Origin of the sequence: Rhizobium sp. BK619, from assembly GCF_014195245.1 — a bacterium.
Taxonomy (GTDB): domain Bacteria; phylum Pseudomonadota; class Alphaproteobacteria; order Rhizobiales; family Rhizobiaceae; genus Rhizobium; species Rhizobium acidisoli.
In genome coordinates this window covers 171,079-228,470 of the sequence record NZ_JACIBH010000009.1, presented here as the reverse complement: position 1 = coordinate 228,470, position 57,392 = coordinate 171,079, and the positions used below count along the sequence as shown (strand labels likewise).

The window sequence follows — 57,392 nt, the reverse complement described above, 5'->3', positions numbered from 1 at the left end:
CGACGCATTTCGCTGATGCCGCCGACGACGCAGATATCCGGCTGGATGAGATCGGCGCCCTTGACCTGCAGCAGCCGCAGGAACTCGTTTCTGCTGTAGAGTGACTCACCGGTGGCGAGGACGCAGTTGAGCCCCTGTTTCAGGTCGCCCCAGGCCTCGATGTTCTCAGGGCGCAGCGGCTCCTCGAAAAACAGCGGATCGTAGGGCGCTAGCGCGTTGCCGAGCTGGCGAGCGGCGATCGGCTCGAAAATCTTGGCATGGGCGTCGAAGGCGATCTCGTATTCGTCGTTGACCGTTTCGCGCAGCGAACGGAAATAATCCGCCGAGGCTTTGACGACATTGCCCCAGCGATTGGCGTGCATGTCGATCCGCCAGGGGCTGAGCTTGAAGGCAGTGAACCCCCATCCCTCCTTCAGGCGATCGAATTCGTCGCGGGCCGCCGGCGCGTCCGGTGCGGTATAGACGCCGGCATAGACCTTGATGCGGTCGCGCACTTCGCCGCCGAGCAGCTTGTAGACCGGGACGTTCGCCGCCTTCGCCGCCAGGTCCCACAGGCAATGATCGAGCGCGGAGATCGCGGCAAGGCCGAGCGCGCCCGGCGGGAACCGGCTTTGCTGGATCAGCAGGTTGACCAGATAGTCGACGCGTGTCGGATCCTGGCCGGCCACAAAGGCATAGAGATAATCGAGCAGCGGCGGCAGCGCCTTGTCGGGGCCGTGATTGTAGCATTCGCCCCAGCCCGTCAGCCCGTCATCGGTATCGAGCGCGACGATCACGCGCGGACGGTCCTTGTCGCGGGTCATGAAAACCCGCATGCGGTCGATCTTCATCATTCTGTCCTTCTAGCGATTGAAATAGCTGCGGCGCGCCACGCGCGTCTGCACGTAGACATGCTCTTTGTCAGTTCCGGGATTGTAGGCGCCGGCGGCTTGCGGCACCGAGACGTTGCCGCCGCTGGGGAAGCGGGCCACGAAGGCTTCGTCTATATCGCAGCCGAGCCCGGGACCATCGGGAACGGCGATCAGGCCGTCGACCTGTTGCGGATGCGGCACGATCGTCTGGCGGCGGCCGTCCCAATCGTCGTCGAGGCGCTCGAGAATGAGGGCATTCGGGATCGCCGCCAGCAGATGCAGGGCCGCATATTCCGCCACCGGCCCGAGCGAGCCGGAATGCGGCGCCATCTGGATATGATGGGCCTCGGCCATGGCGGCGATCTTCTTCATCTGGGTGATGCCGCCGGCCCGGCCGGTATCGGGCTGGATCACGTCGACCAGTTCCTTTTCGATGAGTTCGCGCTCGCCGAAAATGGTCGCCGAGCGTTCACCGGCCGCAAGCGGCACATGAGCGGCGTCGCGGATGCGACGGTAGCCGTCGATATTCTCCGGCGCGATCGGATCTTCCACCCACATCAGCTCATAGGGTTCGAGCGCCCGCACCAGCCGGCAGGCATCCGCAGGTGTCAGCCATGGCGGCCCATGCAGATCGATGGCGATATCCATGTCGTCGCCGACGGCATCGCGGAGTGCTGCGACCTTGCGGACCGGGTCGGCGACGCCGCCGCACTTGATCGCCTTGATGCCGCGCGCCTTGAGCGCAAGCGCCCGCTCGGGCGTATTGGCATGCGAATAGATCGGGATCCGGTCGCGCACCTTGCCGCCGAGCAGCATCCAGACCGGCACGCCAAGCGCCTTGCCCTTGATGTCCCAGAGCGCCATATCAATCCCGGTCATCGCGCCGCCGCCGACAGTCCCGAGCATGCCATGGCCCATCATGGCGACATGCATCTTCTGCCACAGCCGTTCGATATGGGCCGGATCTTCGCCGATGAGGAGGGCCGCAAGATCATGGATCGCCGTCTCGACGACACGCGGCCAGCCCGAGCATTCGCCGATGCCAGTGATGCCCTCGTCGGTATCGATCTTCAGAAACAGCCAGTTCCGAGTGCCTCCGAACTGCTTCGCGGCAGCACCGCCGGGAGCTTGGTCGGACGCCCAGTTCGAGGGGTCGGGCTGACCGACATGCATGAGAAATGTGCGGATTCCGGTAATTTTCATCTCTGAGAACTTCCATTTTTCAGATGGTCGGGCTTCAGATTTTCGGGCGCGACGTAGCGGAAACGCCTGGAGTGATCGCGGTCGCGCGGATCGGGGCGTGGGATCGCCGATATCAGCGCCTGCGTGTAGGCGTGCTCGGGTGTGCGGCAGACCTGCTCCGCTTCGCCGATTTCGACGAGCTGGCCTTTGTACATGACGCCGACCCGATCGCACATGTAGCGGATGACGCCGATGTCATGACTGATGAAGATATAGGCAAGGCCGAGCTCGTCCTGCAGCCGCATCAGGAGGTCGAGCACCTGCGAGCGCACAGAGACGTCGAGCGCCGAAGTCGCCTCGTCGGCAACGACGACACGCGGATTGAGCGTGATGGCGCGGGCAATGCCGATGCGCTGGCGCTGACCGCCGGAGAATGCGTGCGGGTAGCGTTCGCGCGCCCTCGGATCGAGGCCCACCTGTTCCATGAGGTGACAGACCCGCTCCTCCAGCGCCCGCCCTTTGGCGACACCGTTGACGAGCAACGGCTCGCCAATGATCTGGGAGACGGTCATGCGCGGATTGAGGGAGCCGAACGGGTCCTGAAACACCATGCGCAATTCGCGGCGTGCCGCAGCCAGCGTCTGACCCTTTGCCGTTGCCAGATCGATGATGTCGCCGCCGGCATTGCGATAGAGGATTTCGCCGGCGGTGGGATCGATCAGCCGCATGATCGAGCGGCCCATCGTCGTCTTGCCGGATCCGCTTTCGCCGACGATGCCGAGTGTCTCGCCCGGCAGCAGCGAAATGGAAACATCGTCCAGCGCTTTCACTTCGCCGAAATCCATCGAGACGTTGCGCAATTCGAGGATCGGCGCTTTTGTCCTGTCGAGCGGGGGGCGTGCGAGGCGGATTTCGGCCTTCTGCTCCAGCTTCAGCACCGAGCCGATCAGCATGCGGGTATAGTCGTCTTGCGGCGCATGAAAGATCTGCTCGACCGGCCCATATTCCTTGGCGACGCCGTTATGCATGACGAGCACATCGTCGGCGATCTGCGCCACTACGCCCATGTCGTGCGTGATGAACAGAACGGCCATGCCGTTGGCCTTCTGCAGCCGGGCGATCAGGTCGAGAATTTCGGCCTGCGTCGTCACGTCGAGAGCCGTGGTCGGCTCGTCGGCGATCAGAAGCTGCGGTTTGCAGGCGAGCGCCATGGCAATCATCGCGCGCTGGCGCATGCCGCCGGAATATTGGAAGGCATAGCGATCGAGCGCTTTTTCCGGCGCGGGAATTTCGACCTGCTTGAGCAGCGATATGGCCTCGGTGCGCGCCTCCGCCTTGCTCATCCTGGTATGGAGGCGAAGCGCCTCGACGATCTGGTTGCCGACCGTGTGGATCGGCGACAGCGACGACATCGGCTCCTGGAAGATCATGGCGATGTCGCGGCCGCGGATCGCCCGGATCTGGCGCCCGCGCGGATTGAGGCTGGTCAGATTGGTCGAGCCGCCGTTCTGGTCGTTCAGGATGATCGATCCGGCCGCAATCCGGCCGGGTGCATCAACGATCTGCAGGATTGAACGCGCCGTCACCGACTTGCCGGATCCGCTTTCGCCGACGACGCAGAGCGTCTTGCCCGGCTCGATCGAGAAAGACAGATCGCTGACGGCGCGAAAGACGCCGGTGCGCAACGGGAATTCGACGGTGAGGTTCTTCACCTGGAGCAGCGGCCTGCCGGCAATGGGAACGATATCGGTCATGCCGGCCTCATTTGTTGTAGGGATCGGCCGCATCGCGCAGGCCGTCGCCGAGAAGGTTGAGCGCCATCACGGCAACGACAACGGCGCAGCCCGGCATGAAGAGCCAGGGTGCGGTGGCGATCGAGCGAATGTTCTGGGCCTCGCGCAGCAGCACGCCCCAGGAGATGGTCGGCGGCTGCAGCCCGAGCCCCAGGAAGGAAAGCGAGGTTTCGGCAAGGATCATCGCCGGCACCGCAAGCGTGATCGACGCGATGATATGGCTGGCAAAGCTCGGCAGCATATGGCGGAAGATGATGCGTCCTTCGCGAACGCCGTCGAGCCTGGCGGCAGCGACGAATTCCTCGGTGCGCAGCGACAGGAAGCGGCCCCGAACGACACGGGCGAGCTGCGCCCAGCCGGTCAGCGACAGGATGATCGTGATCATCATATATTGCAGCGTCGCCGGCCAATCCTGCGGCAGCGCCGCGGCCATCGCCAGCCAGATCGGGATCGTCGGCAACGACAGCACGAAATCGATCAGCCGCTGCATGAAGAAATCGATGCGGCCACCGTAATATCCTGAGATGCCGCCGATCACGATGCCGAGCATCAACGACAGGAAGACGCCGACGAGACCGATCGATAGGGAAACCTGCGAACCTTGCACCGTTCGGCTGAAGACGTCGCGCCCTAGCCGGTCGGCGCCGAAGAGAAGCAGCGGCGTGGTCTTGTCGGGCGAGGCGATCAGATGGATGTTTGTGTTGAACAGGCCGAACACGGAATATTCATAGCCGCGCCCGAAGAACTGGACGTCGACACGCTTCGTCGTGTCTTCCTTGAAGATGGCGGCCAGCGTTTCCGGATCGCGGGTGAGCTTCATCGGATAATAATGCGGGCCGAAGGAAAACCCGTTCTCGGTATCGATCAGATGCAGTTTCTGCGGCGGGTGAAAGGTCGCCCGCGCATTCTGCAGGTTCGGATCGTTGATGGCGAAGAAGCCGGGAACCAGCGCAACGATATACATCATCACGGTGACGACGAGCGCCACCATGGCCAGCCGGTGCCGGCGGAAAGCCCACCAGATCAGCTGCCATTGCGATGCGACGGCGGCGCGATCCGGCTGAATATTTGTAACGGCAATGTCGGCCATATCGGCTCCTATTCCAACCGAATGCGGGGATCGACCAGCGCAAGCAGGATATCGCTGATCAGAGAGCCTATCAGCGTCAGAGCGCAGATCAGCAGAACGAAGGCACCCGCCAGATACATGTCCTGAGCCATCAGCGCCTGCAGCAGCAAAGGTGCGGCCGTCGGCAGGTTGAGCACGATGGCGACGACGACCGAGCCGGAGATGAGGTTGGGCAGCAGCCAGGCAATGGTCGAGATGAACGGATTGAGCGCGATCATCATGGGGTATTTCATTAGCAGCCGGAATTCCGACAGACCTTTTGCCCGTGCGGTGGTCACGTAAGGCTTCGGCAGTTCATCGAGCATGTTCGCGCGCATGACGCGGATGAGGCTTGCTGTCGACGAGACGGCAAGAATGATGACGGGAAGCCAGAGATGCGAGAAGAGGTCGGCCATCTTGGCGAAGCTCCAGGACGCGTTCTCGTATTCCGGCGAAAACAGCCCGCCGACATCCTGTCCGAATTCGACCGCCGCGATATACATCAGCACCAGCGCCAGCAAGAAGGACGGAACGGCCAGGCCGAAGAAGGTGAAGGCGGTGAAGAAATAATCCCCGATCGAATATTTGCGCACGGCGGAATAGACGCCGATCGGCAGCGCGATCGCCCAGGTGGCGATCAATGTCGACAGAGCCAGAACAAGCGTCAGCGCCATGCGCTCCCAGATCAGATCAGAGACCGGCTGCTGCCATTCGAAGGAGATGCCGAAATCGCCGCGCGAGAGGATGCCCCATATCCATTTGAAATATTGGATGAGCATCGGATCGTCGAGGCCGAAACGCTCGCGCAATTGCGCCGCGGTATTCTGATCGACGATCTCGTTGGAGGCTGCCAGCGTCGCGATATAGGTGGTGACATAGTCGCCGGGCGGCAGCTGGATCAGCACGAAAGCCAGGAAGCTGACGGCGAAAAGCGATGGAATCATCCATAGCAAGCGTTTGGCGATGAAGACCAGCATGGGCGCCTCTTGCATTGAACGCCACCTTCCGTGCCTTGCCGGCTGTCAAGGCCGGCAAGGCATCTCGGAGGGCGAACCGAAAGAAAGCGCCGTACCGTCAGGCACGGCGCCGGAGATCCAAATCAGCTCGTGAAGGTGAACTGCTGCGGCAGCGCAGGCCCCGGATTGGGCCAGGACCAGCTGTCCGGCTCTTTTTCGGGAACATTGCGCAGGTTGTTGCGAATGATGCCGAAGCCGCCGACGGCAAGGCAGAGCCCGACGGTCTCGAATTCCTCCGCGGCGATATCGAAGATCTGCTTCATGACCGCACCACGCTTGTCGAGATCGGCCGTCGAGCGCGCCTCGTCGAAGAGCTTCATGCGCTTCTTCTGGCTTTCCGGCGGTTCTTCGCCGCGTGCACCGTTGGAGGTGTACCACAGCGTCCACGGAATGGCGTAACGCGAGCCCTGCGGATGGAAGGCGAAGAAATCGCGCGGATCGAGCATCGGATCGAGACCGCCTGGGCCCGGCCACACCTGCGCATCATGGGCGTTGTCGTCGCCGCGGGTGTAATAAAGCGCCCGTTCGATGGTGTTGACCTTCATGTCGATACCGATCTGGGCCCAATGCGTCTTGACCAGTTCGAGCGCGTCGACGAGGTCGGGATAGAGCGTCGGAATAACGTCGATAGAGAAGAACACCTTCTGGCCGTCCGGCCGGAGGCGGAAACCGTCGCCACCTTTCTTGTAGCCGGCCTGATCGAGCATCGCGCCTGCCTTGTCCGCGTCATATTCGGTGAATTGACGCGCATATTTCTCGTTATACCAGGGATGGGTCGGACGCGGTCCGGCCTGGTAAGGCTCGCTCTGGCCGAAATAGACGATATCGATGAGCTCCGGACGATTGATGCCGATCGACAACGCCTGCCGGAACGACTTATCCGCAAACATCTTGCGCATGGCAGGATCTTTGTGGGTGATGTTGAAGTAGATCTGGCACTGCTGCGAGGCCGAAGGCACGAGCGTCAGCAGACGATAGTCGCCCTTCTGCATGTTCTGGGACAGCGTCGGCTTGTTGGCAAGCACGCTGATATGGCGCTCCTGGATGTCGATCTTGCCCGAGATGACGTTCAGCATCAGCGATTCGACGTCCTGCGAGATGCCGAAGTTGATCTCATCGATATAGGGAAGCTGATTGCCCTCGGTATCGACCTGCCAGAAATAAGGATTCCGGGTCATGACGACACGCGTGGCGCCACCGACATAGGGTTCCTTGACCACCCATGGATCGAGCGTCGGCTTGTCGACATTGCCCCATCGTGTCGGGATCTCGATGTCGCCGCAACGGCTGCGGAACAGCTCCGTCCAACTGGTGACACCGGCCTTCTTCGCATCGGCTTCGATGTTGGGATTATATTTCGGCAGGAACTGGCTGCAGTAGTGCTTCGGAAAGAGCGTCGGATGCTGCCCGAGCGGCGTGGCGAGGTTTTCCAGGTAAAGCGCGTTGGCAGCAGCAAAGGTGAACTTCACCGTATGATCGTCGATCTTCTCGACGGTAACCGGCTTGCCGGCGACAGCAAGCTGCGCCGGTGTTGCACTGTAGAGCTCGGTGTTTTTGACGCAGTCTTCGATCGCGAAAACGACGTCATCGGCGGTGAAGGGATGACCGTCCGACCAGCGCACACCCTCGATCAGATGGAAGGTGAATTGCGTCGCGTCATCGCTGACTTCCCAGCGCTCGGCAAGGTTCGGCTCCACAGCGGTAAATTCGAGGTTCCAGCGTACGAGGCTCTGGTTGCCGACCATGCGCAGAATGCCGTTATGGTCGGATGAACCGCGAAGGCCGCGGCGCAGAGAGCCGCCATAGGTGCCGACTTTTTCGAACGGCTTGACGACCATCGGCTTCTTCGGCAGGCGCTCGGCGAGCGGCGGCAGTTTTCCATCTTTCACAAGTTGTGCAAGGGCGGGCGCTTCGCCGCCTGCGGCGAAAGCGCGGCCCGCGATGGATAGCGCCGCTGCACCGGCCATGCCGCCAAGCACGGCGCGGCGGGTAACGCCGCGCGACAGAATTTCATTAGGCATCGAGTTCCTCCCTTTCTATGCCGGCGCAACTTTTGAGCCGGCTGATGCGGCGGGCTCCCGACCTGCCGCTGCGCCCTCCTCGGCGCCCGGACCGAACCATAGACACGTTCCCAAATGATTACAAGAGTTGACAGATAATTACATATTTTGTAGCGATGCAGCATGAAAGCTTGAATTACACGCCTTAAAATCCAGGCTGGAGCGCACAAAAGACGCCAATCTGTCAGAATCTGTGAAGCGCATTGAAATGTCGTTGGCGGACAACTGCCTGACGTTCAGAGAAAAGGACGATAATGACATTCGCGGCCGACGCCGTTCCGAACCGAGGCGCGACGCGCTTCAGCGACATCATCTACGAGAAGATCGTGGGGATGATCGCCGACGGCAATTTTCCGGTGAACGAACGGTTGCCGTCGGAGACGAAGCTCGCCGCCGATTTCGGCGCTTCGAGGCCCGTCGTGCGCGAGGCACTCGAGCGCTTGAGAGCTGATGGCCTGGTCGTTTCCCGCAAGGGCTCCGGCTCCTATGTCCGGCAAAGACCGGATTCGTCGATGCTGAAAATGGTGCCGGTCGGATCGCTCGCCGATGTCCAGCGGTTTTTCGAATTCCGCGCAGGCCTCGAAGCCGAGGCGGCGGAGCTTGCCGCGCGAAACTGGCAGCCGGCCGACAAGGAGAGGATAACGGCAGCGCTTCTTTCGATCGAGCAATGCCTGCGCAACGGAGAACTCGGCGCCGAGGAGGATCAGGTTCTTCATGATGCCATCGCCATGGCGACCGGCAACCAGTTCCATATCACCGTGCGCGAATGGTTCAGGCCGCATTTCGCCATCGGGCATTCCGTTACGCGAAGCCTGAGCCTGAAACGCACGCTGGAGCAAATCCGCAGCGTCCAGGACGAGCACGCGGTGATCGTGGAGGCGATCTTCGCACGCCGGGAAACCGAAGCGCACGATGCGATGAAGAAGCACATACTGAATGCTCGTGCCCGCATGTTCCAGGGCGTTTGAGCGAGAATGGGAGGAAGAACGATGAAACGGATCGCTTTGACGGGGGCTACTGGGCGTGTCGGAACGCTGCTGCGCCCGCTCCTCCGCGCACATTTCGGCCACGTCAGCCTGATCGATCTGCAGGAGCCTGCCGGGCTTGGCGAAAACGAGACCTTCGTCGGGGCAGACCTTACAAAGCTCGATGAGGCAACGGCTGCGCTGAAGGATATCGACGGCGTCGTTCATCTCGCCGGTATCGCAAGCGGCACCGACATGAACGCCATTCTGCACGCTAATGTGCTTGGAACCTACAATCTCTACGAAGCGGCGCGGATCAACAAGGTCGAGCGGGTCGTCTACGCCTCCAGCAACCATGCGACCGGCTTCTATCCGCGTGGCGAAATCATATCGCCGCTCGATCCGATGCGTCCCGACAGCCCCTATGGACTTTCCAAATGCTGGGGCGAACTGGTGGCGGGGCTTTATTACGACACGTCGGGCATTCGCTCCCTTTCGATCCGCATCGGCAATGCCGGGACCTATCCCAACAGCGAACGATCGATTGCGATCTGGATCAGCGCGCGGGATCTGGCGCAGTTGGTGCGGATCGGGCTGTCCCACCCGTCGATCGCCGCGACGGTCGTCTACGGCGTTTCCGATACCGACGAGAAATGGTGGGACAATGATCTGGCGACGAGGCTCGGCTACCGGCCAGAGGACCGGCCGCGCGATCACGCCCGCATCGAACAGGGATCCGAAGGACCGGTCGCATTGGCGTTCCAGGGTGGCGGGTTCTGCGAGATCAATCACGACGGCACCATCCGTATGCGCGATGCAGAAGGTTTGGCCAAGAGCCTGGAGGCGGCCGAATGACGGCGCCTCGGATCATCCGCCCACAAATCCGACACGTGATCCAGCAACCGCTGACGGTCGGTGAATCGCCGGTATGGGACGATGAGACCGGCACGCTCTGGCTCGTCGATATCCTGGCGCCGGCGGTTGTCCGGCTCTCGGCTTCGGGAAAGATCGACCGCTTCGACATGCCAGCGGCGGTCGGCAGCCTCGGGCTTTGCCGCGATCATAGGATTGTCGTCGGCCTCCAGACGGGCGTCCATCTCTTCGATCCGGCCTCCCGCGATATCGAATTTCTATGCGACCCGGTCGGGCGCGAGATGATCGGCCGACTCAATGATGGAAAGGTCGGTCCGGACGGGCATTTCTGGGTCGGCTCGATCAGCGAAGCCAAGCCGCAGATCGAAGAGGCCGCTCTTTACCGCGTCGGCGCCGATGGCAGCACGCGGACGGTTGCAACGAGACTGACGAGCTCCAATGGCCTCGCCTGGTCGCCGGACGGCCGGCGGATGTATCACTCCGACAGCCGGCAATGTTTCCTGCAAGCATTCGACTTCGATGCCGAGACGAGCAGTCTCGGTGAAGGACGTCGCCTTCGCAGCTTCACAGAAGATGAGGGGCGGCCGGACGGGGCGACGACTGATCGCGACGGGTTTTACTGGAGCGCCGGCGTCTCCGCCGGCCGCCTCAACCGCATATCGAGCGAAGGTGAAATCGTCGAGATCTACATTCTGCCGGTCCCGGCACCGACCATGCCGTGTTTCGGGGGACCTGATCTCAGCACCCTCTTCGTCACCAGCCTGTCGACGGACCGCACCGGACGTTTCGAGGCGGGCACGGTCATCGCCTTCGACGTGGATGCAGAAGGGCTGCCGCCCTTCCGCTTCGGCAACCAATTATCTTGAAAGCGAACGGGGAAGAAAAATGAGCATCGCGATCATGCGCAAGGCGCTCACGGGCGTTTCGGGTGTTCCCGTCACGGCCTATGACAGCAAAGGCGAAGTCCAAACGCGGATTACGGCCAAGGTCTATGCGCGGGTGGCGGCCGCGGGCATTCACAACATCGTCGCTGCCGGCAATACCGGGGAATTCTACGCGCTGACGCCGCAGGAAATCCGGATCGTCCACGAAGCCGCGGTGTCAGGCGTCGACGGCCGCGCGCCGGTGACGGCGGCGATCGGCCGGTCGCTGCGCGAGGCGATCGGCATGGCGAGGGATGCGTCGGCGATCGGCGCAACCGCCGTCATGTCGCATCAGCCCGTCGATCCTTTCGCAGCACCTTCGGCCCAGATTGGCTATTTCTGCAATCTTGCCGATGCGTCCACTCTGCCGCTCGTCGCCTATGTCAGGGCCGAGGGTTTTGGTGTCGACGATATCGTCCGCCTCGCCAACCACGGCAATATCGCCGGCATCAAGTTTGCCACGACCGATCTGATGCTCTTGTCGCGTGCGATTCCGGCGGCCGATCCCGATGGTGCCCTGTTCGTCTGCGGCCTGGCGGAGAGCTGGGCGCCGACATTCACCGCCGCCGGCGCGCGCGGCTTCACGTCGGGCCTCGTCAACGTTGCGCCGCAGCTTTCGCTTGCCGTCCACGCCGCGCTCGAAAAAGGCGACTTTGCCGCGGCACGGGCGATCGTCAACAAGCTCGAGCCGTTCGAGCGGATGCGAACCAAATTCCGCAACGGCGCCAATGTGACCGTCGTGAAAGAGGCGGTCACCTATTCCGGCCTCAATGTCGGCCCCGTGCGCGTGCCGGGGTTGCCGCTGCTCGACCAGCATGATCGCGAGGAACTTCATCGGCTGCTACGAGGCTGGGAGGCCGAGGGCAGCATTCAAACTGATCCGGACCGGCAGCAGCCTGCCAAGGCGGCCGGCTGAGTTCGACATTATTTCTGCAAACAACAGGATTGGGAGGTCTAGAGATGCTGAAACAGCTACTGACAACGATCGCAATTACCGGCGCCCTGATAACGACGCAGCCTGCCTGGGCTGCCTCGCCGCCCAATATGCTGGTCATAGGCACCAATCTCACCGGCATCCGCACGCTCGATCCGGCCCAGAACAATGCCCGCACCGTTTCCGAGCTGATCTCGAACCTCTACGACAATCTGGTGCAGCTGTCGCCGGACGATCTCAAGACGCTGAAGCCGATGCTTGCGACGCAATGGAGCGTCTCAGACGACGGCAAGATCATCACGCTCACCCTGCGCGACGACGCCGTCTTCCAGAGCGGCAACAAGGTGACCGCCGAGGATGCGGCCTGGTCGATCCAGCGCGTCATCAAGATGGGCCAGGTCGGCTCGACTGACGTGGCGCTCTGGGGCTTCAAGCCCGATAACGTCGAAAAACTCGTTCGGGCAAAGGACGAGCATACGCTCGAGATCGAACTGCCGCAGTCGGTGAATACCGATCTGGTGCTCTATTCGCTGGCCGGCTCGTCGATCGGCATCGTCGACAAGAAGACGGTGCTGTCGCATGAGGCGAATGGCGATTTCGGCGGCGCCTGGCTTTCGGCCAATTCCGCCGGCAGCGGTCCGTTCAGCCTGGCGCAATGGCGGCCGAACGACGTGGCGATCTTCAATGCGCAGCCGAAATACTGGGGCGGCAAGCCCGCCATGGCCCGCGTCGTCGCCCGCCACATCCCGGAATCCGGCAACCTCAGGCTGCAGCTCGAAGCCGGCGACGTCGATGTCGGCCAGTATGTGGCAAGCGGCGATCTCGATGCGCTGTCCACCAACAAGGATATGGTCATCGACAATGTCCCGGGTCTTGGCTTCTATTATATCGCCCTCAATCAGAAAGACCCGGATCTGCAGAAGCCGAAGGTTCGCGAGGCCTTCCAGCACGCCTTCGACTGGAAGGCGATCTCCGGCAACATCATGCGCTATACGGGCTTTCCCTGGCAGTCGATGATCCCGCGCGGCATGATCGGCGCGCCCGATGAGGCTGCCGCCCGCTATGATTACGATCCCGCTAAAGCCAAGCAGCTGCTGGCGGAGGCCGGATATCCGAACGGCTTGAAGAAAGTGCTCAATCCGTCGGGGGCAGCGACCTTGCCCTTCGCCGAAGCGCTGCAGGCGAGCGCGCGGGCTGCCGGCCTCGATCTCGATCTGGTGCCCGGCGAGTTCACGCCCGCCTTCCGCGAACGCAAGTTCGAAGTGCTGCTCGGCAATTCCGGCGCCCGCCTGCCGGATCCCTTCGCCGTCGCCACACAATATGCCTTCAACCCTGACAATAGCGACGAAGCGCGCCTCGGCAGCTATTATCTCTGGCGCACAGGTATGAAGGTGGACGATCTCAACACCCTCATCGATCAGTCGATGAAAGAGCGCGATACGGCCAAGCGCACGGATATGTTCAAGAAGATGGACGGCATCTATGCCGGCATGGCCGCTCCGCTCGTCATCTTCTTCCAGCGAACCGACCCTTACGTCATGCGCGCCAACGTCAAGAATTATCACGGGCACACGACGTGGTCGACGCGCTGGCATGACGTGACCAAGGAGTAGAGCGCGTGGCGAGCGCCGATCTGACATCGAAGCAGGAAGGCCGTCGCTCTCAAGCGGGCGGGTTCGCCGATGCGGCCCCGCACCCGTTGATGAGCTTGCTGCGGCGCCTGGCGGGACGCGTGGTGGCTGTTGTGACCACGCTGCTCGGTCTGCTTTTCCTGACCTTTTCGATGGGGCGCCTGCTGCCTGCCGACCCGGTGCTTGCTATCACCGGGCCGGAGGTCAGCAAGGAGGTCTATGATCGGGTTTATAACGAGCTGGGGCTCGGACAGCCGATCTGGATGCAGTTCCTCTCCTATGTCGGAAAGATCGCCACAGGCAATCTCGGCACGTCGGCGACCACGGGCCAGCCGATCCTCACCGATCTGATGACGATCTTTCCCGCCACCATCGAGCTTGCGATCATCGCCATGATCATCGGCGCCATTATCGGCATTCCCTTGGGCGTCACGGCTGCCGTCAGGCGCGGAACCATCATCGATCACATCGCCCGGATCGTTGCGCTTGCCGGCCACTCCATCCCGATCTTCTGGACCGGGCTGATGGCGCTCTTCCTTTTCTACGCCAAGCTCAAGCTGGTCGGCGCATCGGGCCGCATCGACGTCTTCTATGAGGGCCTCGTCACCCCCATGACGGGCTTTCTGCTGATAGACGCGGCGATACAGCAGCAATGGGACGTGTTTTACAACGCGCTTGGCCACATCATCTTGCCGGCGGCGATCCTCGGTTATTACTCCGTCGCCTATATCAGCCGCATGTCGCGAAGCTTCATGCTGGAGCAGTTGAGCCAGGAATACATCATCACCGCCCGGGCCAAGGGGCTCGGCACCCGCAAGGTCGTCTGGCGGCACGCCTTCCGGAACATCCGCGTGCAGCTGCTGACGATCCTGGCACTGACCTTCGGCGGGCTGCTCGAAGGCGCGGTGCTGATCGAGACGGTTTTCGGCTGGCCGGGGCTCGGCCAGTATCTCACCCGCGGGCTACAGATGAACGATATGAACGTCGTCATGGGTTCGGTTCTGACGATCGGCGCCGTCTTCCTGACGATCAACATCCTGTCGGATGTGCTCTACCGCATCCTTGATCCGAGAACACGGTGACGCCATGACGATCTCCTCAGAAGACGCAGACGCCCACACCCTCGGCTTTCGCAGTTGGTTGCGGGCAGATGAGCCTCAGGGCTGGTTCCAGTCGTCGGCGCAGCAAATCCATCAGGGCTGGCTGAAATTCAGCCTGCACCCGCTTGGGCTGGCCGGCCTCTTCATCATCGTGCTGCTGATCGTCGTGGCGACGGCCGCCCCCTTGCTCACCAGCTACGATCCGATCGTGCAGGATATGGCCGGGCGACTCGCGCCGCCCTCGGCCGCCCATCTTCTCGGCACCGACAATTTCGGCCGCGACGTCTTTGCGCGGGTGATCTACGGCGCCCGCACCACGCTTTACATCATCATGCTGGTGACGATCATCGTCGCACCGCTCGGCCTGCTGATCGGCACGGTCTCCGGCTATTTCGGCGGCATTGTCGATGAGATCCTGATGCGCATCACCGATATCTTCCTCTCCTTCCCCGGACTGGTGCTGGCGCTCGGTTTTGCCGCCGCCCTCGGCCCCGGGATCACCAATGCGATCATCGCCATTTCGCTGACGGCCTGGCCGCCGATCGCGCGGCTGGCGCGCGCCGAAACGCTCAGCCTGCGCAAAGCGGATTATATCGCCGCCGTGCGCCTGCAGGGCGCGACATCGCTTGCGATCATCACCCGCCACATCCTGCCGATGTGCATTCCCTCGGTGATCGTCCGCGTCACCCTCAATATGGCCGGCATCATCATCACTGCCGCCGGTCTTGGCTTCCTCGGCCTCGGCGCGCAACCGCCCTGGCCGGAATGGGGCTCGATGGCCGCCAGCGGTCGTGAGTTCATGCTCGATAGCCCTTGGGTGATCGCCGCGCCCGGCATCGCCATCGCACTCGTCAGCCTCGCCTTCAATCTCGTCGGCGATGCGCTGCGCGACGTGCTCGACCCGAGAGGTTCGGAATGACAGAGCCGCTCATCGACATTCAAAACCTCGAAATCGCCTATGGCGGCGGCCACATGCGCGCGGTGCGCGGCGTGAGCTTTGCGCTCGGGCAGGAAAAACTCGGCATCGTCGGCGAATCCGGATCGGGCAAATCCACCGTCGGCCGGGCGATCATGAAGCTGCTGCCGCCGACCGCGATCGTCCGCGCCGAGCGGATGGCCTTTCGCGACGTCGACCTCCTCAAGGCCGACGAACGAAAGATGATGACGATCCGGGGGCGGCGGATCGGGCTGATCCTGCAGGACCCGAAATATTCGCTCAATCCGGTCATGCGCATCGGCGAACAGATCGCCGAGACCTACCGTTTCCATCATCCGAAGGCGGGCGCGAAGCAGACCTATCAACAGGCGCTCGACATGCTCGAAGCCGTCCAAATCCGCGATCCCGAGCGCGTCGCCCGTCTTTATCCGCACGAAATATCGGGCGGGATGGGCCAGCGCGTGATGATCGCCATGATGCTGATCGCCGAACCCGAAGTGCTGATCGCCGACGAGCCGACCTCGGCGCTCGACGTCACGGTCAGGCTCGAAATCCTGGCGCTGCTCGACGAACTCGTCTCACGCCGCAATCTCGGCCTGATCTTCATCAGCCATGACCTCAATCTGATCCGCAATTTCTGCGACCGCGTCCTCATCATGTATGCCGGCCGTGTCGTGGAGGTGCTGGAGGCGCGCGATCTCGACAAGGCGAAACACCCTTATACGCAGGGGCTGCTGGCATCCTTGCCGACGATCGAGAATCCTCCTGCCCGGCTGCCCATCCTGAAACGCGACCCGACCTGGCTTGACGACCTCGCAATGGAGGTGCGGCCATGATCCGGATCGACAACCTTACTATCCGTTTCGGACACGGCCAGCGGCCCGTTGTCAGAGATGTGAACCTCACGGTCGAGAGGGGGACGGCGTTCGGCCTGGTCGGCGAGTCCGGCTGCGGCAAGTCCACGGTTCTCCGGGCCCTCTCCGGCCTCAACGCCAATTATGATGGCAACATCGAACTCCAGGGCGAGACGCTGGACCGGCAGCGCAGCCGGCCGTTCTATCGCCGGGTGCAGATGGTGTTTCAGGACCCCTACGGATCGCTCCATCCCCGCAAGACCATCCGCTCGCAACTGAAAGAACCGCTGCGCAACCAGGGGCTGGAGACGAATTCCGTCGACGTCAACGCGGTACTCAGATCGGTCGGCCTCGATCCGGCGCTGAGCTACCGATTTCCGCATCAGCTTTCCGGCGGGCAGCGCCAGCGTGTGGCGATCGCCCGCGCCCTGATGCTGAACCCTGACGTCCTGCTTCTCGACGAACCGACATCGGCGCTCGATGTCTCTGTCCAGGCCGAGATCCTCAATCTGCTGCAGGATCTGCGCGCCGAGCGCGGCCTCACCTACCTCCTTGTCAGCCACGACCTCGCCGTCGTCTCCCATATGTGCAGCCGCGTCGCCATCATGGAAGCCGGCGAGATCGTCGAACAGGTCGATATCGAGGCCCTGCGCCGAGGCGCCGTCGAACATCCCTATTCGCAACGCTTGCTGCGGGCGAGCCGGATGTACGGGAGGGTGTAGCCGTCGATCGGTACGCCCTGCCGCTTCGCGGGTCACCGCAAGTGGGCGTCGATGGCGAAAATGATCTCTTCCCAATCGTTGGGATGAATTTCGTGGCCGCCACCTTCGAGGCGGACAAGCTTCGCGCCCCGGACGGTTCTTGCCAGCAGTTCGCCGTGCTCAACCGGATAAATCGGGTCGGCCGTTCCGTGTATGACGAGGAGGGACGCGGCCAGTTCCGCCAATTTTCCTTTCAAGGCCTGCCCGCCCCTCAACATGAAATGATTTGTGGCACTGACGAAGTTCTTCGCCCGCCTGACATCCCGTTCGACAAAGGCGCGCGCCCGCCCTTCGTCATAGGTGTGCGCCACCCCGGCGATCATCCGGGTGTCTCTGACAAGAAATTCGATCACCTGGGCATTGTCTGTCCAGTCGATGGCGTCACCCGTCGCGGCGTGCGCCATGTAGGCGTCAGTGGTATGCGGCAGCCCGCTAGTATCAATGCCTATTGGCGTGGTGGACATCAGCGTCAGCGTCTTGACGCGTTCGGGATAGGAGAGCGCTGCGATCTGGGCAATCGTGCCGCCCAGTGACATGCCGATCAGATTGACGCGGTCAATGCCGTAGCCATCCAGTACCCTGACGGCGTCCGCAGCCATGTCGTCCATGGTGTAAGGCGGTTCCCCCGGCTCGTAGATCGTCGAACGGCCAGTGTCTCGATTGTCATAGCGAATGACATAATATTTTAGAGCGGCGAGCTTCTGGCAGAACCCGTCCGGCCACCACAGCATCGACGCCATTGCGCCCATAATCAACAGGATCGGCTCATGCGCCGGGTCGCCAAAGGCCTGTGCGGCGATCTCGACGTCGTCAAACTTGATATTGCGTTCAGTCACTTGGAGCGTCCTTTATGTGTATCGGGTGAAGCGGCGAAGCCTTGGGTCCTGGTGTTAGCAGGCATCCCCATGTTGGGGCTAAGGCAGGAGTGCCGCATCAGGCATTTTGCCTAGGACAGGTTCAAAACACGCACGGGATGACTACGCCTCCATCTCTGCTAATCTTGAGCTTCACCTATCGGAGGACTTTGTGTCGACATCCCTCAAAAAGTCCCTGTTCTCGGGCCGTGCAGCAGAACTCGATGCGATGGAATCCGCGTTCCGGGACGTCTCCGGCGGCAGGCAACGCTCCATTCTTCTCGGGGCGGAAGCAGGCGGTGGCAAGAGCCGGCTGGTCGAGGAGTTTGCCGACCGACTGTCAGGCCGTGCGTTGATCCTGAAGGGCGGCTGCATCGAGCAGCGAGAATCGGCATTGCCCTATGCGCCGGTCACGGCCGTGCTGCATGAACTGGTTCAACTGCGCGGCGGGACGGCGGTCCGGTCGCTTGTCGGCGCCGCGAGTGCGCGCGAGCTGGCTTGGCTTCTTCCCGAATTCGGCGAAACATCTGAACGGTTTGATGCGGGCATCGCAAGAGCGAGGCTGTTCGAGGCGTTGAGGAAGTTGTTCGAAGAGCTCGCCCGGGAGATGCCGCTCGTCGTTGTCGTCGAAGACATTCACTGGGCCGACCAGGCCACTTGCGATCTGCTTCGTTTCCTCACGACGCGGCTGAAGAAAAGTCGGATGATGCTGATCGTCACCTACCGACCTGAGGAGACCAGCGGCAGCAACGTACTGCGAACGACCATCGCCGACCTCTCGCTGTCCGAGGCTGCCGAGGTGTTGAAGCTTCCCCGCCTGAAGCGCGCCGAAGTCGCCGCGCAGCTCGAGGGGCTGCTCGGGCGCCCGCCGACACCGGCCGTCATCAATGAGGTCCATGCGCGTTGCTGCGGGATCCCGCTTTTCACGGAGGTGCTTATCGATGCGAGCGGAAACTTGCGGACAGATTTCCCTGGCTCGCTCAACGACTACCTGCTGAAAAGCGTCAGGGAGATGCCGGCGTCGACGGCAGAACTCTTGAAGGTGATGGCGCTTGGCGGCCCACATATCACGCATGCGCTTCTTCGCAGCGTGACTGAGAAGTCCGATATCGAACTGGCAGAATTGCTGCGGCTTGCGATTTTGGCAGGGATCCTGGTGCCGGATGGCGACGGATATGCGTTCCGCCACGCCCTGATCCACGAGGCGGTGCGTAGTGACCTGATCGCCGGCGAAAGGATGGCCATCCATCGCGCCTATGCCGAAGTACTCGAACGCGGCTCGGTTCCAAGCTACCGGGTTTGGCATGCCGTTGCGCTCGCCCGCCATTGGCGCGGCGCCGGCCAGGCCGAACCGTGCCTGCGGTGGGCGTGGCAATCCGCCGCGGAAGCTGCTGCCGCCTTCGCCTATGCAGACCAGATGGAGATGCTGAAGCTCGTGCTGGCAGCCTGGCCCGACGTGGATCATGCGGCTGACCTGATCGGCGCGGATCACTGCAGGGTGTTGGAATTGGCTGCCGATGCGGCCTGCTGGGCAGCTGAAGCCGAACAGGGGCTGGCCTTCGTCGAACGTGCTCTCGCCGAAGTGAATGCCGAGCGCGACAGCGAACAGCTGGCAGCCCTTCTTCTGCAGCGCGCGGTGATGCGTCAGCACACGCTGATCCCAGGTGAGATCGCCGATCTTGAGCGAGCGCTTGACCACGCGGTCGATCCCACCAGGCTGCGTGCGGACGGACTGGGGCAGTTTTCCCGCGCTCTGATATTGCGGGGAGAATTCGATCGCGCCAGGCTCTTGGGCGACGAGTTGAAGGACCTGTCGGAGAGGCTCGATGACGAGGAATACCGCATCGAGGCACTGATCGTCGCGGCGTCCGTGGACATGGCCGCGGGCAACTCTCGCATCGACGCCTTCTGGAACGTGGCTAAGCGCGCCGGTCAGGCATCCATCGGCCGGGTCGAGGTGCTGGCGGGCGCAGCCCTGCTTCAAGCCCTGCTCGAGACAGGAGACTACGCTCAGATCATCGACATCGGACCGGCGATCTTTGCCCGGACCGTCGAATTCGGCCAGGCCCGGTATATCGGGGCAATCGTGGGTTCGCCCTTGTGCCGCGCCCTGCTCGCCGTCGGCCGCGTTTCCGAAGCCGTTGAGACATGCGAACGGATGGCGGCATTGGATCCGCTGCCGCTGGGGCTGGTTCATGTTTTCGAATGTCACGCGGAGATCGCCCTGGTCCTGGGGGATTCGGATCGCGTTGCCGCAGCGGCAAGCGCCTTGCGCGCTCTGCCACCCGGCCCCCAGGTCGCGGGCCGCATGACGGCCAATCTTTTGCGATTCGACCTCGAAAGCACCGCGCTGGCGGGCGATATGGATCAATCTGCGATCCTGATAAGATCGGCTTCGACCCAGTTGGAGAAGCAAGGAGGCGTCTCCTGGCCGCTCTTGGCCTCTGCCATGCGCGTCGCCATCGACACGAACCGGAAAGATGTCGCCCAGCAGCTCGCGGACCTCGCCGCTCGGACCCCGTGCCGCAACGTGGTGGAGCAAGCCGAGAGGCTTACTGTCTCGGCCGAGATGTCGCGCGCGACGGTTTCCGACCTCGATGCCTGGGAAGCGGCTGCCCAAAGCTGGGCTGATTTGAGCCAGCCCTTTCGGCAGGCATATGCCCTGATGCAGGCCGGGAGCGCTGCGGTGAATGCCGGTAAGCGCGCCAGAGGTGCAGACCATTTCAGGCGAGCTGCGGACCTTGCCCATTCGATCGGCGCCCGCCTGCTTGCCAATCAGATCGAGACGCTGGCCGCAAAGGCCCGCATTGATCTGCGAGGCGGGAAAGAGGGTAGTACACCGAAGGCGCCACTTGGCCTGACGGACCGGGAATTCGAGGTACTCAGGCTTGTCGCCGCCGGACAAAGCAATCGCGAGATCGCCGATAATCTGTTCATCTCGTCGAAAACGGCGAGCGTTCATGTCTCCAACATCTTGAGCAAACTTGCCGTCCCCAGCCGCGGTGCTGCGGCCGCCATGGCGCACCGGCTCCGGATCGTTGATCCGGCATAGATGTGAGCTTCCAGGAGTCCTGGCTAAGTCGTCCTGATATCCGCCGCTTTCTCGAAGCCCGCATCGCATTCCATTTTTTCACGGCCTAGGCATTTTGCCTGATGTGCTTACGCGGTCTTACGTCGAGCATGATGATATGGCGCCATCGAGCGGTGCCGGGATTTCATCAATCGGAGGTCAAAATGCACATCTCTTCCACCGCCTTGGCCGATACCCAATGCACGATCGATTCCTATGAAGGGGATGCCGATGACTATTGCCGCATCGTTGATCCCTTTCCCGCGCCGGGCCTGGAAGCCGCGCTGCAACAGCTCGCCATCGCCGCCGGCAAGGGCGGCCGGGTCCTTGAGATCGGGTCAGGCCCTGGGTGGGATGCGGATTTTCTCGAGACCCAGGGTGTTCTGGTAAGGCGAACCGATGCGACGCGACGATTTCTCGAGTTGCAGGCAGCGCGCGGCAAGCAGGGCGAATTGCTCAACGTCATCACCGGCAACCTTGGCGGCCCTTATGATGCGGTGATTGCACTTTGTGTTCTCATCCACGTGCCTCGCGACCAGACCGGCCACGTCCTCGAAAAGATCGCCGCCGCGCTGCGCCCCGGAGGCGTCTTCCTGGTGACGATGCGGGATGGAGACGGGGAGACGAGCGGCGCCTACCATATGACCTACTGGCGCCGCGACGAGTTCGCGCTGCGCCTCATGGCGGCCGGCCTGGATCTTGAATGGGATTCATACCGCATGAGCCGCAACAACGAAGCGTGGCACACCTTTTACACCCGACGACCGGGATGAGGCGCCGCATTTTCGCGCGAGGCTGCTAGCAGGCGTTCCGATCAAACGATAGGGCGCCGGCTATTTCCAGCTCGTGTAATCGGCGGCGGTGCAACCAAACGGCGCGCGATCCTGGCCAAACCGCTTCTTCAGCTGCTCGCATCCCCACTCGTTCAACGGCGCCGGCATGAGGTTGTTGATGTCCATGCCAGGTGATTGGAATTGTGTCGCCGAGCTCGTGACGTACCAAAGCCAGAAGCCGACTACACCAACGACGATCAGAAGCAACGTACCGAAGAAAAGCTGCAGCCGTTTCCAGATCGATACCGTCTTTTTGGGTTCTTCGATCAACACAGGCGCAGCCTGATCGCCGTCTTGCTGCTGCCCCAGGGGTGCAAGAGCCGCGGCGCGCTCGGCATCCGTGAGCTCGACCCGCTGCAGACGATCGTCCAGAAGCACTGGCAGGGCCGTATTGCCGTGCCTGACGGCCATTCCGATTGCCTTGCCATTGGCTTCACCGACGATCAGCGGCTCCTGTCCGCTCTTCATCCGCGTGTAAGCCGATCGTCCCGTTTTGTCGGCGGCGATCTTGTCATTGTAGGTGATGGAAAGAACCCCGCGTTTGCGGTCGAATGCACTGATCTCGACTGGGACGGGGATCAGCCTGGCAGGCCGGCACAATTGCCCCTTCACCCGCCAAATGCGGATACCAAGAAAAATCATGCCCAGGCTCATGCCGCCAAGCAGGACCACAAACACAGTGAGCGTGATGATCCTGTTCCAGAGCATGTCCAGACCCAGGCTCATTGTCGCGAGTTCCGGATGGTCGGCGGAAATCACCAGATCGGTTTCATAATCGCCGGTATGGAAATCGACGAACATGACCTCGACCTCGGTGTCGTAGTTTCGTCCGCCGTAGCTGTAGACAAGGCGTGCCTCGCAGTCGGTGAAGACTGCCTTGCGTGTTGTGCATTTCCCGTTTTGCACGTCGCCGTTCTCTAGCACCAAAGGGTTCTGGCTGATCTGGAAATCGCGGATCACACCGGGTGCTTCCGAGACGAATAGAAAGACGGCCAATGCCAGGATAATGGGCGTTGACCAGAAGTAAGCGTTCGGCGTGGAGATGACGTTGCGCGCCAGTGAAAGCGGGCGGCTGGGGAGAACAAGCGAAGACAACGGCGCAGACCCCTCAAATGACAGCGCGGCGCGCCGGTAAAGCTTCATACAGCGGCCGAGGACCAACGAGCGGAGTTGGCGTCATCCAGACCGGCTTGCACAATCCCATTGTGTGATACCGATCTACAACCTGTTATGGGCGATCGGCAATGCTTTTCTACACGCGCGGGCGGCAATCCTGCGTTGATTCTGTCGATGACGCGGGCGCAAACGAGAAACAGATTTCGACGATGCCTCCGGACGCACCATCGAGACGATGAAAAACGGTCGGATCGTCAGGCGATCGGCTGTCAGGAGCCGGTTTGACCCTCGCCAAAACTGTTGCCTCTTCGCCTTTAAAGTTGCGTCACCGGTATGAAGGTTGATAGAGGAGCGGCGGCGGTATAGTTTCGCTTTCGCAAATCGACGAATGACACAAGGAATAGTTATCTCATGCCGACAGGTACGGTTAAATTCTTCAATGACGACAAGGGCTTCGGCTTTATCACCCCCGAGGATGGCGGACAGGACGTGTTCGTGCACGTGTCTGCTCTGCAGCGCGGCGGGTCGCTCCGCGAAGGCGACAAGGTCAGCTTCGACGTCGGACAGGATCGCAAGACCGGAAAATCGAAGGCTGAGAACGTCTCAACCCTCTGATTCAAAGTCGAAGATCACCCAACCCGCGTTGAGCGGGTTGGGCTCGTCGCAACGCCATAGGCCGCGACGACGGTAATCGAGGTCTGTGCGTGTCGTTTTGGGGTACCGGGACGGCAGGAATGCTTCACGCATCCACGTCAGGCCGACGCGAGGCGCTCTCTACGCCTCCGATAGAATGCTTTCGGCCGCCTTCTCGGCAATCATGATCACCGACGAATTGGTGTTGCCCGAGATGATGGTCGGCATGATCGAGGCATCGACGACCCGCAGCTTCGCCATCCCATGCACCCGCAATTGCGAATCAACCACCGCCATCGTGTCGCTGCCCATTTTACAGGTGCCGACCGGATGGAAGATCGTTGTGGCGATATCGCCGGCGCGGCGAATCAGGTCCTCGTCACTTTGGTATTGCCTGCCCGGCAGCATCTCCTGCGGCCGGTACTGGGCGATGGCGCCGGCCGCCATCAGCCGGCGGGCATGCCGGATCGATTTCGTCGCCACGATCCGGTCGCCGACGGTCGAAAGATAATTCGGGCGGATGTCCGGCGCCATGGAGAAGTCCGGGCCGCCGACATGGACGGTGCCGCGGCTTTCCGGCCGCAGATTGCAGACGGAGACGGTAACCGCGGGATATTTGTGCAGCGGCTCGCCCAGCCGGTCGGTGCTCAAGGGCTGCACGTGATATTCGAGATCGGCGGTCGCAACAGCCGGATCGCTTTTGGCAAAAATGCCGAGCTGGCTCGGTGCCATAGACAGCGGCCCAGACCGGCGTAGCACATATTCAAGCCCCATGCCCGCCCGGGTGAACAGGTTGTGATAAAGCTGGTTCAGCGTCTTTGCGCCCTCGATGCGGAAAACCGTGCGGATCTGCAGATGATCCTGCAGATTTTCGCCGACGCCGGCAAGTTCATGGGTGACATCCAGCCCGGCGGCGGACAGCACGTCCGGGCGGCCAACGCCTGACAGTTCCAGGATTTTCGGCGAATTGATCGCACCGGCAGACAGAATGACCTCGCGGCCGGCGCGCGCCAGATGAGTCTGGCCGTTCAGCCGGAACCGCACGCCGGACACCCTCCTGCCGTCGAATTCCAGCCGCTCGGTTTCGGCGCCGGTCAGTACACGCAGATTGGCCCGCTTCATCGCCGGGCGCAGAAAGGCCTTGGTGGTGTTCCAGCGCAGGCCGCCGCGCTGATTGACCTCGAAATAGCCTGAACCCTCATTATCGCCATCGTTGAAATCGTCGGTTTTCGGAATGCCGAGTTCCTCGGCGGCATCGCGAAAGGCATCAAGGATCGGCCAGGAAAGCCGTTGCCTTTCCACACGCCATTCGCCGCCTGCCCCGTGCATCCGTGACCTGCCGCGGTAATTGTCCTCGGATTTCAGGAAATAGGGCAGCACGTCGTCCCAGCCCCAACCGGAATTGCCCGCCTGCCGCCAGCCGTCGTAATCGGCCGCCTGGCCGCGCATGTAGATCATGCCGTTGATCGACGAGCAGCCGCCCAGCACCTTTCCACGCGGATAGGGCAGCGAGCGGCCGTTCAGCCCGGTTTCTTCAGCCGTCTTCATCATCCAGTCGGTGCGGGGATTGCCCATGCAGTAGAGATAGCCGATCGGCACATGCACCCAATGATACCGGTCGCTGCCGCCGGCTTCGAGCAGCAGGACGCGGTTTTTCGGATCGGTCGACAGCCGGTTGGCGAGAACGCATCCCGCCGATCCCGCGCCGACGATGATATAGTCGTAGCTTCCCGCCTCGATGGCCGCATCGTTCACGCGCATGTTCACGCCGCCACTCCCGCTGCCGCCGGCGGAGCCGCCGTCAGACGCCGCCAGAGCGGCGCCATCGCCTCGGCGATATCCTGATAGAGAGCGTAGCGCCGCGCATAATGCTCCTCAAGCGAGACATCCGGCCGGTAATGCCGCTCGGTTTGCACCATGGCCGCAGCTCCAGAACCGAAGTCCGCGAAGATGCCGACGCCGGTTCCCGCCGCAATCGCCGCTCCCAGCGCACCGGTTTCGCGCGAACGGGCAACGGTGACGGGAACGCCGAGCACATCGGCAAAGATCTGCGGCCAAATCAGGCTGCGCGAGCCGCCGCCGGACAGCACGGCTTCGTTGAAGACCGCTCCGGCCTTTCGGATCGTTTCGATGTGCTGGCGATGGCCGAAGGCGACACCTTCGAGAAGCGCGCGAACGAGATGCCCCTTGCTGTGCCAGCCGGCAAGACCGTAGAATCCGGCGCGTGCGTGGCCGTCCTGTTGAGCGCCGTAGAGATAGGGATGATAGAGCGGATCGTCTGCCGCGGGCTTGATCGCCGTGGCGAGTGCGCAACAGGAATCGAAGGGCGAAACGCCTTCCGCATGCTCGCCTTCGAAGAACTCCCGCACCAGCCATTCGAGATTAGCGGCCGAGGTGGCGCTGTTTTCCATCGCCATGTAACGCGTTCGATCGAAGGTCGAGGACATAAACACCGGCCCGTCGAGGTCGGGACCGTCGATGATAACCTGGTTGATGCTCCAGGTGCCGGCAATAATCGAGGCGCTGCCGGTGCGCGAAACGCCCGAACCGAGCGCCGAGGCGACGACGTCGAACAGCCCGCCGACCACCGGCGTACCGGCGGCGAGGCCGGTTTGCGTCGCCACCTCTTCCGTCACCACGCCGGCAATGTCGGCGCTTTCGAGGAGCGGTGGCAGGAGGTCCATGCAATCGCCCAGTCCATAGGCCTCCATCAGCGCCTTGTCGTAACGGCGCGCAGCAAGATCGAGCAAACCGGCCCCCGACATGTCGGACACCTCGCTGACGCGGCGGCCGGTCAGGCGGTTGACGACGAAATCCTTGGAGAAGAACACCGTACCGATGCGGCCGAACAGGTCCGGCCGGTGACGTTTAAGCCAGGCGAGCAATGTCGGCGTCTGCGACGGCCACGGACGCTGGCGGGCAATCGGATAGGTCCGGTCGCCAACGCCGGCCTCTCGCCATTCATCGACCAGCCCGGCCGCCCGCGTGTCGAGCGACTGGATGGCGATCAACGGAGCACCGTCGCGATCAAGCGCATAGAGACCGTTGCCATGCCCGGCGCAGCCGATAGCGGCGATTTCCTCCGGCCGGATCTTTGCCTTTTCGATGCAGGCGCGGATGACCTGCCGTGCATTCGTCCAGAGTTCGTCCAACCCCCGCTCGACATGCCCCGGGCTCGGCATGCGGCTGTGCCCCTCTTCGGAGGCAGCCGCGATCTCGTTGCCGTGCCGATCGAAAATCACCGCCTTGATGACGGTATTTCCGGCGTCGAGCCCCAAAAGATAGTCTCCCATGCAGAACCCCTCCGAAGGTTCGAAATCGCAACTCAGCCCTGCTGATAGAGCGCAAAGGCCTGTTCGCCGCTCGCATCCTCGTGCACGATGGCCATCAGCCCGCGTACCACCGCACTCGGATTGGCGTGCTGATAGATGTTGCGCCCATAGACCATGCCCACCGCGCCCTGCCGCATCAAGGCCGCCGATTTGTCGAAGACGGCACGAAGATCCTCCTTGCCGCCGCCTCGGACGAGAACCGGGCACCGGGCTGCCTCCACGACCCTGTGGAAATCTTCGGCATTGGTGGTCGGATCCGCCTTGACGATATCGGCGCCCATCTCGCGGGCGAGCCGCGTCAGCGTGACGATCTTGTCAGCATCGCCATCGACCATGTAACCACCCTTTTCGGTGACCGGCTGCATCACCAGCGGCTCGATCATCAGCGGCATGCCATACTTGTCGCAATCGGCCCGCACGCGGGAAATATTCCCCACGCACTGGCGGAACAGGTCCGGCTCGTCCGGCAGCATGAACAGGTTGACGACGACGCAGGCCGCATCCATCTCGATCGCCCCGATCAACGGCTCGGCCTCGTTCTGCAGCACCGCCCACATGTCGCGGTGGCGTATTCGGTTATAGGGATTGCCCATGTCGATGCGCATGACCAGCGCCGGCTTGTCCTTGCCGGGCATGTCCTGCAGCAGGTCCGCCTGGCCGTAATTCATCTGGATCGCATCCGGGCCGGCAGAGACCAGGGCCCTGACGACGGCTGGAATATCCTCCAGCCCGTCGAGGAAGGACGGCTCGTTGCAGACGCCGTGATCGATCGCCACGTCGAGGCAGCGGTCGCGGCCGAACAGCCGGTTCATCCGGACTTTGCTGTTGTGTCGCATTCTGTGCTCCTTGGTTCGTTCCTTGCGGAAAGCATGTCTTCGTCGACGCCGTGGCGCTCGTTGAGAAGGGTGAGAAAGCGGTCGCGTTCCCGGGCGCGATCGCCCGGCGCCCAGCGCTTTTCTTGCGCCAGCAGGTCGAGTGCGGCATCCATCATGTCGAGCGAAAGCTCGCCCGAAACGGCAAGCGTGGTGCGCCGCAAAAGCAGGTCGTCGAGATGTTCCACCGCTTCCTCCCGGATCAGCAACTGCAATTCGCGCGTGGAGTAGCCGGCATGCGGCAGGGTTTCATCGCGGCCTGCCGCGATGAAACCGGCAATCGCCTCGGCATCCGTGCCATACCGGGCTAACAGCTCGGCCATGCGCCCGGCGGGAACGTCTTTGCCGGTCGCCGCCTGCGCCAGCCATACGGATCTATCGGCCGGAAATGTCCGCCCGCCGCCGATCGGCCGATCGGTTGTCGCAACCTGGCGCCTTCTGCCGAGCTTTTCCATAGCCAGGTCGGCCGCCAGTTCGCCGAAGGAGCGAAATGTCGTCCACTTACCGCCGATCATGCAGAGCACCGGCGGCCCGCCCTCGGACGGCTCCAGCACGGTGCAGAAATGATCGCGCGGGATACGTCCGGTAAAACTGTCGGTGCTGGCCGGCAGCGGCCGCACGCCGGCAAACTGGAAAACGATTTGCTCCGGCCGGATGGCGATGTCTGGCAACACGAAGGCGAGCGATTGCAGGACATAATCCCGCTCGTCCACCTCGCAGCGCACCGTTTCCGGATCATCGACGCGGATATCGGTGGAACCGACGAGAACCTTGCCGAGATAGGGAAACAGGATGCAGATCCGCCCGTCCTCGTTCTCATAATAGATCATGTGATCGGCAAGTGCGTCGTACAGCTCCGCATTGTCGATGATCAGATGCGAGCCCTTGGTGCCGCCCATCAGCGGCGCCGGCCGCGCTTCCTCGGAAAACAAGGTTCGATTGGTGACGTCGATCCAGCCGCCGGTGGCGTTGATGATCAGCGCCGGTTCGACGGCAACGGAGGCGCCGCCTATCCGGTCCTCGAGATGATACTCACCATTTTGCCCACGCCTCAGTTCGGCATAGTTCAGCGCCATCGCACCGGACTCGGCTGAAAGCCCATCCTGCAGAAGCTCGATGCCCAGCCGCTCGGGATGACTGACCCAGGCGTCGAAATAGGTGGCGGAACTCTTGATGTCGGGATTGAGTGCCGGCCACTTGGCAAGCGTCGCACGCCGGCCGCGAAACTGGTGGCGGGGCATGAGCGCTCGCTTGCGCGTCAGGAAATCATAGATGCTCAGGCCCGCCTTGATAGCGACGGCGCCGCGGCGGCTCGGACGGCGGCTGAGCCCCAGGAAGCGGACGATGCCATTGCCGAGGCCGGAGAAGAGATCGAACACCGGCACCGTCGTCGGCAAAGGCGCGACATAATGCGGCGCGTTCCGCAGCAGCCGGTCGCGCTCGACCAGCGATTCCTGCACCAGCTTGAATTCGCCGTTTTCAAGATAGCGAAGCCCGCCATGCACCATGCGCGACAGCGCCGAACTGGCGCCGGAGCAATAATCGTGCTTTTCGACGAGCAGCACATTCAGCCCCTGCAGCGCCAGCTCCCGAAAGACGCTGATGCCGTTGATGCCGCCGCCGATGATACACACGTCCACTTTCGGGCTCCGGCGAAGCCCGTCCAATATCTCTTCACGTTTCATGATGGCGATCCGCTATCTTATATCAGTCAGTTTCGCCGCGATGGCCGCATCGATTGCCGCACGGTCGGCCGCATGCAGCCGGATAGTCCCGGCCCGCGCATTGTCGATCGCCTGTGCCGGATTGCGCGCCCCGCAGAGCGCAAAGGTCACGCCGGGCTGGGCCAGCGTCCAGGCAATCACGGTCTGGGCGATGCTGGCGCTGTGCTTTTCGGCGATCGGCCGGATAGCGTCGGCAAGCGCCATTGCCTTCTGGCGGTTGACGACCGAAAAGCGCGGATTGTCCTTGCGCTGGTCGTCGCCTGAGAACACACGGTCCGGACCGATGGTGCCGGACAGCAACCCCAGCGCCAGCGAGGAGTAACTCAGCGTCGCTATGCCGTTCACCGTGGTCAGCGGCAGAAGCTCCGCCTCGATCTCGCGGTCGATCATGCTGAACCGCTCCTGGATCGCATCGAGACCACCGGCCGCGATATAGGCATTGAGGTCGTCGTGGCTGACATTGCTTGCCCCGATCGCCCGGATTTTTCCTGCTGTGCGCAGATCTTCCAACGCCCGCATCGTTTCTTCGACCGATGTCGTCGGGTCCTGCCAATGGGTGATGTAGAGGTCGATATAATCGGTTTTGAGCCGCCTCAGGCTTTCCTCGACCTCATGCAGGATCGCCTCGCGGCCGAGATAACGGTGGACCGGCTTGCCGTCTTGATCGAAGAAATGACGGCCCTTCTGCGTATGCCAGACAAGGCCACATTTGGTGGCGATGACAGCCTTGTCGCGGCGACCGGTCAAGGCCCTGCCGACGATTTCCTCGGAACGTCCGAGCCCATAGGCCGGCGCAGTGTCGATCAGCGTCACGCCGGCATCGAGCGATGCCTGGATTGCGGCGGTGGATTCTTTCTCGTCCGTCCCGCCCCACATCCAGCCGCCGATGGCCCAGGTGCCCAATCCGACCGCCGAGGCGGAAACGCCGGATTTGCCGATCTCACGTGTCAATTGCTGCGCGCTCATGCCCATTTTCCTTCGCCATTCGCCAGTGCCAGCACCCGCGCACCCGTCGCCTCGTCGGTCACCAGCGTATCCAGGTGATTGCCGCGGAGAACGCTGAGGATCGGGCCTGCCTTGTTCGGGCCGCTCGCGACACCGATCTTGGTGGGGATCGAGGCGAATTCCAGCAGCGTCAACGACACCAGCGAACGGTTGAGGCTGTAGTCGCAGACCCGGCCATGATCATCGAGCAGATGCGCCAGCAATTCGCAGGAGGCGCCGGACCGCTCGATCGCGGCGCGGTCGGTGCTCGATGAGGGATGCAGGTCGTAATAGCTGGAATCGTCCGACAGGATCGAGCCGATGCCGACCACGGCCACCCTCGCCTCGCGCGCCCGTTTGAAAACGTCTGCCACCGAACGCATGTTGATCAGCATTGCCCGCTGCTCGGCATCGTCGGCAAAGAGCGGTGCGTGGATCTGGTAGGAACGCCCGCCAAGCCGGTCGGCCATCAAGGTCGAGACGTGGTTGACGTCGGTATAGTGCTTGCCCTGCACGCAGCCGGTTGCCGGTATGACTTCGACATCGAAACGACGCGGCGGCTGCAGGCCGGCGACGACGGCGCTCACCCCTTTGCCGCCGGTGATGCAGATCGTATCGCCGTCGACGATCTCCTCCAGCAGCAACCGCGCTGCCGCTTCGCCGACGGCTTGCAGCGCCGTCTGCGGATTGTCGGACACCGTCGGCACCACCACGGCACGGCCGATGCCGCCAAGCGCCAGCAGCCGTTCTTCCATATCGACCAAAGGCTCGACCGGCGACTTGATCTTGATCTCGACCAGGCCGAGCTGGCGGCCGCGCTTGATCAGGCGGTTGACGGTGGCGTGCGAGATGCCGAGCTGATCGGCAATCTGCGCCTGCGTCAGTCCTTCGAGGAAATGCAGGACCAGAGCCTGGTGCATCTGCCGGGCGATGACGATTTCCTCGCGCGGCGCGTTTGCGGGTTTGAGTTTGGCTATCGGCATATCAGGCAGCCTTCCGCTTGTGCAGGAAATGATCGATCGAGACGGCGGCAAGCAGAATGCAGCCTTTGATCATGTCTTGCCAATAGACGGATACGTCGAGCAAGATCAACGAGCTCGTGACGACCGACAGCAGGGCGATGCCGAGAATTGCTCCGAGGATGGTGCCGGAGCCGCCATTCAGCGACGCACCGCCAATCACCGCGGCGGCGATGATGTTGAGTTCCATGCCGACGCCGAAGGTCGGGGTCGCGGCACCGAAGCGGGACATGTAGATCACCCCGGCAACACCGGACAACGTGGCGCAGAGCACCGTCACCCAGAACTTCACCTGATTGGTCTTGATGCCGGAATAGAGCGCCGCCTTCTCGTTGCTGCCGGTGTAGAACACTTTGCGGAAGGCGGTTGCCCGGCGGAGCAGGAAATCGAACAGCACGACGACGGCAACGAAGATCAGGATCACATAGGGGACGCCGGAGAACGTGCCCTGCCCGACCGCCTTGAACGAGGGCGGCAAGGTGAACAGCGACAGCGGCGTGCCCTTGGTGATGATCAGACAGACGCCGCGTACGATCACCATCGCCGCCAGCGAGGTGATGAAGTGGTTGAGCCCGACGACCGTGACGAAGAAGCCCATGACGCAGCCGATCAGGCCGCTGGCAACGATCCCGAGCAGGGACGCGTTCCATGGATCGAGCCCCAGCAGAAACAGCGAACCCGACAGCACCATCGAGAAGCAGACGACCGAGCCGACCGACAGGTCGATCCCGCCGACGATCAACAGGATGGTCATGCCGACGACGACGATCCCTTCGACCGAGAATGACATCAACATCGCCCGGAAATTGCCGAGTGTCAGAAAATGCGGCGAGGCAAAGCTCATGACGATGCAGAGCGCCAGGATGATTGCGATCAGTCCCGCCTCGCGCATCCTCCCCAGCCGTTTCCACCCGGGCGCGCGCGCCTGATGTGCCGCTGCCAACGTAGCCTCCGCCATGACCTTGTCTCCTACTCCTGCGTTTTCGTTATGCGGCATGCTCGGATGCCCTTGCGTGACCGCCGATGCCCGACGCGAGCCGCATGATCGCTTCTTCGGTCATCGTCTCGCCTTCGACCTCGCCGGCAACCCTGCCCTCGTGGATCACCAGCACCCGGTCGCACAGGCCGAGAAGCTCCGGCAGTTCCGACGAAATAACGACGATACCGATGCCGGAGCGCGCGAGATCGCGCAGCAGCCGATGGATTTCCGATTTGGCGCCGACATCGATGCCGCGGGTCGGCTCGTCCATCAGGATGACCTTTGGATTAACCGCCAGCTGCTTGCCAATCGCCACCTTCTGTTGGTTTCCACCCGACAGCGACGCGACCGGCATGTCGATACCGCCCATCCGCACACCGAGCCGCCGAACCAGGTCGCGAGCGCGATCCGCCTCGGCCTTCGAATTCAGCAGCCCCAACGGTCCGGTCAGCGATTTCAGATCGAGAACGGCAATGTTCTGGGCGATGGAGAGATCGAGGAATATGCCGGAGCCTTTCCGGTCTTCCGACAGGTAAACGACCCCGGCCTGCACGGCCTGCGCATAGGACCGCGTCCGCAGCCGCTGCCCATGCAGTTCAACCTCGCCTGCAATCACCGGCCGCAATCCGCAAATACCTTCGGCGATCTCGGTGCGGCCGGAGCCGATCAGCCCGCCGACGCCGAGAATTTCGCCCTTGCGCAGGTCGAAGCCTACATCCGCAAAGCGGCTGCCGTCGCCGAGATGGCGCACACTCAGAATGGTCTCGCCGGTCTGCTCCGCCGGCGCCTGCTTTTCGGGATAGAGCTGGGTGATCTCGCGTCCGACCATGCGGCGCACCACGTCATCCGGCGTCAAATCAGCCACCTTCTCTGTCGAGACATAGCGGCCATCGCGAAACACGGTGACCCGGTCGCACAGGCTGAAGATTTCGGCCATGCGGTGGCTGATATAGATAATCGAAATACCCTGCGCCTTGAGGTCGCGGATGATGCCGAACAGCACCTGCGTCTCCGATTCCGTCAGCGCTGCCGTCGGCTCGTCGAAGATCAGCACCCGGCAATCGAGTGTTAGCGCCTTGGCGATCTCGACGAGCTGCTGGCTGGAAATCGACAGGTCGCCGACTTTGCGGCGGACGTCGATCGGCGCCAGACGGTTCATCACGACCTGCGCCTCCCGCTCCAGCCTGCCGTAATTCATGAAAGGCCGGCGGCGGCGGTTGGTCGCGGCCATGAACATGTTCTCGGCCACCGTCGCATCGGGGCAGAGCGCAATTTCCTGATGCACGAGGCCGAGCCCGAGCGATTGCGCCACGGCCGGCGACGTCACCTTTACCGGCGCGCCGTCGACGAGAATGTCGCCCTCGGTCGGCTGCAGCACGCCGGCAGTGATGTTCATCAGCGTCGACTTTCCCGCGCCGTTTTCGCCGCAAAGCGCATGAACCTCGCCTTTCTCAAGGCTGAAGCTCACCTCAGTCAACGCCTTCACCGCACCGAAGTGCTTGCTGACATTGCGGATTTCCAGAACCGGCACCGCCGCCATCTTCCTCTCCTCCTCACGTTCATGGTGGCTGTCCGGAGCTCCTGGCCCGGACAGCCGAACCATCGGCTTACTCCTCGATGCCTTTGGTGCCCCGCCGCTTCAGGTATTTGTCCCAGTAGAAGTCGTCGGCATTATCAGCCGTGACGATCGACAGACCGTTGTCGACGAATGGAATGCTCATCGGGTTGAAGCTGGCGCGCTTGGCGTCGTTCATCGGGTCGATAAGTTCGGGATGTTTGGCCAGCCACAGGAGCATGAAGCCCATGTAACCCTGCATGCCCTGGTTCGGGTTGATCGAGCCGAACACTTCGCCTGCCTTGATCATGTCGAGGATATTGGCGTTGACGTCGGCGCACATCACCAGGATCTTGCCGCCGCTTTCCTTGTTGGCCTGCGAAGCGCCGATTGCCGAGTTCGCTTCCGGCATGAAGACGGCGCCAAGATTCGGATGGGCCTGCACCAGGCTCATCAGGCCCTGATAGGCCTTATTCGGGTCCTGGTTGGACGCAGCGCGGCCGACCAGTTTCATGTCCGGATATTTTTCGTCCATACGGGCGATGAAAGCGGCGATACGCTTGTCGTGGTTGTCCTGGCCCGGATTTTCCAGAACGGCATATTCGCCCTTGCCGCCCATCTTTTCGGCAATCGCGTCGGCCGCATAAGTGCCTTCGCGGGTATTGTCCGAAGTGATGAACGAGATGCGCTTGGAGAGCGGCGCATCGGCTGCGAAGGTGACGACCGCCGTGCCCTGATCGATCGCCCGGTTGATCGGCTCGATGAACGGGTCGGAATTCATCGGATGGACGAGGATACCGGCGGGGTTCTGGGCCAGAGCCTGGTCGAAGGTGGCGATCTGCTTGTTGACGTCATATTCCGGGGTGCCGGTATAGGCCGTTTCGCAACCGAGTTGCTGACCGGCCTGCTTGAACATTTCATAGACCGGGAACCAATATTCGACCCCCGAGACCATGACGTTCATGACGTATTTTTCGCCCGGCTTGCAGCGGAACGGATTTTCCGCACCCGCGCTGGCTGCGCCGGCAAATAGAGTCGATGCGAGGACCGCCAATGCGGTCGTGCCTAAAAATCTGCGCAAGTTTCCTCCTCGAGGCCGAAGCCCCTCCCAAATATCCGGCGGCGCCTGAGCGGCTGCCGATGATCCATTGAAGACCGGAGTTCCTCCTCGAAATCCGGTATGGGCAAGTAATCCTAGACACAGTCGTCTGTCAATATAATTCAGACGTTGAAATATATTTCACGCCCCAGGATGCTATCGGTTGTTTGCGGCAAGCGCGGGCTAACGGAGCACGCCGGCTTCTTCGGCCGCGACTTTGAAAGCCAATGCGGCCGCGGCTGCATCGGCTTGCCCGTGGATGGCGTCCGTGCAGATCTTCTTGGCGGCGGCGAAGGATGCCGCTTTCTCAGGTGGCCAACAGGTCATCAGATATGCGAGCGCGTCCCTGCTATTGCGGATACTTTTAAGATGGTCGCCATCCCCAATGATGACCTCAACGGGCTGGTCCCAAAAATCGCGGCGCATCGACATCTCCTCAGCTCTTGGCTATGGCTGAACGTCATCTGCGCGGGCTCGTTCCAGCATGGGACTTTGGTCCCATACGATCGGGCGAACGATCCGTCTGCGCTGCACGTGCGCGGTTCTCGTCCACTGGATTGTGATCCTCATTCGCTCTACAGCAAGGGACGCATTCCGAGCCCGTCCCCTTAAGGTGCAATTGATCTATGCCGAAAAAAATTTATCTCGCAGGTCCTGAAGTGTTCCTTCCAAACGCCCGTGATATGCTCGACCGGAAGGCAGCGCTTGTCCGCGATGCGGGACTTCACCCACTCTCACCCGGTGACCTGGAAATCCCACAGACGAACTCGAAGCGCGAGCGGGCGGCAGCGATAAACGCGGTGGACGAGAAGATGATGATGGAGGCCGATGCCATCATCGCCAATCTAACTCCCTTTCGCGGCATTGCCGCTGATACCGGGACGGCCTTCGAACTCGGCTTTATGTGCGCAAGCGGCAAGCCTGTCTTCGCCTATACGAATGTGGCCCGCGATCACAGCGGACGGGTGAGCGATCTTTATGGCGGCGCCGTCGCCTATGATGCCGAAGGTCGGCTGCGAGATCCGAACGGGATTGCGGTCGAGGATTTCGGCCTGGCCGACAATCTCATGCTGCACGCCGGGATCGAGCGGCGCGGCGGCGTCCTCATCGTCGGAGACGCGGCTCGTGACGCGCTCTATACAGACTTGTCCGCGTTCAAGACATGTCTCGCCATCGCAGTCGAGAAGCTGCGGTAAGGACTTCGTCCAGGCGTTTGAGCTTCCGCGCTGCGCTATGGATTTACGTCCGGCTTAAAGCGCTGACCTATCCAAGGGAAGCGTTAATCCGAAGGCGTCACGCGCCATCAGGCAGGCAGCGTCTCCGGGAACGCATTCGCGACAAACGACAGGGCGAATATCGTAGACAAGGCAAGATGTCTCGACACCGACCCGACCCGACAATGCAGCGCAACGCGACCCACTACAACGCATGCCCGTTTCATCTGCAGCAACGAAGCGCGGTGGCAGCAAATCGAGAGCAGCATCACTTTCCGTGGAAAATCTTGGCCAGTCAGATGAAAAGGAGCAACACGCACCGCAGGTTTGGCAATCTAGATCGCTTAGTGAATTCATACCCAGCTCCTACCACGGCACCTGCCGACAACGCAAAGTGCTTGATTCGGAAGATGACCGCCCGGCCTGGTCGGCCGTAATCATTTCTTCGGGGGAGGCCTGATTGAGGCGGAACGGTTTCAAGCGGCCTTTGCGCTGTCCTCGCTGTGACGTTCACGGCACTTTAGGCATTCCTTTGAAAGCTGCCAATGAAGTGCCGAACGATAGAGGACGGCGAACAAACAAAATCACTGATGAAACTGACCATTGACATTGGCGGTGTTAAGGCCGAAGCCGCACTCGGCTGCGCAATGCGCGGCCGTTTTCACGAGGATTCGAGAGATGAAGACCAAGGCGGCTGCAGCCAACGCCGGAAACCTGATCATGACGGGTGTCGTGCTGATGCTGCTCGGCGATCTGCTCTTTGCGCTGAACGATGCGATGGGCAAATGGCTGCTCACGAACTTCGCCCTCGGCCAGGTGCTGGTGATCCGCTCGGTCGGCTCTTTCATCGTGCTCGGGCCGATGATCGCACGGCAAGGGCCGATGGCCCTGTTCCGCGTCGAGAAGAAGGGCCTCCAGTTCATCCGTGTTTTCATGGCGACCGCCGATGTCGCTCTGTTCTACGCGGCCGTCGCCTATCTGCCGCTTGCCGACGTCATGACCTTCTATATGGCCGGGCCGATCTACATAGCCGCGCTCTCGCATTTCTTTCTTGGGGAAAAGATCGGCTGGCGCCGCTGGCTCGCCGTTCTGGTCGGCTTTGCAGGCGTCGTCATCGCGCTGCGTCCGTCGACGGCGATGCTGTCGCTTCCGTCGCTCTTCGGCCTTGCCGGCAGCCTTGCCTTTGCGCTGTCGCTGGTGATGAGTCGTTATCTGCGTTCGACCAGCGACACGACCCTGGTGACGTGGCAGACGATCGCCGCCCTTGCCACCGGCATTGCGCTGAGCATCGGCAATTGGCAGCCGGCAACGCTCGTCAATTGGTCCGGCATGCTGCTGCTCGGTGTCGTCGCTACGTGCGCGCATCTCTTGATCACCCGCTCGCTGAAGCTCGCGCCGGCATCGCTGCTGGCGCCGATGCAATATACGCTGCTGCTCTGGGCGATCGTGCTCGGCTACATCTTCTTCAACGACATTCCCGACATGCAGATCATCGTCGGCGCCGCAATCATCGTCTTTGCCGGGCTCTTCATCTTCCATCGGAAGAACTTGAAAGAGACGGTTCCGGTCGAAGCCGTCCCGCCCGACGGCCATTGAGGCTAAAGCGCCGCTTGTCTTTTCAGCTTCGCATAGGACGCTGCTGTAACCCCTGGAATTCCTGCATACTTCCATTCTTGAACCCGCGGGAATAATCAAAATGTCGGAGGCTTCGTCACTCAGGCTTTCCACGGAACAATTTGGACGCCTGCACGCTACTCTCGAGCATTCAAACCCGGGAGACCGCAATGGCGTCCATGACCATCGAAGACCTGTCCTCGCAACTGAAGAAGATCGATTTCTGCATGCTGTCGACGAACGCCGGCTCGGGCCGCATCTCGGCCCGACCGATGAGCAACAATGGCGACGTCGAATATGACGGTGATTCCTGGTTCTTTTCGTATGAGGACAGCAGAAAAATCACGGAGATCGAAGGCATCGACATCGTCTCGCTGACGTTCACGGCACCGCCCAGTCTCCTCGGCAAACCGGGGATTTTCATCGCTGTCGAGGGCGTCGCCTCACTGGTGCGCGACAAGGCGGCATTCGAAGAACATTGGGTGCCCGATCTCGAGCGGTGGTTTCCGGAAGGTGTGGACACTCCCGGGATCGTTCTCATCAAAGTCTCCGCGTCCTCCATCCGCTACTGGGATGGTGAGGAAAACGGCGAGGTCACCCTACCCGGATCAGCGAGATAAGAGAGCGGCATAACGGAGTGCCCTAGAACAGGATGATTTTAGGCCCGTTTGGCCTAAAATCTGAATCCTGTTCTAAATTAAAGAGTTAGAGCATGATGTCGCCCGAAAACCGCTCACACTTTTCGGCATCATGCTCTAGTCTGCGGGCGGCGGCTCCCAGCCGAAGACGCTCCGGCCGCCGAAATCGGCGGAGTGGCGGAATTCGCCGGCGATGATTTCCTTGAGGTCGGGACCTGTCACATAGCGTTCCATCTGCCTGGACTGGTCATCCAAACGCTTGAGCGCCTGCAGCTCTTCCTCCCGTCCGAGCCTGCCCTTCTGCACTGCCGATTTCATCACCCCGATCGTCTCGTCATAGACCTTGAGCGGCACCGGGAAAGGATGGCGGTCCTTGCCGCCGTGGGCGATCGAGAAGCGTGCCGGATCGGAAAACCGGCAGGGCGCGCCGTGGACGACTTCGGCCACCATGGCCAGCGCCTCCACCGTGCGGGCGCCGACACCGGGGACCAGCAGCAGCTCTTCGAAATCCGCCGGCCCGCGGTCGGCTGCGGCGGCGAGGTTTCCATGCAGCCGCCGCATATTGACATCGCTCTCGCGCACATCGTGATGCGCCGGCATGATCAGGTGCGGCAGCATCGGCTGCTCGGCGGGCTCGGGCGCCTGCTGCTCGACACGCAATAGGGCGGCGGCCTCGCGGATGATCCGGTCGGGACCGAGCGTTGCCAGCAGATCGAGCTGGCCGCGCCGCGACCGCTCGGCGCGCCTGTCGGCCAGATTGACAATCGTGCCCTGGCTCCTGCCCTCGATTGCCGCATGCGGCGAGTCAACAAAACTTTCCAGTCCTTCCGACAGCCAGTGATAGCGCCGTGCCTGCCGCCTGTCGCCGTTCATGCCCTGCTGCACGACCACCCAACGGCCGTCATCGGCGACGATGAACCCGTGCAGATAAAGATCGAACCCATCCTGAAGGGCGGCGCTATCGACCTTGGCGATGAGACGGCTCGTCGTCGCCAGGCCTTCGCCATCGAGGCCAACGCGTTCGCCGATCGAGACGAGTTCCTGCGGGGTTTTGCGCGAATGCGCGCCGCGGCCGCCGCAGACATGCAGACCGAGTTCGCCGGCGCGCGGTTTCAGCCCGCGCTTTAGCGCACCGAGAACGCTAGTCGTGATGCCGGAGGAATGCCAGTCCATGCCCATGACCGCGCCGAAGGACTGGAACCAGAAAGGATGGGCGAGCCTGCGCAGGAATTCGTCGCGGCCGTAGTGATGCACGATCGCTTCGGTGATCAGGGCTCCGAGCCGCGTCATCCGGTCGCCGAGCCAATGCGGCACACGTCCCCCGTGAAGGGGAAGATCGGCACTACCTGCGCGTTGTGACATTTCGTTTCCTTACGCCTCCATCACCTGAAAAAGCCCGCCCGGCCGCCTCTTCCGACGCCGCACGGAACCCAAAAATATTCCAGGCGTTTGTTTTCGCAGTTAGAAGCCGAGGCAATCATGACCGCAATCGAGACCGTCTTCAATAACCCGAGCCTGCCACAGGCAACATCGCAATGGCCGGACGGCCGCGAAAAACAGAATAATAGCGCTTTGCGCCTGGAGGGCAGTGCCGAGAAGGCGGCCTTCCTGATCAACGGCAACCGATATTTCGCCGAAGTTTCGCGAGCGCTGCGGCAGGCCCGGCGCACGATCTGGATCATCGGCTGGGATTTCAATCCCGACATCAAGTTGGAGCCGGAGAAATCCGACGAGACTTTGGCAGAGCTGTTGCATGGGCTCGCAGAGGCCAATCCCGAGTTGGAAATACGCATCCTCGTCTGGACGCTCGGGCCGGTCTATTCGGGAAAATCCCTGCAGGTGCTTCGCAAGAAGAACTTCCCGAGGAATGCCAGGATCGATCTGCGTTTCGATCTTCAAGGAGCCGTTCGCGGCTGCCACCATCAGAAGCTCGTCTGCATCGACGACACCGTCGGCTTCATCGGCGGCATCGACCTGACGTCGCGGCGATGGGACACAAAGCGCCATCATGCCACGGACAGGCACCGGCGGGACCCCGAGGGCGTTTCCTACGATCCGCTGCATGACGTTCAGGCGATGGTCACGGGCGACGCCGCCCGGCTGATCGGCGATATCGCCAGGCGACGCTGGGAAACAGCCACCGGCGAAGGGCACCCGCCGCTTGCCGAGCGCGCGCCCTTTCCCTGGCCCGACGATCTTGCCGTTTCGCTGCGGGAAATCCCGGTGAGCTTCGCGCTGACGGAGCCGTCGACGAGCTTGCGCGCCGGCATCAGCGACGGTATCGCCTCGACATTGGACATCATCTCCCGGGCACGGCGCCTGCTTTATATCGAGGCGCAATATCTCGCCTCCTTCCGCGTCGCCGATGCCATTGCCGCGCGGCTGCAGGAGGAAGACGGGCCCGAGGTCGTTATCATCTGCACGCGCAGCTCCCACGGGCTGATCGAAAAGATTATCATGGGCGGCAATCGCGACCGCGTCATTCGCCTTCTCAAACGGGCCGATCGCGCGAACCGGCTGCGGGTCTATTTTCCCGTTGTGCCCGGGCCAATCGTGCCCGGGCCGACAGTGCACGGGCCAGCCGTGCCCGGGCCGACAGCGCCGGCTACGGTTGACGAGGTCGAGGTGCTCATCCATTCCAAACTGATGATCGCCGACGATGAGCTGGTGCGCATCGGCTCATCCAATCTCAACAATCGCTCCGAAGGGATTGATTCGGAATGCGATATACACTTCGAGTCTGAAACAGACGAGCACCGCCGGGCGGTGGCGGAGCTGCGCAACCGCCTGCTGGCGGAATATCTCGGAACAGCCACCGAGACCTTTGCAGCCGCCTACGCGCAAAGCGGCTCGGTGATCGAAGGGATCGAGGCGCTGAATGATGCCGCCCGGGGTCTGAGAGAATTCGCCGTCGAGCTTTCCGGCAGCATCTCACCGATCAGAGGGACCGGGTTCTTTGACCCGGCCCGGCCTTTCCTGCCGCTACGCCGACTGGGCCTCGGCGCGCTCGTCCGCTTCCTCGTCCGTCCCGCGTGATCTTCGGAAGACGATCTCACTGATGAGGAGAAGCGTCGTGCCAAGCGCCAACGGAATGAAGAAATAGGCGCAGCGAAACGCGATCAGCGCGCCGATCGAGGCTTCCTGCGGCACGGCATAGGAGACGGTCGCCTCCAGCACGCCGAGCCCACCAGGAACATGGGTTGCGAGAATTGCCGAATTGGCCAGCACATACGCCGTCACCGACCTGAAGACGGCGACCTCGCCGAAGGCCGAGAGCATCTGGTGCAGGCAGGCGGAAACGAGGATGAAGTTGATCGTCCCGATCGCGACCTGCGCGACAGCAATAGAGAATCGCGGCAGTTGAAACGACCAGCGCCAAAGCCGCAACTTGCCGCGGATGAAAAACGCCAGCGCCGCATAGACGACCGGCACGACGAGCGCCAGCACGCCGAAGATACGCACGCTGGCCGGATCGAGCCGCAGCAGGCGCCCGGCATCACCCGGATTGACGATCAGAGCAAGGCCGCCGAGCGTGATCAGCCCGAGCCCGACCGTGACGCCGCAGAACAGGATAATCTTCGCCACGTCCTCGGTCGTCAGCCCCCAGCGCGAATAAAAGCGGTAGCGGAAGGCCCCGCTGCTCAGCCCGGCAAATCCGATATTGTGGCCGAGCGACAGGCTGATGAACGAAGCCAATGCAATTTTGGGATACGGCAAGGATTTGCCGAGCGAACGGATCGCCAGCAGATCGAAACAGCCAAGACACAGATAGGATGCAGCAGCAAAGAGAAGCGCTGCACAGAAGCTCGAAAGCGGTATGCTGCGAACAGACTGGACGATCTGGTCGAGGCTGTACTGCTCGAAGATGCGATAGAGAAGAAAGACTGCAAAACAGAGGGCGGCAACCAGCAGTCCATTCCAGATCATGCTTTTCAAGCTCATCGATTGTCCTCAGGAGTGCGAGCGCGGTGGGTCGATAATCTGGAACGATCAAATGAGTTTTGTGTTCCCCCGGAGCAAGATCGATGTCCCCAAGGGACGAGTTTCAGCGGGCCCATGGCGGAAAAATCAATCAGACTCCTGACCTATAACGTCCACAGCTGTATCGGCAGCGACCGTAAGCTCGATCCCGGGCGCATCGCTGCGGTCATCGCCGAGGCGCAAGCCGACATCGTCGCTCTTCAGGAGGTCGATGTCCTCAGGCGCAGAACCGGCGGCATCGACCAGGCCCATATGATCGCCTCGCTGCTCGAAATGCAGGCCCATTTTCATCCGGCGCTGTCGGTTGCCGAAGAGCAGTATGGCGATGCGATCATCACCGCCCTGCCGACGGGCGCGGTCAAGGCCGGCCCGCTGCCATCCATCGGCGAACAGCGCGGCGCTATTTCTGTCGAAATCCTGGTCGGCGACAGAAAACTGCTGGTCGTCAACACCCATCTGGGCCTTCGCGGCCGCGAGCGCATGCGGCAGATGACGACGCTATTGAACGCGGGCTGGCTGCGCGGCACGGCGGACGAACCGCTTCCCACTATTCTCTGCGGCGACTTCAACGCCATTCCGTCGTCGGCGACGTACCGACTTGCCGCGCGATCGCTGAAGGACGCCCAGCGCGCAGGCAATGCGCGGCCGAGAGCGACCTTTCCCGCCCGCTACCCGCTGATGCGTCTCGACCACGTCTTCGTCACCGACGACCTCATCGTCAAGCAGGCGACGGTTATGGAAAACCGCCTGGCAAGGGTCGCCTCCGACCACCTTCCTCTGCTCGCCGAAATTGCCTTCGCGTAAAACGCGCGCCGCAGCTCTTCGGATAGGATCCTCGCGCGCTTCTACCTGGCAAACTTCCGGTTCATCGCGGCCGCCACCAATGGCAGTGCCGTCGTCGTCACGGTTCCGAGCGGCAGCAGCCGGATGCCTCTCGTGACGACGAATGCTGCAGCCATTGCGCCTGCCAGCTTGAGCCAGGGCTGATTGCCAAGCTGCGCATGGGCGCTGGCATCGGCCCAGCGGGCGTTCTCAGCAACGACGGTCGCCGCCTGTCGCTGGATCACGTGAAGGCGGGCGCTGAGGTTTTCGAGTTCTTCTCTCAGGTCTCGCAGACGGTCTTCCAAGGCATGATCATCGGAGACCAGGAGACGGTCTTCGACAATGCCTTCAACCGGAACATGGCCGCCGAGCGTCGCAATATAAGCCAGATATTCGGTCTCGTTCGCGAAACCCTCACGCCTGATGAGATTGGGATTGGCGTTCGCCTCTTCGAAGGCAGCCGGCGCGGTGCCGGCATTGTCGCGCCCATCCCCATTCGTACCGGTGTCCCCGTATTCGTCCTTGAACATGATGCATCTCCAGTTGTTCCTGGCGATAGAACGCTCGAAGGATCAGAAGGATGCATCGGCCGCGGTTTTGGGGCGGGGTCCGGTCGGACCTCCGCGCCTGCCACAACCGTCATCGTCGCGACGCGCCGAAACGTTCGGGCCGAAACGCCGCCAGCAGCGGATGGCGGCGGCCGGTGGCGATCTCGTCCGCCAGCAACTCGCCGGCGATCAGGCCGAGGGTCGCGCCGCTATGGCTGAAGGCGACGAAATAGCCCCAGATCGAGGGCAACTCGCCGAAAACCGGCTCGCCGTCGCCCGGAATGGGCTTCGGGCCGACCCCATAATCGTCGACCTCAAGCGTCGGATTGCCTTCGAGAACCCTTGAAGCTTCGCGCAGCAGCCCGTCCAGCGTCGATTGTCTGACCTCATAGCTGCCGTCCGGCTTCACTCCGACCTCTTCCTCGGACCAGGCCGAATCGAGCGCGAAGCCGCCATTGGGTGTGGGCCGGATGGCGACGCGGGGAGTGTTGAGCACGGCCTTCAGCGCATGGCGGATCGGCTTGGTCCTGACAAGCAGGGCGACCGGCGTTGCATCGTCGATATGCTGGCCGGCTTCGGCAACGATTGCCGGAACGGCGCCGCCTGCGGCAAGCAGCACGGACTCCGCTTCCCAATATCTGCCGTCCGCGGTGCTCACGCCGCGGACGCGGGCGCCTTCGACATCAATTTTCGCGCGGCCGGCATCCGTGACGATCTCGCCGCCGAGAAAACGGAATTCCTCCGCGAGAATGCCGATCAGCGATGGGAGATCGACCCAACCTTCCCCGGGATTGAAGATCGCACCCTGGGGCGTCACCGTGCCGGCGTCGACACCGGGTGTCGCTCCGGCAATGTTTTCCTGCGCCAGCCATTGCGCGTGATAGCCGAGATCGCACTCATAGTTGAAGATCTCGGCGATCTCATTGCCGGCGTCATCGGCATCCCAGGTCAGCCCGCCATCGAAACGCAGCCAGGGCGCATCCGGATATCGAGCGGCGAGCGTTCGATAACGGTCGATGCCGGCAAGGCGCAGCCGGTGATAGGCATCGGAGCGTTTCCGGGCCGAATTGAGCCAGGCGAGCGAACGGCCGGAAGCGCCGTTGGCGAGCGGCCCGTCACTGACGAGCACGGTGGCGATCCCAAGGCGCGCGAGATGGACGGCCGTCGAGACGCCGAATATGCCGCCGCCGATGACGACAACCTTCGAAGGTTTTGGGGAAGCATTCATGTCGATAACCTTGTTTCCTGCTATGTCGAACGAATTCCGATGCATCCGTCGTGAGAGACGGCGGCGGCATGCTTCACGTCAGGGGCTAGAGGACTTCCGCAAGGAAGCGCTTCAGCCGCTCGCTTTGGGGATTGTCGAAGATCTGTTGTGGGCAACCGGCCTCGACGATCCGGCCCTCATCCATGAACACCACCTGATCGGCGACCCTGCGCGCAAATCCCATTTCGTGCGTGACGACGGCCATGGTCATGCCCTGGCGGCCGAGAGCCGCCATCAGGTCGAGAACGCCCTTGACCAGTTCGGGATCGAGCGCACTCGTCACTTCGTCGAACAGGATAAGCTCCGGATCCATGGCAAGAGCTCGCGCGATGGCGACGCGCTGCTGCTGCCCACCCGATAGACCTGCCGGGCGATGATCCCTGCGCTCGGCAAGACCGACCTCGGCCAAACGCGCCTCGGCGATGCGTCGCGCCTCCTGCCTCGGCATCTTCTTGATCTTCGTCAGGGAAAGCATGACGTTCTCAAGCGCTGTATGATCGGGAAAGAGGTTGAAGTGCTGGAACACCATCCCCACCCGCCGGCGCAACCGCTCCGGTTTCATGGCCAGAATGCTGTCGCCATCGAGCAGGATGTCGCCGCCTTTCGGTTCCACCAGCCTGTTCATGCAGCGCAAAAGCGTCGATTTTCCCGAGCCGGAGGGTCCGATGATGCAGGTGACGGTCCCGGCGGCGATGTCGAGGTCGACGCCCTTCAGCACGCCGAGATCGCCATAGGCCATGCTCAGATCCCGGATATTCAGGGCGCCGCCCTGGAAGCGCGGTTTCGTCTCTCCGGAAGATTTGGCTGCGGGCTGCGGGACGGCAGCGGCCTGCAACTCGCTGACCTCGGCTAGACCGCTCGCAGCACCCGAGCCGCGGCCCTGTTTTCCCAGGCGCAGTCTCACGTCGATATAGTTGACCAGGTGGGTGAGCGGCACGGTGATGACGAGATAGAAGAGGCCCGCCAGCAGCAAGGGCGACAGATTGCCCGTTACGACAGCCTGATCCTGCCCGACGCGGAAGATCTCCCGCTCGGAGGCGAGCAATCCGAGGAAATAGACGAGGCTGGAATCCTTGACGTTTCCGATGAACTGATTGACCAGCGCCGGCAGGACGCGCCGGATGCCTTGCGGGATGACGATCAGGCGCATGCCCTGCCCGTAGCTCATGCTCAGCGCCCGGCAGGCTTCCATCTGGCCGCGCTCGACGCTTTGGATACCCGAGCGGAAGATTTCGCCGATATAGGCCCCGGCGATCAGGCTGAGCGCCAGGATGCCGAGCGGGAATGGCGACGGGCCGAAGATCTCTCGTCCGATCCGGGCAAACCCCTGACCGATGATCAGGATCGTGACGATCGCCGGCAAGCCGCGAAAGATATCGGTGTAGATGCGCGCGGGCAGCCGCAGCCAGCGGGACTGCGAGATGCCCATCACGGCGAGAGCCATGCCGATGACGACGCCGAGCACGGTCGAGGCGGCGGCCAGGATCAGGGTGTTCTTCAGGCCGACGCTGATCATGCTCGGCAGCACTTCCGCCATGGCGTCCCAATCCAGGAAGCTGCGGCGCAGATTTTCAAGCCAGTTCATCGAGATCCCCATCGAAGCCCTCGCCGGGCATGACGCCGTCCGCCGGAGCGGACGGCCTGCTGCCTCACTTCTTGGGAAGATACTGGTCCGGCATCGGCGAGCCTGGGAACCATTTTTCGTAGAGGGTCTTCCAGGTGCCGTCCTGCATCGCGTCGTGAAGGGCGCCGTTCAGCGCCGTGCGGAAGGCATCATTCCCCTTGCGGATCACGAAGCCCGCCGGCGCATCGAAGGACGGGATGTTGACCGCAACCTTAAGTGCGGGATAGCGCTCGCCATATTGTTTGGCAGCCTCGTAATCGAGGAAATGCGCATCGACCGTTCCGTTGTTGAGGGCGGCGACGGCCGAATTGTTGTCGGGGAATTTCACCAGATCGGTCCCGCCGAAATTCTTGGCTGCATAGACTTCCTGCAAGGTCCCCTGCACGACGCCGAGACGTTTGCCCTTGAGGCCGTCGGCATCCTTGATGCCGGCATCCGCGGTCAAAACCGAGAGATAACCGGCAAGATAGCCGTCGGAAAAATCGACGGTCTTCTTGCGGGCTTCGGTGGTGCCGATCGCGGCGACGGCAACGTCGAAGCGCTCATTTGCCACCGACGGCAGGAGGGCTGAAAATTCCTGACCGGTGAACGTCACCTTGTCTTTCGGAAAGCCGAGGCGGGAGACGACGTTGAGAAACAGCTCGATATCGAAACCGGTGAACTGACCGTCGGCCGTCGCAAAGGTATAGGGTTTGGAATCGCCCATCGTGCCGACGCTGATCATCCCGGTCTCGATCAGGTTATAAGGATTGTCGGCCGCAACCGCAGAGCCTGCCCCCATCGCAAGAAGGCACGTCAAAATGCCGGCCCGCAATGGGGCAAGGGTGGCCGCAAATGATTGAAAAGGATTCATCGTGGTTCTCCGCTCTGAAAGGAATGCTCTTGTCGGCATATTGGTTTGCTCGGCCTCGCCGCGCATCGGCGGCAGAGATTTATGGACAAGATACCGGTCTCTGGTATAAAGAGACCGGTCTCACGGCATATTTGATATCTGTCATTTGACCGGTCGTCAACAACTCTTGTAGTCCTCGGTTATGGAAGATTCCGCTCATCCGAAACGGCCAGTCACGGTCGCCGACGTTGCGAAGGCCGCAAAGGTCTCGAAGGCGACGGCCGCCCGCGTGCTCGGCGGCTATGGCGTCGTCAGCGTCCAGATCAAGGATCAGGTGATGGCGGCAGCCGCCGCGCTCGAATACCGCCCGAACGAGCTCGCCCGGAGCATGAGCACGGGGCGATCCGGCATCATCGGCGTCGTTGTCGGCGATATCGAGAACGCTTTCTTCAGCCTGGCAGTACGCGGCATCAGCGATGCGGCCCGCCTTGCCGGCTTCAACATCATCATCGCCAATTCGGGCGAACAACTTGATGATGAGAGGTCGGCCGTCGACCTGCTGATCGGCAAGCGCGTCGATGGCCTGATCGTCACGCCCGCCCGCTGCGACCGCCTCGATCACCTGCAGCATGTCCGCCGAACCGGCGTGCCGCTGGTACTGTTCGACCGGGCCATCCCGGAGCTCGATGTCGACGCCGTCACCGGCGACGACCGGGAGGCGGCCCTCACCGCGACACGGTATCTGATCGGCCAAGGGCATCGCCGCCTCGCCTATGTCTCCGCCATGGATGCAGAGAAAGGCGGGCTCACCGATATCGCACTGATCTCGAATTCCGCCGTGCGCGAACGCGTCGAAGGCTTCGTCAGTGCCCTGACCGAGGCGGGCTTGCCGAACCCTCTTCATTACATCCGGCTCGGCGCCACGGACCAGCATCAGACGGACGCCGTGATGAAACGTCTGCTTTCGGAAACAGCGCCGCCGACGGCACTGCTGGCATCCGACAGCCTCGTCGGCTTGCGTATTTTCAAGTCGCTGCAATCGCTCGGCCTGTCGATTCCGCAGGATGTCTCGATGATTTCCTTTCTGGACGCCGACTGGACCAGCGTCACCGTTCCACCAATCACAATCGTCGACCAGCGCGTTTACGAGCTAGGCAAACTCGCCGGCGAACGGCTCGTCGCCCGCATCGAGCGCACCCCGCTTGCCGTCGAACATCTGCGCGTTACCACGAGCCTTGTCGTGCGCGGCTCCGTGGCGACGATCGGCCCGTGAGATCCGGGCTAAAGCCGATATGCTCTAATCATAGAGCTCGCCATGACCAATCTGCCCCTGCCTGGCAGATGTCTCGCTGATAGCGGGATCGTCGGCCGGATCGGGATCTTTCTTGTTGGCATCACGCAGAAACTGGGCGGCTTCAAGCAGCGCTGCAGTTATCTCTTCGGTTGCCCACCCGGCTTCATTGGCGGCTGCAATCAGTCCTTCCAATGCGTCGCGCGCGGCATCGGTCGCCTCTTTGAAGCGTTGCGCGGGCGCCTCGGTTTTCGGCGATGGAAAGGTCATCGGAATTCCCTCCACTAGGTTCTGACTATTGGAGATGAACGCAGCCCGCGCGAAATGGATGCACGATCATGCGGATTTCGACGACGACATCAGCCTCAGATGACCGTCTGCAACAGAAACGGCGAGCGCTCCAGCGGACGCTGGGCAAGGATCCTCAGCATCGCCGGGCCTTGTATGCCGGTCGTCGTCGTCGAGCGGCCGTCGTGATAGACCACCGTCATAACGCGGCTGAGGCTATCGTACCTGATCTGTGCGATCGTGCGCGTGTGAACCTGAAAGATGAATTCGTGGGGCTGAGATTTTCGCCTGGACCGCTTCGAGCTCATTGTGATGCCCCAGCAAAATGATGGCAGCATAGACCCGGCCGTCCCCGGCTCAGGATACGCGTGATAGTCGACAACACATCCCTCATCGAGTGCCTCCAATGCGCTCAATATTCGACCAAGCGACAAAGCGGTCAGTTCCGGCAATCGAACCGGCGACCTCCAGGTCAGAGACTTGGCCTCACACTACAGACGCCGATCAAGCACATATTGTTTCCACGGTCGCGTGACATCGGCGTGACATGCAGATCACGGCTCGAAAACTTGTCCGAAACGGGCATTGTGAGGTGTCGGTTTCACCAGGGGCAACGACAGCCCATCAATGCAATGTTCTATGTATCCCATGGGTACGGGCGGCATGCGGCCAGTATCCGACAGTGCGTGCGAGCGACCGAATGGCTTCGTCCACGACGAAAACCGCATCCCCGAGCCGTTCGATCTCGCAATCGAGTTCGTACACCTCGACTTCGTCAAGACCTTCAGTGAGCAGCAACCGCTTGCTGGTCTCGATCAGGCGCTCCGTGCGCCCGACAATATCGAGAGCGCTTCGTATGATGATGTCGAGCATGCCGTTGCCCTCGCTTGAATGACCAAGTGTCGGGCATAATCGGAATGCTGACAATCCCGAAATCTTGTCAGATGCGCGCGCGGATCGTGTCGTAGAAATCCCGCACCTCACGCAGCGCCGACTGGTGGCGACGGCGCGGCAGAGAGGCGCGGTGTCCCGCGAAGGCGAAGGCAGCCGCGACCGCAGCAACGAGAAGGAGCGTCGAGGTCGGATAGAGTTTCACCGCCGTTTCCGTCTGACGCATCGCTTTCCCGGCCCCGCCCTTTACCGATCGGGCGCCATCGAGGATTTGCCGCTGGAGCGTGTCGATTTGCTGCCGCAGCGCGCTCAACTCCTCGCCCAGGCCGTGATCAGGCTGCCGGGGAACGCCGACGGAGGCCGTACTCCGATCGATAACGGCTTTCGGCACCGGCTCGCCGATCTTGCTTCCTTCGGGGTCGAGGGTAGCCGTCTCAATGCTCTTGCGTCGCGGCATGATCCATCTCCTTGGCAAACAGTGATCACTCTGTGCTAGTCGTCATCGAACGAGAAGACCGGCCGATAGTGGCGTTCGGCAATCAGCAAGCTCCGGTCGGGCCGGATGATGTAAATTTCCTCGACCTGCCGTCCCCATTGATCCGTAAAGCTGTGTGGGAAAGAAGACCCCACGGGCGATTTCGTCAACTTCGTCCGAGGCTGACCATTATAAGTGATGCTGCCGGGGATGGGGGCCAGCCCAGCCGACGTGTAATATGCTTCGCCGGTCGTGCAGCCCGTCAGAATAACGGCAAAGACCAGCCCAAATCCCGTGCTCCGCTTCATAGAACCTCCAGCCGTTCCGTCCTTTGGGCGTCACTCATTCCATCGCCAATGTAACAGGGGACGACGGACATTGTTCCAGAATCGGCTGGAGACGCCACAACGAGTTGCCCAACAGCATAAGGCTCGCCTTGAACGTATGGGCTTGGCATTCGTGCCCGACCTTGAAGGCCTTCAGGCGGCGACTGCAGGAATAGGCAAGCCCAGGATCTCGGCATGTCGGCAAAGCTTCTCCCAAGCCGCATCGCCGACCGGGACGCCATCCTGCAACGCCGCGCGGCGCCTTCGTGCCGCGCTGTCACCCGGCATGCGGACCGGGCCGTCGTTCCAGGGCGCGGAGGGGTTGCTGCGGCAAGCAGAGGCGAGAAAATCGGACTGCGCGGTAAAGGCGTCCAGCCCGGCGAAAAAGCCGGGATCCATGACCTGAAGAAAGGCGCTTTGCGAAAACACGCCAGGCGGCGCGTTCGCCCGGCCCTTGCCGGAAAGCCCCTGCCCCAGCAACTCGACGATCAGCCCGAGCCCAAAACCCTTGTGTCCCTTCAATTGGCCGCCAAGGGGCATCATCGTTCCGCCGCGTTCGGTCACCTCGCGCGGGTCATCGGTCGGCTCGCCAGCGGCGGTGAAAGCCCATGCCTCGGGAAATTTCTTACCGGCCTTCGCCAGGTTTTGCGTCATCGTCGTGGTGGTGATCGAAGCCGAGACGTCGATCAGGATCGGATCCTCCGACGTCGGGAAACCGGCTGCCATCGGGTTCGGCGTCAGGAGCGGCTTGGTGCCGCCATAGGGCGCGACACGGCTTGCCGCGGGATGCGACACCGATAGCTGCACGATCAGGCCCTGCTCGGTAACCTGCCGCATGAAGGCCGACAGAGCGCAGGTATGATGGCAGTTTCGGATCGCCGCGGTGACGACGCCATGATCGCGTACGCGTTCGCAGGCCTGGTCGATCGCCTTGGTCAAAAGCCATGCGCCGGGCAAGGATTTGCCGTCCCAGACAAAGGCCGCGCCGCGGTCATTGACCACCTCATAGCTGCCGGATTTCGCCAGCGAACCGTCCTCCAATGCTTCGACATACCAGTTCAGCAGACTGACGCCATGCGTTTCATGGCCGATCATGTCGCCTTCCACCAGCACGGCGGCCGTGGTTTCGGCCTTGTCGGGCTCCATCCCGGCGCCGGTCAATATCTGCTCGGCGAATTGGGTGAGGGCAATGCGGTCAATCAGCGGCATAGGCGTCCATCCGTGATGTCATGGAAAGCGCGGGCCATCCGAAAGGGCGTGGCCCGCGTTTAAGTCCGCAAACCAGCTTACTTGAAGCGGATCTGCGACAGCTGCAGCTCGGAATTCGTCGCGATCGTCGGCTTGAAGTCGAGACGCGGCGAAACGCGGGTGAAACCGACCATATGGAACATCGGAATATCGGCGATGATCTCGGTGTTCACCTTGGCGAAAAGCTCCTTCCAGAGTTTCGTGCGCTCGTCGCCGGTGGCTGAGGTCGCCTTGGCGATAAGGGCGTCGACCGCGGGATCCCGAACCATGGAATGGGAGCCGTCGGTGGCGTATTTCACGAATGCGGTGAAGACGGGATCGCCGGTGGCATTGTCGTGCTGCGACTGGGTCAATGTCGGACCGGAATCGGCGACGAAGGGTGCAACGAAATAGCCGTTCCACACGGAAACGTCGTACATGTCGAGCTTGACGTTCAAGCCGACGTCCTGAAGCATGGCCATCATCGCTTCCATCGCCTCGGTGGCGTTGGGATATTGCCCGTTGCGGCCGATGATGCGGATCTGCTGATCGACCGGGACGCCGTCGGCTTTCGCCGCTTTGACCAGTTCCTTTGCTTTTTCGGGATCATAGGGCCAAGCGGGGATATCGGCGTTGTAGCCGATCGTTGTGGGTACGACGAGCTGTGTGGCGATCTTTGCCTGTTCGGGAAACAGCGTTCCGAGCATGGCCTGACGATCGATGGCGAGGTTCATCGCTTCGCGTATGCGCCGATCGTTGAGCGGTGCTGCGCGGGTGTCGATGCGCAGCGATGTCGTCTCCGAATTCGGATAGGCGAAATCGGTTTCCTTATTGGTGGCATCCTGCACCGACACGGCCGGGACGATATCGGCTTCGCCGGCATCGACCATCGCCGCCGCGACAGCACTATCCGAGCGGAACAGATAGGTCGCCTGCTCCACCTGCGGCTTCTCCCCCCAATAGTCCGGATTGCGCTTCAGCACGATCGACTGGCCAATCTCCCATTTGTCGAACGTATAGGGGCCGGTGCCGATCGGCTTGCGGGTAAATTCGTCTGCAGGTGTCGCTTCGGCCGATTCGACGGCCATCACCGTCATCAGTAACGGAAGAATCGGCTGCGCCGGTTTTGTCGTAATGCGGATGGTATTGGCATCAGGCGTCTCGAAGCTGAATTCCGTGCCGCCGAAATATTTGCCGCCGGTCTCGCAACTGAGCTTCTTGTTCTTGTTGCGCTCGATCGTGAACTGAACGTCTTTGGCGGTGAATGGCTTGCCATCATGCCATTTGACATTCGGGCGCAGCTTGAACTCCCAGGTGTCGTCGTCGATCTTCGACCATTCCGTCGCCAGGCGGGGTTTGAGGCCGCCATTTACGTAATCGAATTCCACCAGCATCTCGTTGACGTTTTCGGAAATGACCCGGCCGACGTCCTGGCGCGCTGCCATGCAGGGCTCGACGACATCGACGGTTTCGGCAAGCACAACAGTGACGTTGCTCTTGGCATCTTCAGCGTGAGCCGAGCCGATACTCAGCCCGATCACCGCGGTTGAAAAGCAGGCAGCTATCAAATGCAGTTTCATTTCGTTCTCCTCCCATGCGCCGGCGGCGCCCCTTACAGCAAATCTCGTCTTGTTTCGCTGGCCCCGCCCTCGCTTCCTCCTGCGAGAGCGACGCTAATACATAAGCGCACTAATATACTAGTTGAGAAGTGCGATCAAGCGCGGAGCCCGAAACACGAGCCGTCACCCGTCTGAATTCTCGTTTTTTAGCCGTGGCGAAGCGCGTCAGTCCGCGCATCTCTTCAAGGGTGAAAGCCTCAGCGGCGCACGCATTGGGCCTGCCTCAAAGCCGGCGAATGACCGCGAAGTTTCGTCACCGCGATCAATCTGATACTTCTCGGTCTCAGTTGCGCAGATCCTGGGGCAACAGGCCGGCGGGGAAATTCTGGTAAGCGACGGGACGCAGAAACCTGCGGATCGACATGGTCCCGACGCTGGTCGCACCGAAATTGGTCGAGGCCGGATAAGGTCCACCATGCACCATGGAATCGACAACCTCCACGCCGGTTGGGAAGCCATTGACCAGCAATCTGCCCGCCCTCCTTTCCAGGATCGGCAGCAGGTCGCGGGCAAGGCCAAGATCTGAGTCATCCATATGGATCGTCGCAGTCAGCTGTCCCTGGAAGCTTTCGGCAAGGGTGAGCATCTCTTCCGGCGAGCCAACCCGCACGACGAGACCGAGAGAGCCGAAGACCTCGTCGCTGAGCGAATGATCGGCAAGCCAGGCCGAGCCATTGGTCTCGAACAGGTTCGGGGCGGCGTCCCGGCCAGCGCTCTCAACGGAAAGAACCGGCGCGACGGCATTGCTCGCCCGCATGCGCTCGACACCGTCGTGATAGGCGGCGGCGATGCCTTGGGTCAACATCGTCTGTGGCGCCACCTTTTCGAGAGCCGCCTTGGCAGCGCCGGTAAACCTGTCCGCATCCGGCCCATCGACCACGACGGCGATACCGGGCTTGGTGCAGAACTGGCCCGCCCCAAGCGTCAGTGAACCGGCCCAGCCTGAACCGATCGCTTCCGCCCGGGCAGCGGTCGCGGCCGGCAGCAGGAACATCGGATTGACGCTGCCGAGCTCTCCGAAAAACGGGATCGGCTCGGGGCGCTGGGCGCAAAGGTCGAACAACGCACGACCGCCGGCAAGCGATCCGGTAAAGCCGACGGCCTTGATGGCGGGATGGGTCACCAGGCCGGTGCCGACATCGCGGCGCCCGCCCTGGATCAGGCTGAAGACGCCGGCCGGCATTTGGGTGCGCTCGATAGCAGCGGCGATCGCCTCGGCAATGATCTCGCCGGTGCCGGGATGGGCTGAATGTCCCTTCACCACGACCGGGCAGCCGGCGGCGAGCGCAGCGGCCGTATCACCACCGGCTGTCGAGAATGCCAGCGGAAAATTCGAGGCGCCGAAGACGGCGACCGGGCCGATCGGCCGCTGCACCAGGCGGATCTCCGGCCGCGGCGCCGGCTGCCGATCGGGTTGCGCCGCATCGATGCGAGCGTCGAGATGCGCGCCCTTGCGGATATGCTCGGCAAACAGCTTGAGCTGGCCGGTGGTGCGGGCGCGCTCGCCATTGAGCCGGCCTTCCGGGAGCCCGGTTTCCTCGGTTCCGATCAGGGTGACGGCCTCGCCGCGTCTGTCGATTTCCTCGGCGATGATCTCGAGGAAAATGGCGCGCTCTTCGCATGTCTTTGCGGAAAACGCCGCGAATGCGGCTTCGGCGGCGCGGCAGGCGCGGTCGACCAATTCCGTGGTGCCGACGGCGAAATCATGGGCCGGGCCGTGTGCCGGCTCGGAGCGAAAGGTCGTCGTTCCGGCAATCCACTCGCCGGCGATCAGATGCCTGCCTGAAGGGGTCCAGCTCATTGTTATCTCCTTGGCGGAGCCTCGCTCCGTCCTTGTGCGGTCTTTGCGCAAGATGCGCCGCGTAAAACATGATGCCGAAAAATGTGCACGGTTTTCGGGCTTAATATCAATTCCTGTTCTAGCGGCCATTCACCTTCCGCCACGCGGCAAAGAGCGTGAGATTGCTTTCATCGGTGGCCGGATAGAGACCAATAATCGTGTGTCCCTGCTTGACGCGCTCCGTGACGAAGTCCTCGTATGCGGTCATTTCGACCCCTTCGTCGGCGATCTCGTCGGCGATCTCAGCCGGGATGACGATCACGCTGTCGTCGTCGCCAACCATGATATCACCAGGGAAGACCGCCACGTCGCCGCAGCCGATCGGCACGTTGATGTCGATCGCCTCGTGCAGCGTGAGGTTGGTCGGGCTGGAGGGACGATGGTGATAGGCGGGAATATCAAGGCCGCCGATGGTCATGGCGTCACGGAAGCCGCCGTCGGTGACGACGCCGGCGCCGCCGCGCATCATCAGCCGGGTAATCAGAATGTCGCCGGCGGAGGCGGCGCGCGGATCCTTGCGACTGTCCATCACCAGAACATGGCCGTCCGGGCAGGTCTCGATCGCAAGCCGTTGCGGGTGTTTCGGGTTGCGAAACACGTTCATCGCGTTGCGGTCTTCGCGTGCCGGCATGTAACGCAGGGTGAAGGCCGGCCCCACCATGTTGCGGCCCTTCGGCTGCACCGGCCGAACATCCTGGATCGTCTGGTTTCTCAGGCCGCGCTTGAACAGTGCCGAGCAGAGTGTCGCGACCGATACGCCCATCAGCTTTTCACGGGTTGCGGGGTTCATATTTCCATCTCCTCGTTCGAATTCAGCCGCCGAAGCTGCGCGTTTCCACGGTCCAGTCACGGGTTTTGCCCGTCAGGCTGCAACCAAGCCCCGGACGGGCGGGCACGATCATCCGGCCGTCGCTGATATCGAGCTGTTCGTTGAACAGCGGCGCCAGCCAATCGAAATGCTCGACCCACGGCTCGTGCGCATAGGCGGCCGCCAGATGCAGATGGATTTCCATGGCGAAATGCGGCGCGAGCCGCATGCGTTTCGCCTCGGCTTGCGTGCAGATGCGCAGAAAGGGGGTGATGCCGCCGACCCGCGGCGCATCCGGCTGAATGAAGTCGACCGCATCGGCACGGATCAGGGCCATATGTTCGTCGGCGCTTGCCAGCATCTCGCCGGTGGCGATCGGTGTAGCGAGTTCGCGCGCCAGCGCGGCGTGGCCCTCGGCGTCATAGGCATCGAGCGGCTCTTCGATCCATTCGAGATTGAGCGGCTCGACCAGCCGGCCGAAGCGCAACGCCGTCGTGCGGTCCCATTGCTGGTTTGCATCGACCATCAGCGGCACGCGGCCATCGATATGGCTGGTCACCGCATCGAGCCGGCGAAGGTCGATCATCGGGTCCGGCTGCCCGACCTTGATCTTGATGCCGCCGATGCCGGCGGCGATCGAGTGATCGATGGCATCGCGGATTTCCTCGACGCTCGACGACAGGAAGCCGCCCGACGTGTTGTAACATGCGACGCTGTCGCGATGGGCGCCAAGCAGTTTCGCCAGCGGCAGGCCGGCACGTTTCGCCTTCAGGTCCCACAGGCAGATGTCGATGGCGGCGATAGCCTGCGTCGCAATGCCGGAGCGGCCGACCGAGGCCCCGGCCCAGCAGAGCTTGTCCCATATCCGTGCGGTATCATTAGGATCTTCGCCTATCAGATTGTCGGCAATCTCGCAGGCATGTGCGTAAAGCGCCGGTCCGCCTGCCCGCTTCGAGTAACTGAAGCCGAGACCGCTATGGCCAGCGTCGGAGACGATCTCGCAAAACAGAAACGCCACCTCCGTCAACG

At 62.1% G+C, this 57,392-nt stretch carries 53 protein-coding genes (2 of these 53 only partly in view); 18 read left to right on the top strand and 35 right to left on the bottom strand.

Annotated features, from left to right (window positions below; translation table 11 throughout):
- The 6 genes from FHX14_RS18780 to FHX14_RS18755 all read right to left on the bottom strand — a co-directional run.
- Positions 1–830, bottom strand: partial view of a galactarate dehydratase gene (locus FHX14_RS18780; protein ID WP_003591364.1) — the 5' portion only. The gene continues 358 nt to the left of window position 1, outside the view; the window shows 830 of its 1,188 coding nt (coding positions 1–830); its start codon is at positions 828–830; the stop codon falls past the left edge of the window.
- Between the two features lie 12 nt (positions 831–842).
- Positions 843–2,054, bottom strand: a complete 1,212-nt coding sequence (locus tag FHX14_RS18775) for a mandelate racemase/muconate lactonizing enzyme family protein (RefSeq protein ID WP_184378075.1) — start codon at positions 2,052–2,054, stop codon at positions 843–845.
- A complete protein-coding gene (locus tag FHX14_RS18770; protein ID WP_184378074.1) occupies positions 2,051–3,787 on the bottom strand; it encodes an ABC transporter ATP-binding protein in 1,737 nt (578 codons plus the stop codon). Before FHX14_RS18770 ends, FHX14_RS18775 begins: the two co-directional genes overlap by 4 nt.
- 7 nt (positions 3,788–3,794) lie before the next feature.
- Positions 3,795–4,916, bottom strand: coding sequence for an ABC transporter permease (locus tag FHX14_RS18765; RefSeq protein WP_097628010.1), 1,122 nt, complete (start codon positions 4,914–4,916; stop codon positions 3,795–3,797).
- A gap of 8 nt (positions 4,917–4,924) precedes the next feature.
- Positions 4,925–5,911: an ABC transporter permease gene (locus FHX14_RS18760; protein WP_184378166.1), complete on the bottom strand. Its 987-nt coding sequence runs from the start codon at positions 5,909–5,911 to the stop codon at positions 4,925–4,927.
- Between the two features lie 122 nt (positions 5,912–6,033).
- Entirely contained in the window at positions 6,034–7,971 is a 1,938-nt protein-coding gene (locus tag FHX14_RS18755) for an ABC transporter substrate-binding protein (RefSeq protein ID WP_184378073.1), read from the bottom strand.
- A gap of 293 nt (positions 7,972–8,264) precedes the next feature.
- Between FHX14_RS18755 and FHX14_RS18750 the strand changes: the two genes are divergently transcribed.
- From FHX14_RS18750 to FHX14_RS18710, 9 genes are read left to right on the top strand one after another with little or no spacing between them, the layout of a single operon-like run.
- Positions 8,265–8,978, top strand: a complete 714-nt coding sequence (locus FHX14_RS18750) for a FadR/GntR family transcriptional regulator (protein ID WP_097628012.1) — start codon at positions 8,265–8,267, stop codon at positions 8,976–8,978.
- Between the two features lie 21 nt (positions 8,979–8,999).
- On the top strand, positions 9,000–9,830 hold the full coding sequence (locus tag FHX14_RS18745) for an NAD(P)-dependent oxidoreductase (RefSeq protein ID WP_184378072.1): 831 nt from the start codon (positions 9,000–9,002) through the stop codon (positions 9,828–9,830).
- Positions 9,827–10,714: an SMP-30/gluconolactonase/LRE family protein gene (locus tag FHX14_RS18740; RefSeq protein ID WP_184378071.1), complete on the top strand. Its 888-nt coding sequence runs from the start codon at positions 9,827–9,829 to the stop codon at positions 10,712–10,714. The genes FHX14_RS18745 and FHX14_RS18740 overlap by 4 nt, the downstream gene beginning before the upstream one ends.
- Positions 10,715–10,733: 19 nt before the next feature.
- A complete protein-coding gene (locus FHX14_RS18735) occupies positions 10,734–11,687 on the top strand; it encodes a dihydrodipicolinate synthase family protein (RefSeq protein WP_184378070.1) in 954 nt (317 codons plus the stop codon).
- 44 nt (positions 11,688–11,731) lie between these two features.
- Positions 11,732–13,318, top strand: a complete 1,587-nt coding sequence (locus FHX14_RS18730) for an ABC transporter substrate-binding protein (RefSeq protein WP_097628016.1) — start codon at positions 11,732–11,734, stop codon at positions 13,316–13,318.
- Positions 13,319–13,323: 5 nt separating this feature from the next.
- Positions 13,324–14,418, top strand: a complete 1,095-nt coding sequence (locus tag FHX14_RS18725; protein ID WP_183854085.1) for an ABC transporter permease — start codon at positions 13,324–13,326, stop codon at positions 14,416–14,418.
- 4 nt (positions 14,419–14,422) lie between these two features.
- Positions 14,423–15,355, top strand: coding sequence for an ABC transporter permease (locus FHX14_RS18720; protein WP_097628018.1), 933 nt, complete (start codon positions 14,423–14,425; stop codon positions 15,353–15,355).
- On the top strand, positions 15,352–16,209 hold the full coding sequence (locus tag FHX14_RS18715) for an ABC transporter ATP-binding protein (RefSeq protein WP_097628019.1): 858 nt from the start codon (positions 15,352–15,354) through the stop codon (positions 16,207–16,209). The genes FHX14_RS18720 and FHX14_RS18715 overlap by 4 nt, the downstream gene beginning before the upstream one ends.
- Complete coding sequence (locus FHX14_RS18710; RefSeq protein WP_097628020.1) at positions 16,206–16,949, top strand: ABC transporter ATP-binding protein; 744 nt, start codon at positions 16,206–16,208, stop codon at positions 16,947–16,949. Before FHX14_RS18715 ends, FHX14_RS18710 begins: the two co-directional genes overlap by 4 nt.
- A 32-nt stretch (positions 16,950–16,981) precedes the next feature.
- Here the strand turns inward: FHX14_RS18710 and FHX14_RS18705 are convergent, their stop codons facing one another.
- Complete coding sequence (locus tag FHX14_RS18705; protein ID WP_184378069.1) at positions 16,982–17,824, bottom strand: alpha/beta fold hydrolase; 843 nt, start codon at positions 17,822–17,824, stop codon at positions 16,982–16,984.
- A gap of 190 nt (positions 17,825–18,014) precedes the next feature.
- Between FHX14_RS18705 and FHX14_RS18700 the strand changes: the two genes are divergently transcribed.
- Both FHX14_RS18700 and FHX14_RS18695 read left to right on the top strand, forming a co-directional pair.
- On the top strand, positions 18,015–20,894 hold the full coding sequence (locus tag FHX14_RS18700; protein WP_184378068.1) for a helix-turn-helix transcriptional regulator: 2,880 nt from the start codon (positions 18,015–18,017) through the stop codon (positions 20,892–20,894).
- Between the two features lie 182 nt (positions 20,895–21,076).
- On the top strand, positions 21,077–21,685 hold the full coding sequence (locus FHX14_RS18695; protein WP_184378165.1) for a class I SAM-dependent methyltransferase: 609 nt from the start codon (positions 21,077–21,079) through the stop codon (positions 21,683–21,685).
- A gap of 60 nt (positions 21,686–21,745) precedes the next feature.
- Here FHX14_RS18695 and FHX14_RS18690 read toward each other — a convergent pair whose 3' ends face one another.
- Positions 21,746–22,840, bottom strand: coding sequence for a hypothetical protein (locus tag FHX14_RS18690; protein ID WP_184378164.1), 1,095 nt, complete (start codon positions 22,838–22,840; stop codon positions 21,746–21,748).
- Positions 22,841–23,272: 432 nt separating this feature from the next.
- Between FHX14_RS18690 and FHX14_RS18685 the strand changes: the two genes are divergently transcribed.
- Positions 23,273–23,476 carry a cold-shock protein gene (locus tag FHX14_RS18685; RefSeq protein ID WP_003572688.1) on the top strand — a complete coding sequence of 68 codons (204 nt, stop codon included), beginning with the start codon at positions 23,273–23,275 and terminating at the stop codon, positions 23,474–23,476.
- A 159-nt stretch (positions 23,477–23,635) separates the two neighbouring features.
- On the opposite strand, the gene FHX14_RS18680 is transcribed toward FHX14_RS18685, so the two are convergent.
- The 10 genes from FHX14_RS18680 to FHX14_RS18635 all read right to left on the bottom strand — a co-directional run bounded on the left by FHX14_RS18680 (position 23,636) and on the right by FHX14_RS18635 (position 35,484).
- Positions 23,636–25,261 carry a GMC family oxidoreductase gene (locus tag FHX14_RS18680; RefSeq protein WP_184378067.1) on the bottom strand — a complete coding sequence of 542 codons (1,626 nt, stop codon included), beginning with the start codon at positions 25,259–25,261 and terminating at the stop codon, positions 23,636–23,638.
- Positions 25,258–26,787 (bottom strand): FGGY-family carbohydrate kinase, encoded by a 1,530-nt coding sequence (locus FHX14_RS18675; RefSeq protein WP_184378066.1) that lies wholly within the window; start codon positions 26,785–26,787, stop codon positions 25,258–25,260. The genes FHX14_RS18680 and FHX14_RS18675 overlap by 4 nt, the downstream gene beginning before the upstream one ends.
- A gap of 32 nt (positions 26,788–26,819) precedes the next feature.
- Positions 26,820–27,662, bottom strand: coding sequence for a class I fructose-bisphosphate aldolase (locus FHX14_RS18670; protein ID WP_246713414.1), 843 nt, complete (start codon positions 27,660–27,662; stop codon positions 26,820–26,822).
- Complete coding sequence (locus tag FHX14_RS18665; protein ID WP_184378065.1) at positions 27,635–29,383, bottom strand: glycerol-3-phosphate dehydrogenase/oxidase; 1,749 nt, start codon at positions 29,381–29,383, stop codon at positions 27,635–27,637. Before FHX14_RS18665 ends, FHX14_RS18670 begins: the two co-directional genes overlap by 28 nt.
- 12 nt (positions 29,384–29,395) lie before the next feature.
- Positions 29,396–30,388: an aldo/keto reductase gene (locus FHX14_RS18660; protein WP_184378064.1), complete on the bottom strand. Its 993-nt coding sequence runs from the start codon at positions 30,386–30,388 to the stop codon at positions 29,396–29,398.
- A complete protein-coding gene (locus FHX14_RS18655) occupies positions 30,385–31,389 on the bottom strand; it encodes a sugar-binding transcriptional regulator (RefSeq protein ID WP_184378063.1) in 1,005 nt (334 codons plus the stop codon). The genes FHX14_RS18660 and FHX14_RS18655 overlap by 4 nt, the downstream gene beginning before the upstream one ends.
- 1 nt (position 31,390) lies before the next feature.
- Positions 31,391–32,383 (bottom strand): ABC transporter permease, encoded by a 993-nt coding sequence (locus FHX14_RS18650; RefSeq protein WP_184378062.1) that lies wholly within the window; start codon positions 32,381–32,383, stop codon positions 31,391–31,393.
- Between the two features lie 28 nt (positions 32,384–32,411).
- Positions 32,412–33,944 (bottom strand): sugar ABC transporter ATP-binding protein, encoded by a 1,533-nt coding sequence (locus FHX14_RS18645; RefSeq protein WP_184378061.1) that lies wholly within the window; start codon positions 33,942–33,944, stop codon positions 32,412–32,414.
- 67 nt (positions 33,945–34,011) lie between these two features.
- The gene (locus FHX14_RS18640; RefSeq protein WP_184378060.1) at positions 34,012–35,040 is read right to left on the bottom strand and encodes a substrate-binding domain-containing protein; all 1,029 of its coding nucleotides are present in this window, start codon (positions 35,038–35,040) and stop codon (positions 34,012–34,014) included.
- A gap of 201 nt (positions 35,041–35,241) precedes the next feature.
- On the bottom strand, positions 35,242–35,484 hold the full coding sequence (locus FHX14_RS18635; RefSeq protein WP_184378059.1) for a DUF982 domain-containing protein: 243 nt from the start codon (positions 35,482–35,484) through the stop codon (positions 35,242–35,244).
- Between the two features lie 200 nt (positions 35,485–35,684).
- Here FHX14_RS18635 and FHX14_RS18630 point away from each other — a divergent pair, with 200 nt between their 5' ends.
- The gene (locus FHX14_RS18630; protein WP_184378058.1) at positions 35,685–36,254 is read left to right on the top strand and encodes a nucleoside 2-deoxyribosyltransferase; all 570 of its coding nucleotides are present in this window, start codon (positions 35,685–35,687) and stop codon (positions 36,252–36,254) included.
- A gap of 54 nt (positions 36,255–36,308) precedes the next feature.
- On the opposite strand, the gene FHX14_RS18625 is transcribed toward FHX14_RS18630, so the two are convergent.
- Complete coding sequence (locus tag FHX14_RS18625; RefSeq protein WP_184378057.1) at positions 36,309–36,629, bottom strand: YkgJ family cysteine cluster protein; 321 nt, start codon at positions 36,627–36,629, stop codon at positions 36,309–36,311.
- Between the two features lie 321 nt (positions 36,630–36,950).
- Here FHX14_RS18625 and FHX14_RS18620 point away from each other — a divergent pair, with 321 nt between their 5' ends.
- Together FHX14_RS18620 and FHX14_RS18615 are read left to right on the top strand one after the other, a co-directional pair.
- Positions 36,951–37,868, top strand: a complete 918-nt coding sequence (locus FHX14_RS18620) for a DMT family transporter (protein ID WP_184378056.1) — start codon at positions 36,951–36,953, stop codon at positions 37,866–37,868.
- Positions 37,869–38,056: 188 nt separating this feature from the next.
- The gene (locus FHX14_RS18615; protein WP_184378055.1) at positions 38,057–38,506 is read left to right on the top strand and encodes a pyridoxamine 5'-phosphate oxidase family protein; all 450 of its coding nucleotides are present in this window, start codon (positions 38,057–38,059) and stop codon (positions 38,504–38,506) included.
- A gap of 135 nt (positions 38,507–38,641) precedes the next feature.
- Here the strand turns inward: FHX14_RS18615 and FHX14_RS18610 are convergent, their stop codons facing one another.
- Entirely contained in the window at positions 38,642–39,886 is a 1,245-nt protein-coding gene (locus tag FHX14_RS18610; RefSeq protein WP_184378054.1) for a DUF763 domain-containing protein, read from the bottom strand.
- Positions 39,887–40,003: 117 nt separating this feature from the next.
- On the opposite strand from FHX14_RS18610, the gene FHX14_RS18605 reads away from it, so the two are divergent.
- Positions 40,004–41,560: a phospholipase gene (locus FHX14_RS18605; RefSeq protein ID WP_184378053.1), complete on the top strand. Its 1,557-nt coding sequence runs from the start codon at positions 40,004–40,006 to the stop codon at positions 41,558–41,560.
- On the opposite strand, the gene FHX14_RS18600 is transcribed toward FHX14_RS18605, so the two are convergent.
- A complete protein-coding gene (locus FHX14_RS18600; RefSeq protein WP_184378052.1) occupies positions 41,507–42,466 on the bottom strand; it encodes a lysylphosphatidylglycerol synthase domain-containing protein in 960 nt (319 codons plus the stop codon). The genes FHX14_RS18605 and FHX14_RS18600 overlap by 54 nt on opposite strands.
- 114 nt (positions 42,467–42,580) lie before the next feature.
- Between FHX14_RS18600 and FHX14_RS18595 the strand changes: the two genes are divergently transcribed.
- Positions 42,581–43,309, top strand: coding sequence for an endonuclease/exonuclease/phosphatase family protein (locus tag FHX14_RS18595; protein ID WP_184378051.1), 729 nt, complete (start codon positions 42,581–42,583; stop codon positions 43,307–43,309).
- Between the two features lie 41 nt (positions 43,310–43,350).
- Here FHX14_RS18595 and FHX14_RS18590 read toward each other — a convergent pair whose 3' ends face one another.
- The 4 genes from FHX14_RS18590 to FHX14_RS18575 form a co-directional block, all read right to left on the bottom strand.
- On the bottom strand, positions 43,351–43,857 hold the full coding sequence (locus FHX14_RS18590; RefSeq protein WP_184378050.1) for a hypothetical protein: 507 nt from the start codon (positions 43,855–43,857) through the stop codon (positions 43,351–43,353).
- Between the two features lie 109 nt (positions 43,858–43,966).
- Positions 43,967–45,103, bottom strand: a complete 1,137-nt coding sequence (locus FHX14_RS18585) for an FAD-binding oxidoreductase (RefSeq protein ID WP_184378049.1) — start codon at positions 45,101–45,103, stop codon at positions 43,967–43,969.
- A gap of 85 nt (positions 45,104–45,188) precedes the next feature.
- A complete protein-coding gene (locus FHX14_RS33395) occupies positions 45,189–46,727 on the bottom strand; it encodes an amino acid ABC transporter permease/ATP-binding protein (protein ID WP_184378048.1) in 1,539 nt (512 codons plus the stop codon).
- A gap of 64 nt (positions 46,728–46,791) precedes the next feature.
- Complete coding sequence (locus FHX14_RS18575; RefSeq protein WP_184378047.1) at positions 46,792–47,619, bottom strand: ABC transporter substrate-binding protein; 828 nt, start codon at positions 47,617–47,619, stop codon at positions 46,792–46,794.
- A gap of 181 nt (positions 47,620–47,800) precedes the next feature.
- Here FHX14_RS18575 and FHX14_RS18570 point away from each other — a divergent pair, with 181 nt between their 5' ends.
- A complete protein-coding gene (locus FHX14_RS18570; protein ID WP_184378046.1) occupies positions 47,801–48,871 on the top strand; it encodes a LacI family DNA-binding transcriptional regulator in 1,071 nt (356 codons plus the stop codon).
- Positions 48,872–48,895: 24 nt separating this feature from the next.
- On the opposite strand, the gene FHX14_RS18565 is transcribed toward FHX14_RS18570, so the two are convergent.
- From FHX14_RS18565 to FHX14_RS18520, 10 genes are all read right to left on the bottom strand, one after another.
- Complete coding sequence (locus FHX14_RS18565; protein WP_184378045.1) at positions 48,896–49,159, bottom strand: hypothetical protein; 264 nt, start codon at positions 49,157–49,159, stop codon at positions 48,896–48,898.
- A 95-nt stretch (positions 49,160–49,254) separates the two neighbouring features.
- Positions 49,255–49,485 (bottom strand): hypothetical protein, encoded by a 231-nt coding sequence (locus tag FHX14_RS18560; protein ID WP_037074096.1) that lies wholly within the window; start codon positions 49,483–49,485, stop codon positions 49,255–49,257.
- A gap of 316 nt (positions 49,486–49,801) precedes the next feature.
- Positions 49,802–50,050 (bottom strand): hypothetical protein, encoded by a 249-nt coding sequence (locus FHX14_RS18555; RefSeq protein WP_184378044.1) that lies wholly within the window; start codon positions 50,048–50,050, stop codon positions 49,802–49,804.
- A gap of 67 nt (positions 50,051–50,117) precedes the next feature.
- Positions 50,118–50,525: a hypothetical protein gene (locus FHX14_RS18550; protein ID WP_184378043.1), complete on the bottom strand. Its 408-nt coding sequence runs from the start codon at positions 50,523–50,525 to the stop codon at positions 50,118–50,120.
- 35 nt (positions 50,526–50,560) lie between these two features.
- Positions 50,561–50,851 carry a hypothetical protein gene (locus FHX14_RS18545; RefSeq protein ID WP_184378042.1) on the bottom strand — a complete coding sequence of 97 codons (291 nt, stop codon included), beginning with the start codon at positions 50,849–50,851 and terminating at the stop codon, positions 50,561–50,563.
- Positions 50,852–51,022: 171 nt separating this feature from the next.
- Positions 51,023–52,078, bottom strand: a complete 1,056-nt coding sequence (locus tag FHX14_RS18540; protein WP_184378041.1) for an Ldh family oxidoreductase — start codon at positions 52,076–52,078, stop codon at positions 51,023–51,025.
- Positions 52,079–52,155: 77 nt separating this feature from the next.
- Entirely contained in the window at positions 52,156–53,676 is a 1,521-nt protein-coding gene (locus tag FHX14_RS18535) for an ABC transporter substrate-binding protein (RefSeq protein WP_184378040.1), read from the bottom strand.
- Positions 53,677–53,998: 322 nt separating this feature from the next.
- A complete protein-coding gene (locus FHX14_RS18530; RefSeq protein ID WP_184378039.1) occupies positions 53,999–55,516 on the bottom strand; it encodes an aldehyde dehydrogenase (NADP(+)) in 1,518 nt (505 codons plus the stop codon).
- A 118-nt stretch (positions 55,517–55,634) separates the two neighbouring features.
- Entirely contained in the window at positions 55,635–56,345 is a 711-nt protein-coding gene (locus FHX14_RS18525; RefSeq protein ID WP_184378038.1) for a ribonuclease activity regulator RraA, read from the bottom strand.
- 22 nt (positions 56,346–56,367) lie between these two features.
- A protein-coding gene (locus FHX14_RS18520) for a mandelate racemase/muconate lactonizing enzyme family protein (protein ID WP_184378037.1) crosses the window boundary here: on the bottom strand, positions 56,368–57,392 show its 3' portion. Its footprint extends 166 nt past the window's final position; only the last 1,025 of its 1,191 coding nucleotides appear in the window; the start codon falls outside the window, past its right edge — the gene reads right to left on this strand; it ends in the stop codon at positions 56,368–56,370.

Excerpts from the sequence above, each read along its gene's own strand:
- FHX14_RS18550 (WP_184378043.1), bottom strand. The coding sequence starts at position 50,525 with ATGCCGCGACGCAAGAGCATTGAGACGGCTACCCTCGACCCCGAAGGA.
- FHX14_RS18720 (WP_097628018.1), top strand. The coding sequence starts at position 14,423 with ATGACGATCTCCTCAGAAGACGCAGACGCCCACACCCTCGGCTTTCGC.
- FHX14_RS18595 (WP_184378051.1), top strand. The coding sequence starts at position 42,581 with ATGGCGGAAAAATCAATCAGACTCCTGACCTATAACGTCCACAGCTGT.
- FHX14_RS18645 (WP_184378061.1), bottom strand. The coding sequence starts at position 33,944 with ATGGCGGCGGTGCCGGTTCTGGAAATCCGCAATGTCAGCAAGCACTTC.
- FHX14_RS18605 (WP_184378053.1), top strand. The coding sequence starts at position 40,004 with ATGACCGCAATCGAGACCGTCTTCAATAACCCGAGCCTGCCACAGGCA.
- FHX14_RS18555 (WP_184378044.1), bottom strand. The coding sequence starts at position 50,050 with ATGCTCGACATCATCATACGAAGCGCTCTCGATATTGTCGGGCGCACG.
- FHX14_RS18625 (WP_184378057.1), bottom strand. The coding sequence starts at position 36,629 with ATGAATTCACTAAGCGATCTAGATTGCCAAACCTGCGGTGCGTGTTGC.
- FHX14_RS18575 (WP_184378047.1), bottom strand. The coding sequence starts at position 47,619 with ATGAATCCTTTTCAATCATTTGCGGCCACCCTTGCCCCATTGCGGGCC.
- FHX14_RS18570 (WP_184378046.1), top strand. The coding sequence starts at position 47,801 with ATGGAAGATTCCGCTCATCCGAAACGGCCAGTCACGGTCGCCGACGTT.
- FHX14_RS18740 (WP_184378071.1), top strand. The coding sequence starts at position 9,827 with ATGACGGCGCCTCGGATCATCCGCCCACAAATCCGACACGTGATCCAG.
- FHX14_RS18685 (WP_003572688.1), top strand. The coding sequence starts at position 23,273 with ATGCCGACAGGTACGGTTAAATTCTTCAATGACGACAAGGGCTTCGGC.
- FHX14_RS18655 (WP_184378063.1), bottom strand. The coding sequence starts at position 31,389 with ATGCCGATAGCCAAACTCAAACCCGCAAACGCGCCGCGCGAGGAAATC.
- FHX14_RS18545 (WP_184378042.1), bottom strand. The coding sequence starts at position 50,851 with ATGAAGCGGAGCACGGGATTTGGGCTGGTCTTTGCCGTTATTCTGACG.
- FHX14_RS18670 (WP_246713414.1), bottom strand. The coding sequence starts at position 27,662 with ATGCGACACAACAGCAAAGTCCGGATGAACCGGCTGTTCGGCCGCGAC.
- FHX14_RS18635 (WP_184378059.1), bottom strand. The coding sequence starts at position 35,484 with ATGCGCCGCGATTTTTGGGACCAGCCCGTTGAGGTCATCATTGGGGAT.
- FHX14_RS18710 (WP_097628020.1), top strand. The coding sequence starts at position 16,206 with ATGATCCGGATCGACAACCTTACTATCCGTTTCGGACACGGCCAGCGG.
- FHX14_RS18760 (WP_184378166.1), bottom strand. The coding sequence starts at position 5,911 with ATGCTGGTCTTCATCGCCAAACGCTTGCTATGGATGATTCCATCGCTT.
- FHX14_RS18615 (WP_184378055.1), top strand. The coding sequence starts at position 38,057 with ATGGCGTCCATGACCATCGAAGACCTGTCCTCGCAACTGAAGAAGATC.
- FHX14_RS18600 (WP_184378052.1), bottom strand. The coding sequence starts at position 42,466 with ATGAGCTTGAAAAGCATGATCTGGAATGGACTGCTGGTTGCCGCCCTC.
- FHX14_RS18535 (WP_184378040.1), bottom strand. The coding sequence starts at position 53,676 with ATGAAACTGCATTTGATAGCTGCCTGCTTTTCAACCGCGGTGATCGGG.
- FHX14_RS18695 (WP_184378165.1), top strand. The coding sequence starts at position 21,077 with ATGCACATCTCTTCCACCGCCTTGGCCGATACCCAATGCACGATCGAT.
- FHX14_RS18770 (WP_184378074.1), bottom strand. The coding sequence starts at position 3,787 with ATGACCGATATCGTTCCCATTGCCGGCAGGCCGCTGCTCCAGGTGAAG.
- FHX14_RS18665 (WP_184378065.1), bottom strand. The coding sequence starts at position 29,383 with ATGAAACGTGAAGAGATATTGGACGGGCTTCGCCGGAGCCCGAAAGTG.
- FHX14_RS18525 (WP_184378038.1), bottom strand. The coding sequence starts at position 56,345 with ATGAACCCCGCAACCCGTGAAAAGCTGATGGGCGTATCGGTCGCGACA.
- FHX14_RS18540 (WP_184378041.1), bottom strand. The coding sequence starts at position 52,078 with ATGCCGCTGATTGACCGCATTGCCCTCACCCAATTCGCCGAGCAGATA.
- FHX14_RS18765 (WP_097628010.1), bottom strand. The coding sequence starts at position 4,916 with ATGGCCGACATTGCCGTTACAAATATTCAGCCGGATCGCGCCGCCGTC.
- FHX14_RS18610 (WP_184378054.1), bottom strand. The coding sequence starts at position 39,886 with ATGTCACAACGCGCAGGTAGTGCCGATCTTCCCCTTCACGGGGGACGT.
- FHX14_RS18750 (WP_097628012.1), top strand. The coding sequence starts at position 8,265 with ATGACATTCGCGGCCGACGCCGTTCCGAACCGAGGCGCGACGCGCTTC.
- FHX14_RS18715 (WP_097628019.1), top strand. The coding sequence starts at position 15,352 with ATGACAGAGCCGCTCATCGACATTCAAAACCTCGAAATCGCCTATGGC.
- FHX14_RS18675 (WP_184378066.1), bottom strand. The coding sequence starts at position 26,787 with ATGGGAGACTATCTTTTGGGGCTCGACGCCGGAAATACCGTCATCAAG.
- FHX14_RS18630 (WP_184378058.1), top strand. The coding sequence starts at position 35,685 with ATGCCGAAAAAAATTTATCTCGCAGGTCCTGAAGTGTTCCTTCCAAAC.
- FHX14_RS18745 (WP_184378072.1), top strand. The coding sequence starts at position 9,000 with ATGAAACGGATCGCTTTGACGGGGGCTACTGGGCGTGTCGGAACGCTG.
- FHX14_RS18730 (WP_097628016.1), top strand. The coding sequence starts at position 11,732 with ATGCTGAAACAGCTACTGACAACGATCGCAATTACCGGCGCCCTGATA.
- FHX14_RS33395 (WP_184378048.1), bottom strand. The coding sequence starts at position 46,727 with ATGAACTGGCTTGAAAATCTGCGCCGCAGCTTCCTGGATTGGGACGCC.
- FHX14_RS18775 (WP_184378075.1), bottom strand. The coding sequence starts at position 2,054 with ATGAAAATTACCGGAATCCGCACATTTCTCATGCATGTCGGTCAGCCC.
- FHX14_RS18585 (WP_184378049.1), bottom strand. The coding sequence starts at position 45,103 with ATGAATGCTTCCCCAAAACCTTCGAAGGTTGTCGTCATCGGCGGCGGC.
- FHX14_RS18560 (WP_037074096.1), bottom strand. The coding sequence starts at position 49,485 with ATGAGCTCGAAGCGGTCCAGGCGAAAATCTCAGCCCCACGAATTCATC.
- FHX14_RS18530 (WP_184378039.1), bottom strand. The coding sequence starts at position 55,516 with ATGAGCTGGACCCCTTCAGGCAGGCATCTGATCGCCGGCGAGTGGATT.
- FHX14_RS18735 (WP_184378070.1), top strand. The coding sequence starts at position 10,734 with ATGAGCATCGCGATCATGCGCAAGGCGCTCACGGGCGTTTCGGGTGTT.
- FHX14_RS18650 (WP_184378062.1), bottom strand. The coding sequence starts at position 32,383 with ATGGCGGAGGCTACGTTGGCAGCGGCACATCAGGCGCGCGCGCCCGGG.
- FHX14_RS18755 (WP_184378073.1), bottom strand. The coding sequence starts at position 7,971 with ATGCCTAATGAAATTCTGTCGCGCGGCGTTACCCGCCGCGCCGTGCTT.
- FHX14_RS18660 (WP_184378064.1), bottom strand. The coding sequence starts at position 30,388 with ATGAGCGCGCAGCAATTGACACGTGAGATCGGCAAATCCGGCGTTTCC.
- FHX14_RS18590 (WP_184378050.1), bottom strand. The coding sequence starts at position 43,857 with ATGTTCAAGGACGAATACGGGGACACCGGTACGAATGGGGATGGGCGC.
- FHX14_RS18620 (WP_184378056.1), top strand. The coding sequence starts at position 36,951 with ATGAAGACCAAGGCGGCTGCAGCCAACGCCGGAAACCTGATCATGACG.
- FHX14_RS18565 (WP_184378045.1), bottom strand. The coding sequence starts at position 49,159 with ATGACCTTTCCATCGCCGAAAACCGAGGCGCCCGCGCAACGCTTCAAA.